Annotated in this window: 45 protein-coding genes and 4 pseudogenes (2 of these 49 running past the window's edge); 20 read left to right on the top strand and 29 right to left on the bottom strand. The window is 64.1% G+C overall.

Annotated elements, in window-relative coordinates; all coding sequences use genetic code 11:
• The 6 genes from ccoP to AYJ54_RS32940 form a co-directional block, all read right to left on the bottom strand.
• Positions 1-442: the 5' portion of a cytochrome-c oxidase, cbb3-type subunit III gene (gene ccoP / locus AYJ54_RS32915; RefSeq protein ID WP_063705670.1), read on the bottom strand. 431 nt of this gene lie to the left of the window's left edge; 442 of the gene's 873 nt are visible here — the first part of the coding sequence; the start codon lies at positions 440-442; the stop codon falls past the left edge of the window.
• Between the two features lie 6 nt (positions 443-448).
• Complete coding sequence (locus AYJ54_RS32920) at positions 449-613, bottom strand: CcoQ/FixQ family Cbb3-type cytochrome c oxidase assembly chaperone (RefSeq protein WP_063705672.1); 165 nt, start codon at positions 611-613, stop codon at positions 449-451.
• A 13-nt stretch (positions 614-626) separates the two neighbouring features.
• Positions 627-1,361 (bottom strand): cytochrome-c oxidase, cbb3-type subunit II, encoded by a 735-nt coding sequence (ccoO, locus tag AYJ54_RS32925; RefSeq protein ID WP_063705674.1) that lies wholly within the window; start codon positions 1,359-1,361, stop codon positions 627-629.
• A gap of 11 nt (positions 1,362-1,372) precedes the next feature.
• Positions 1,373-3,022 carry a cytochrome-c oxidase, cbb3-type subunit I gene (ccoN, locus tag AYJ54_RS32930; protein WP_063705676.1) on the bottom strand — a complete coding sequence of 550 codons (1,650 nt, stop codon included), beginning with the start codon at positions 3,020-3,022 and terminating at the stop codon, positions 1,373-1,375.
• Between the two features lie 189 nt (positions 3,023-3,211).
• Positions 3,212-3,637 (bottom strand): CBS domain-containing protein, encoded by a 426-nt coding sequence (locus tag AYJ54_RS32935; RefSeq protein WP_063705678.1) that lies wholly within the window; start codon positions 3,635-3,637, stop codon positions 3,212-3,214.
• 28 nt (positions 3,638-3,665) lie between these two features.
• Positions 3,666-4,496: a universal stress protein gene (locus AYJ54_RS32940; protein WP_063705680.1), complete on the bottom strand. Its 831-nt coding sequence runs from the start codon at positions 4,494-4,496 to the stop codon at positions 3,666-3,668.
• A 203-nt stretch (positions 4,497-4,699) separates the two neighbouring features.
• Here AYJ54_RS32940 and fixL point away from each other — a divergent pair, with 203 nt between their 5' ends.
• The 4 genes from fixL (at position 4,700) to AYJ54_RS32960 (ending at position 8,105) form a co-directional block, all read left to right on the top strand.
• On the top strand, positions 4,700-6,217 hold the full coding sequence (gene fixL / locus AYJ54_RS32945) for a sensor protein FixL (RefSeq protein WP_063705681.1): 1,518 nt from the start codon (positions 4,700-4,702) through the stop codon (positions 6,215-6,217).
• Between the two features lie 3 nt (positions 6,218-6,220).
• On the top strand, positions 6,221-6,838 hold the full coding sequence (gene fixJ, locus AYJ54_RS32950) for a response regulator FixJ (RefSeq protein WP_063705683.1): 618 nt from the start codon (positions 6,221-6,223) through the stop codon (positions 6,836-6,838).
• Between the two features lie 43 nt (positions 6,839-6,881).
• Entirely contained in the window at positions 6,882-7,298 is a 417-nt protein-coding gene (locus AYJ54_RS32955; RefSeq protein ID WP_063705689.1) for a response regulator transcription factor, read from the top strand.
• 102 nt (positions 7,299-7,400) lie between these two features.
• A complete protein-coding gene (locus AYJ54_RS32960; RefSeq protein ID WP_063705822.1) occupies positions 7,401-8,105 on the top strand; it encodes a helix-turn-helix domain-containing protein in 705 nt (234 codons plus the stop codon).
• A gap of 63 nt (positions 8,106-8,168) precedes the next feature.
• On the opposite strand, the gene AYJ54_RS32965 is transcribed toward AYJ54_RS32960, so the two are convergent.
• Genes AYJ54_RS32965 through AYJ54_RS32980 form a run of 4 tightly spaced genes read right to left on the bottom strand, consistent with a single transcriptional unit; the run spans position 8,169 to position 14,063 of the window.
• On the bottom strand, positions 8,169-9,461 hold the full coding sequence (locus AYJ54_RS32965; RefSeq protein ID WP_063705691.1) for an MFS transporter: 1,293 nt from the start codon (positions 9,459-9,461) through the stop codon (positions 8,169-8,171).
• A gap of 23 nt (positions 9,462-9,484) precedes the next feature.
• Positions 9,485-10,009, bottom strand: a complete 525-nt coding sequence (locus AYJ54_RS32970; protein WP_063705693.1) for a PRC-barrel domain-containing protein — start codon at positions 10,007-10,009, stop codon at positions 9,485-9,487.
• 27 nt (positions 10,010-10,036) lie between these two features.
• A complete protein-coding gene (locus AYJ54_RS32975) occupies positions 10,037-12,241 on the bottom strand; it encodes an amylo-alpha-1,6-glucosidase (RefSeq protein ID WP_063705695.1) in 2,205 nt (734 codons plus the stop codon).
• Between the two features lie 58 nt (positions 12,242-12,299).
• Positions 12,300-14,063, bottom strand: coding sequence for an ABC transporter ATP-binding protein (locus AYJ54_RS32980; protein WP_063705698.1), 1,764 nt, complete (start codon positions 14,061-14,063; stop codon positions 12,300-12,302).
• 279 nt (positions 14,064-14,342) lie between these two features.
• Between AYJ54_RS32980 and AYJ54_RS32985 the strand changes: the two genes are divergently transcribed.
• Entirely contained in the window at positions 14,343-15,413 is a 1,071-nt protein-coding gene (locus AYJ54_RS32985; protein WP_063705699.1) for a glycosyltransferase family 4 protein, read from the top strand.
• A gap of 227 nt (positions 15,414-15,640) precedes the next feature.
• Here the strand turns inward: AYJ54_RS32985 and AYJ54_RS32990 are convergent, their stop codons facing one another.
• From AYJ54_RS32990 to AYJ54_RS33005, 5 genes and pseudogenes are all read right to left on the bottom strand, one after another.
• On the bottom strand, positions 15,641-17,563 hold the full coding sequence (locus AYJ54_RS32990) for an alkyl/aryl-sulfatase (protein WP_063705824.1): 1,923 nt from the start codon (positions 17,561-17,563) through the stop codon (positions 15,641-15,643).
• 276 nt (positions 17,564-17,839) lie between these two features.
• Entirely contained in the window at positions 17,840-19,123 is a 1,284-nt protein-coding gene (locus tag AYJ54_RS54140) for a TRAP transporter large permease (protein ID WP_063705826.1), read from the bottom strand.
• 225 nt (positions 19,124-19,348) lie between these two features.
• Positions 19,349-19,879, bottom strand: a pseudogene (locus tag AYJ54_RS54145) (TRAP transporter small permease); the annotation flags it as partial.
• 92 nt (positions 19,880-19,971) lie between these two features.
• A complete protein-coding gene (locus AYJ54_RS33000; protein WP_063705701.1) occupies positions 19,972-20,973 on the bottom strand; it encodes a DctP family TRAP transporter solute-binding subunit in 1,002 nt (333 codons plus the stop codon).
• Positions 20,974-21,169: 196 nt separating this feature from the next.
• Positions 21,170-21,940 (bottom strand): methyltransferase domain-containing protein, encoded by a 771-nt coding sequence (locus AYJ54_RS33005; RefSeq protein ID WP_063705703.1) that lies wholly within the window; start codon positions 21,938-21,940, stop codon positions 21,170-21,172.
• A 142-nt stretch (positions 21,941-22,082) separates the two neighbouring features.
• On the opposite strand from AYJ54_RS33005, the gene AYJ54_RS33010 reads away from it, so the two are divergent.
• Together AYJ54_RS33010 and AYJ54_RS33015 are read left to right on the top strand one after the other, a co-directional pair.
• Positions 22,083-22,826: an SDR family NAD(P)-dependent oxidoreductase gene (locus AYJ54_RS33010; protein ID WP_063705704.1), complete on the top strand. Its 744-nt coding sequence runs from the start codon at positions 22,083-22,085 to the stop codon at positions 22,824-22,826.
• 627 nt (positions 22,827-23,453) lie between these two features.
• On the top strand, positions 23,454-23,966 hold the full coding sequence (locus AYJ54_RS33015) for a hypothetical protein (protein ID WP_063705706.1): 513 nt from the start codon (positions 23,454-23,456) through the stop codon (positions 23,964-23,966).
• A gap of 212 nt (positions 23,967-24,178) precedes the next feature.
• Here AYJ54_RS33015 and AYJ54_RS33020 read toward each other — a convergent pair whose 3' ends face one another.
• Positions 24,179-26,956 (bottom strand): UPF0182 family membrane protein, encoded by a 2,778-nt coding sequence (locus AYJ54_RS33020; RefSeq protein WP_063705828.1) that lies wholly within the window; start codon positions 26,954-26,956, stop codon positions 24,179-24,181.
• 510 nt (positions 26,957-27,466) lie between these two features.
• Positions 27,467-28,528 carry an isocitrate/isopropylmalate dehydrogenase family protein gene (locus AYJ54_RS33025; protein ID WP_063705708.1) on the bottom strand — a complete coding sequence of 354 codons (1,062 nt, stop codon included), beginning with the start codon at positions 28,526-28,528 and terminating at the stop codon, positions 27,467-27,469.
• A 167-nt stretch (positions 28,529-28,695) separates the two neighbouring features.
• On the opposite strand from AYJ54_RS33025, the gene AYJ54_RS33030 reads away from it, so the two are divergent.
• The gene (locus AYJ54_RS33030) at positions 28,696-30,084 is read left to right on the top strand and encodes an MFS transporter (protein ID WP_063705709.1); all 1,389 of its coding nucleotides are present in this window, start codon (positions 28,696-28,698) and stop codon (positions 30,082-30,084) included.
• A gap of 52 nt (positions 30,085-30,136) precedes the next feature.
• Here AYJ54_RS33030 and AYJ54_RS33035 read toward each other — a convergent pair whose 3' ends face one another.
• Positions 30,137-31,741: a B12-binding domain-containing radical SAM protein gene (locus AYJ54_RS33035; RefSeq protein ID WP_063705830.1), complete on the bottom strand. Its 1,605-nt coding sequence runs from the start codon at positions 31,739-31,741 to the stop codon at positions 30,137-30,139.
• 323 nt (positions 31,742-32,064) lie between these two features.
• On the opposite strand from AYJ54_RS33035, the gene AYJ54_RS33040 reads away from it, so the two are divergent.
• From AYJ54_RS33040 to AYJ54_RS33085, 10 genes are all read left to right on the top strand, one after another.
• The gene (locus AYJ54_RS33040; RefSeq protein ID WP_063705711.1) at positions 32,065-32,514 is read left to right on the top strand and encodes a (2Fe-2S)-binding protein; all 450 of its coding nucleotides are present in this window, start codon (positions 32,065-32,067) and stop codon (positions 32,512-32,514) included.
• Positions 32,515-32,525: 11 nt separating this feature from the next.
• Positions 32,526-34,709, top strand: a complete 2,184-nt coding sequence (locus AYJ54_RS33045; protein WP_063705712.1) for a xanthine dehydrogenase family protein molybdopterin-binding subunit — start codon at positions 32,526-32,528, stop codon at positions 34,707-34,709.
• Positions 34,710-34,765: 56 nt separating this feature from the next.
• Positions 34,766-36,037 carry an NAD(P)/FAD-dependent oxidoreductase gene (locus tag AYJ54_RS33050; RefSeq protein WP_063705832.1) on the top strand — a complete coding sequence of 424 codons (1,272 nt, stop codon included), beginning with the start codon at positions 34,766-34,768 and terminating at the stop codon, positions 36,035-36,037.
• Positions 36,030-36,485 carry a sulfur oxidation c-type cytochrome SoxX gene (gene soxX, locus AYJ54_RS33055; RefSeq protein ID WP_063705714.1) on the top strand — a complete coding sequence of 152 codons (456 nt, stop codon included), beginning with the start codon at positions 36,030-36,032 and terminating at the stop codon, positions 36,483-36,485. The genes AYJ54_RS33050 and soxX overlap by 8 nt, the downstream gene beginning before the upstream one ends.
• A gap of 8 nt (positions 36,486-36,493) precedes the next feature.
• Positions 36,494-36,961 (top strand): SoxY-related AACIE arm protein, encoded by a 468-nt coding sequence (locus AYJ54_RS33060; protein WP_063705716.1) that lies wholly within the window; start codon positions 36,494-36,496, stop codon positions 36,959-36,961.
• Positions 36,961-37,281: a thiosulfate oxidation carrier complex protein SoxZ gene (gene soxZ / locus AYJ54_RS33065; protein WP_063705718.1), complete on the top strand. Its 321-nt coding sequence runs from the start codon at positions 36,961-36,963 to the stop codon at positions 37,279-37,281. The genes AYJ54_RS33060 and soxZ overlap by 1 nt, the downstream gene beginning before the upstream one ends.
• Positions 37,278-38,057, top strand: coding sequence for a sulfur oxidation c-type cytochrome SoxA (gene soxA / locus AYJ54_RS33070; protein WP_063705720.1), 780 nt, complete (start codon positions 37,278-37,280; stop codon positions 38,055-38,057). Before soxZ ends, soxA begins: the two co-directional genes overlap by 4 nt.
• A gap of 80 nt (positions 38,058-38,137) precedes the next feature.
• Positions 38,138-39,463 (top strand): ABC transporter substrate-binding protein, encoded by a 1,326-nt coding sequence (locus tag AYJ54_RS33075; protein WP_063705722.1) that lies wholly within the window; start codon positions 38,138-38,140, stop codon positions 39,461-39,463.
• Positions 39,460-40,398 carry a carbohydrate ABC transporter permease gene (locus tag AYJ54_RS33080; RefSeq protein WP_063705724.1) on the top strand — a complete coding sequence of 313 codons (939 nt, stop codon included), beginning with the start codon at positions 39,460-39,462 and terminating at the stop codon, positions 40,396-40,398. The genes AYJ54_RS33075 and AYJ54_RS33080 overlap by 4 nt, the downstream gene beginning before the upstream one ends.
• Positions 40,395-41,219 (top strand): carbohydrate ABC transporter permease, encoded by an 825-nt coding sequence (locus tag AYJ54_RS33085; protein ID WP_063705725.1) that lies wholly within the window; start codon positions 40,395-40,397, stop codon positions 41,217-41,219. The genes AYJ54_RS33080 and AYJ54_RS33085 overlap by 4 nt, the downstream gene beginning before the upstream one ends.
• An 81-nt stretch (positions 41,220-41,300) precedes the next feature.
• Here AYJ54_RS33085 and AYJ54_RS33090 read toward each other — a convergent pair whose 3' ends face one another.
• From AYJ54_RS33090 to AYJ54_RS33100, 3 genes and pseudogenes are all read right to left on the bottom strand, one after another.
• On the bottom strand, positions 41,301-42,968 hold the full coding sequence (locus tag AYJ54_RS33090) for a hypothetical protein (protein ID WP_063705727.1): 1,668 nt from the start codon (positions 42,966-42,968) through the stop codon (positions 41,301-41,303).
• A 9-nt stretch (positions 42,969-42,977) separates the two neighbouring features.
• Entirely contained in the window at positions 42,978-43,676 is a 699-nt protein-coding gene (locus AYJ54_RS33095; RefSeq protein WP_063705729.1) for a cysteine hydrolase family protein, read from the bottom strand.
• Between the two features lie 324 nt (positions 43,677-44,000).
• A pseudogene (locus tag AYJ54_RS33100) lies at positions 44,001-44,954 on the bottom strand (hypothetical protein).
• Positions 44,955-45,118: 164 nt separating this feature from the next.
• Here AYJ54_RS33100 and AYJ54_RS33105 point away from each other — a divergent pair.
• A complete protein-coding gene (locus tag AYJ54_RS33105) occupies positions 45,119-48,595 on the top strand; it encodes an indolepyruvate ferredoxin oxidoreductase family protein (protein ID WP_063705730.1) in 3,477 nt (1,158 codons plus the stop codon).
• Positions 48,596-48,852: 257 nt separating this feature from the next.
• Here AYJ54_RS33105 and AYJ54_RS33110 read toward each other — a convergent pair whose 3' ends face one another.
• From AYJ54_RS33110 to AYJ54_RS33125, 5 genes and pseudogenes are all read right to left on the bottom strand, one after another.
• Positions 48,853-50,580, bottom strand: coding sequence for an FAD-dependent oxidoreductase (locus AYJ54_RS33110; protein WP_063705732.1), 1,728 nt, complete (start codon positions 50,578-50,580; stop codon positions 48,853-48,855).
• Positions 50,581-50,719: 139 nt separating this feature from the next.
• Positions 50,720-51,739: a S1C family serine protease gene (locus tag AYJ54_RS33115; RefSeq protein WP_063705733.1), complete on the bottom strand. Its 1,020-nt coding sequence runs from the start codon at positions 51,737-51,739 to the stop codon at positions 50,720-50,722.
• Positions 51,740-51,820: 81 nt separating this feature from the next.
• Positions 51,821-52,065: pseudogene (locus AYJ54_RS52960) on the bottom strand (hypothetical protein); the annotation flags it as partial.
• Between the two features lie 2 nt (positions 52,066-52,067).
• Positions 52,068-52,267, bottom strand: a pseudogene (locus tag AYJ54_RS52965) (hypothetical protein); the annotation flags it as partial.
• 7 nt (positions 52,268-52,274) lie between these two features.
• Positions 52,275-53,873, bottom strand: a complete 1,599-nt coding sequence (locus tag AYJ54_RS33125; protein WP_063705736.1) for a GMC family oxidoreductase — start codon at positions 53,871-53,873, stop codon at positions 52,275-52,277.
• A gap of 203 nt (positions 53,874-54,076) precedes the next feature.
• Here AYJ54_RS33125 and AYJ54_RS33130 point away from each other — a divergent pair, with 203 nt between their 5' ends.
• On the top strand, positions 54,077-54,865 hold the full coding sequence (locus tag AYJ54_RS33130) for a thermonuclease family protein (protein WP_063705737.1): 789 nt from the start codon (positions 54,077-54,079) through the stop codon (positions 54,863-54,865).
• A gap of 219 nt (positions 54,866-55,084) precedes the next feature.
• Here AYJ54_RS33130 and cyoD read toward each other — a convergent pair whose 3' ends face one another.
• The 3 genes in view from cyoD to cyoB are tightly spaced (each overlapping or abutting the next) and all read right to left on the bottom strand, a layout consistent with a single transcriptional unit that may run on beyond the window.
• Positions 55,085-55,474 carry a cytochrome o ubiquinol oxidase subunit IV gene (gene cyoD, locus AYJ54_RS33135; protein ID WP_063705739.1) on the bottom strand — a complete coding sequence of 130 codons (390 nt, stop codon included), beginning with the start codon at positions 55,472-55,474 and terminating at the stop codon, positions 55,085-55,087.
• Positions 55,471-56,112 carry a cytochrome (ubi)quinol oxidase subunit III gene (locus AYJ54_RS33140; protein ID WP_063705740.1) on the bottom strand — a complete coding sequence of 214 codons (642 nt, stop codon included), beginning with the start codon at positions 56,110-56,112 and terminating at the stop codon, positions 55,471-55,473. The genes cyoD and AYJ54_RS33140 overlap by 4 nt, the downstream gene beginning before the upstream one ends.
• Positions 56,112-57,671: the 3' portion of a cytochrome o ubiquinol oxidase subunit I gene (gene cyoB / locus AYJ54_RS33145; protein WP_063705742.1), read on the bottom strand. Its footprint extends 444 nt past the window's final position; 1,560 of the gene's 2,004 nt are visible here — the last part of the coding sequence; its start codon lies off the right edge, out of view — the gene reads right to left on this strand; its stop codon occupies positions 56,112-56,114. Before cyoB ends, AYJ54_RS33140 begins: the two co-directional genes overlap by 1 nt.

Below are 57,671 nucleotides of genomic sequence, written 5' to 3' on the forward strand. Positions count from 1 at the left end.
CGCCCCACAGCCAGTCGTCGTCGTTCAGGTTCGGGAAGCCCTTCGCGCCGGCGGCGCCGCTGCCGTGACACGGCGCGCAGTTGTCGCCGAACACGGTCTTGCCCTTGGCGCGGGCGAGCGCAAGCAGCGCCGGATCCTTCTCGATGTCGGCGAGCGAGGCCGCGCCGAGCGCCGCCATCTTGTCACCCCTGATCTTCTCGAGATTGGCGAGCTCGACCGCGACGTCGGCACGCGACGAGTAGCCGAACAGCCCGGTGGTATTGCCTTGGATCAGCGGCCAGGCCGGATAGACGATCCAGTAGCCGATCGCCCAGACGATGGTGAGATAGAAAGAGATCACCCACCAGCGCGGCAGCGGCGTGTTGAGCTCCTTGATGCCGTCCCACTCGTGTCCGGTGGTGGACTTGCCGGAGACGGAATCGATGTCGCTGTGATCGGTCATGGTCTCTTACTCCTCGCGCAACGGCAGCCGCGCCGCTTCGTCGAAAGCGGTCTTGTTGCGAGGCCAGAATGCGTAGACGATGATCGCGAGGAAGATCGCGACGAAGACCGGCGTCCAGATCGTCGTCACGAGCTCGGACGCAAGGTTATGGACTGTCAGAATCGCTTTCATCGGTGATGCCTTCTCAGCGAAGATTGGCTTTCTCGTTGTAGAGCTTGAAGTCGACCAGCGTACCGAGCATCTGGAGGTAGGCGATCAGCGCGTCCATCTCGGTCGGCGTGCCGGCCTTGCCGTCGAAGTTGCGCACCGCCGCCTTGGCGTAGCGCTTGCCGAAGGCGTCGGTGCCGGCATTGTCCGGATCGGCCTGGGCCTTGAGGTCGGACGCGGCGTTTGCGATCTGATCGTCCGTGTAGGGGACGCCGACGGCCCTCAGCGTACGCATGTGATCGGCGATCGAAGCCGGATCGACCTCGGTTTGGCCAAGGAACGGATAGCCCGGCATCACCGACTGCGGCACGATCGCGCGCGGATTGGTCAGATGGGTGACGTGCCAGTCGTCGGAATATTTGGCGCCGACGCGGGCGAGGTCCGGACCGGTGCGCTTCGAGCCCCACTGGAACGGGTGGTCGAACATGCTCTCGGCGGCGAGCGAGAAGTGTCCGTAGCGCTCGACCTCGTCACGCAAGGGCCGGATCATTTGCGAATGGCAGAGATAGCAGCCCTCGCGGACGTAGATGTTGCGGCCGGCGAGCTCGAGCGGCGTGTAGGGCCTGACGCCGTCCACCACCTCGATCGTGCTCTTGAGGTAGAACAGCGGGGTGATCTCGACGAGACCGCCGATCGCTATCACCAGCAGAATGCCGACGACCAGGATGATCGAGTTCTTTTCGAAGACTTGGTGGCGTGTCCAGAACGACATGGTCGAGCTCCTCATTCCGCCGGCTGAAGAGCGACGGGCATCTGGACTTCGGCCTCGCCGACGCGAACGGTCATCCAGAGATTGTAGGCCATGATCAGCGAGCCGATCAGGAACAGCGCGCCGCCGGCTGCGCGGATGATGTAGAAGGGATGCATCGCCTCGACGGTCTCGATGAAGGAGTATTCGAGGAAGCCGAGCGAGGTGTAGGCACGCCACATCAGGCCCTGGAGGATGCCGGACACCCACATCGCCGAGATATAGAGGACGATGCCGAGCGTCGCGATCCAGAAGTGCCAGTTGACGAGCTTCAGGCTGTAGAGTCCCTTGCGATTCCAGGCCCACGGCACCATGCAGTAGAGCGCGCCGAAGGAGACGAAGCCGACCCAGCCGAGCGCACCGGAATGCACGTGGCCGATGGTCCAGTCGGTGTAGTGGCTGAGCGAGTTGACGACCTTGATCGACATCATCGGGCCCTCGAAGGTCGACATGCCGTAGAAGGCGACAGAGACGACGAGCATGCGCAGCACAGGGTCGGTGCGCAGCTTGTCCCACGCGCCCGACAGCGTCATCAGGCCGTTGATCATGCCGCCCCAGGAGGGCATCCACAGCATGATCGAGAAGGTCATGCCCAGCGTCTGCGTCCAGTCCGGCAACGCCGTGTAGTGCAGATGGTGGGGACCGGCCCAGATATAGAGGAAGATCAGCGCCCAGAAGTGGATGATCGACAGCCGGTAGGAATAGATCGGCCGTTCGGCGCGCTTCGGGATGAAGTAGTACATGATGGCGAGGAAGCCCGCGGTCAGGAAGAAGCCGACCGCGTTGTGGCCGTACCACCACTGGAACATGGCGTCCTGGATGCCGCCCCAGGCGACATAGGACTTCGAGCCGAACACGGAGACAGGAAGCGCCGGATTGTTGCCGAGATGCAGCACCGCGATCGTCACGATGAAGGCGAGATAGAACCAGTTCGCGACGAAGATGTGCGGCTCCTTGCGCTTGATGATCGTCGCGAGGAAGACGAGCAGGTAGACCACCCAGACGATGGTCAGCCAGAGATCCGCATACCATTCCGGCTCGGCATATTCCTTGGACTGGGTGACGCCGAGCAGATAGCCGGTGCCGGCGACCAGGATGAAGAAGTTGTAGCCGAGCACGACGAACCAGGGCGCGAGGTCGCCGGCAAGGCGCACGCGGCACGACTTCTGCACCACATAGAAGGACGAGGCGATCAGCACGTTGCCGCCGAAGGCGAAGATCACCGCGGAGGTGTGCAGCGGACGCAGCCGACCGAAGCTGGTCCACGGCAGATCGAAGTTCAGCCAGGGCCAGGCCAGTTGCGAGGCGATGATGAGGCCGACCAGGAAGCCGGCGATGCCCCAAAACATCGCCATGAAGGAAGAGAACTTGATCGGGCCCATATTGTAGTTGGGACGGCCATTGATCTCCGCCGGCGGCAACGCCGCCGGACGCTCGAAGTAGCGGTTGATGATGAAGAAGACCGCAGCCAGGCTCGCGACCGCGCTGAGCGCGGCATGGAAGGCGAACGGCGCATCGAGCGCCTTGGCTGAGGCGATCACGCAGAGAAAGGCGGTGACCGCGAACAACGCCGCCAGGCCGCTTTCACCGATGGTCATGGATTTCAACGTGGAGGGCTGGCTCATGCGGATTCTCTCTGAAAGAACACGCAGCCACAAACCACATTCATCCTCGCGGCGAATTGATTGAAATCAAGCCGGCGGATTTCTGCTCGGCGCTTGCTCATCAGACGGCGATACGCTGGCACCGGGCTTCACGCGCAAAAATGCTCCGTGAAACTACGGAGCGCAGAATCGGGGAATTTGAGCGCGCCTTCAGTCGCGCGCGGTCGCCTTGAGCGCCGCGATGACGTCCTCGCGGGCGATGATGCCCACCAGCTTCTGGGCGCTGTCGAGAACTATAATGCTCCTGATCCGGTGCTCGACCATGATCTGGAGGACACGGGTCAAGCGGGTGTCGGGGCTCACATAGATGAATTCCGGCGTCATGACGTCGCCGACCTTGCGGTTCATCAGGTCGTGATAGCGCGGCACCATCTGGCTCGGCGTGAAGGCAAAGCACTTCAGGATGTCGAACTTGGTGACGATACCGACAACCTGCCCGTCGTCCTCGACCGGATAGCTGTTGAAATCGTCGCGTTCGAACATCTCGCTGAGCTCGAGCATGTCGAGATCGCGTTTAACCGTCGTGACCTTGCGCGTCATGTACCCGTCGACAGTCTGTTCAAGGAATTTGTACATGGCGCGTCCTCATCGATTCGACGTCTGCTCAGTGCGACAGCAGTACGCAGCGGGCGGATTGCGTGACCAGGTATTCGGTGACGCCGCCGAGGACCAGCTCACTGAACCGCGAGTGACCGTAGGCACCCGCGACGATCAGGCCGGCTCCGACATCGCCAGCAACATTCCCCAATTGCTCGGCTGCGCTTTGGTTCCGGGCCAATTCGGAGACGCGCGCGGTCGCGGTGATACCGTGCCGGGCGAGCCAGGCGGTCACGTCAGTGACCCGCGTCATCGCGGCCGAGCGGCCGTCGCGCTCGGGAATTTCGACGACCACGACATCCCTGGCCTTGCGCAGCATCGGCAGCGCGTCGGCGAGCGCCCGCCGCGCCTCCGGCGCATCCTTCCACGCCACGAGCACGCTGCGCAGATCGAGCCAGTTGTCCTTGTCGGGCACGACCAGGACGGGCCGGCCGGCCTGCATCACCAGATCCTTGGGGCTTGCGAGCGCGAAGGCGTCGGAGAAGGCAGGGCTCTGCCCGCCGCTGACGATGATGTCGGCGCAACGCGCCTGCGCCACGACAAACCGCGCCGGAAAATCCATGGTGCTGCGCCACTCCACGTGTCCGCCGCGATTTCTGGTTGCGGTACGAAATTTCGCCTCGAGTTCGGCAAGGCGCCGCTTGATCGACGCACCGCCCTGATCGATCAGGCGCTGCGCCTCGGCGCCATCTGTGAAGTAGAGCGGCGGAGGGAACTGCGCGGCTGCGACCCCGACGACCGCCGCCTCGAAACGTTCGGCGAGTTCGCCCGCAACCTGAAGACGCGCGTCGTTGGGCTGATCGAGCGCCAGGCTGACCATCACGGTCGCGTATGTCATCGAAACTCTCCGGGCAATGACCTGCCGCGAAATCTAGCCCCGCCGACGCGAGGCAGGATGAGATAGATCAAACTGCGCCGCCAAGCCGCGGGAAATCCGCCAATGGAATCAGACATCCGAACTTGCCTCCGGCCCGGCCTTGGGCGAAATTGCCCCCTCGTTCGCGGCACCGGAACCGGCCGCAGGAGAATGGGAGCAACAGATTGTCGCCGACCCGCGTAGCGCATCCGCCAGACGACGGTCGGGGCGAGCATTTCCGGGTTCGGATCGAAGGGTTCGGCGTAGGCACCTGGGATCTCGACCTCACGACGCGGGAATTGGACTGGTCGGATGCCGCCAGGACGCTGCTCGGCATCGCGCGGGACCAGCCGGCGAGCTACGAGCTCTTCCTGTCACGCCTGGAGCCCAAGGACCGCGAGCGGGTGGAGAGCGCGATCAAGCGCGTCTCCGAGCGTGGTGGCGGCCTCGATGTGTCCTTCAGGGTCGGGGGCGCATCCGGCAGCGGGCAATGGATCCGGGCGCGGGCGGGACTGATCCGCGACGAGGCCGGCGTCGCCCGTCATCTCAGCGGCATCTTCCTCGATGTCGACCAGGAGAAGCAGGTCGAGGAGGCGCTCCGCACCCGCGAGACCCATCTCCGCTCGATCCTCCATACCATTCCCGATGCCATGATCGTGATCGACGGCCATGGCATGATCCAGCTTTTCAGCACCGCCGCCGAGCGCCTGTTCGGTTGGCCCGAACATGAAGCGATCGGCCAGAACGTCAGCATCCTGATGCCGGAGCCGGACCGCTCGCGTCACGACAGCTATATCGAGCGCTACCGCAACACCGGCGATCCGCACATCATCGGCATCGGCCGCATCGTGACCGGCAGGCGCCGCGACGGGACCACCTTTCCGATCCACCTGTCGATCGGCGAGATGCAATCCGGCGGCGAGCCCTATTTCACCGGCTTCGTCCGTGACCTCACCGAGCATCAGCAGACCCAGGCACGGCTCCAGGAATTGCAATCCGAGCTCGTTCACGTCTCGCGGCTGAGCGCCATGGGCGAGATGGCGTCCGCGCTCGCGCACGAGCTCAACCAGCCGCTGGCCGCGATCAGCAATTACATGAAGGGCTCCCGACGCCTGTTGGCCGGCAGCAGCGATCCGAACGCGCCGAAGGTCGAGAGCGCGCTGGACCGCGCTGCCGAACAGGCGCTGCGCGCCGGCCAGATCATTCGTCGGCTGCGCGACTTCGTCTCCCGCGGCGAATCCGAGAAGCGGGTCGAGAGCCTTTCCAAGCTGATCGAGGAAGCCGGCGCCCTCGGGCTTGCAGGCGCGCGCGAGCAGAACGTGCAGCTCCGCTTCACCCTCGATCCGAACGCCGATCTCGTGCTCGCCGACCGGGTGCAGATCCAGCAGGTCCTGGTCAATCTGTTCCGCAACGCGCTGGAAGCGATGGCGCAGTCGCCGCGGCGCGAGCTGGTCGTGACCAACGCCCGCATCACCGACGACATGATCGAGGTGGACGTGTCCGACACCGGCTCCGGCTTCCAGGACGACATCATTCCCAATCTGTTCCAGACGTTCTTCACGACCAAAGAAACCGGCATGGGCGTGGGACTGTCGATCAGCCGCTCGATCATCGAGGCTCACGGCGGCCGCATGTGGGCCGAGAGCAATGCATCGGGCGGCGCGACATTCCGCTTCACCCTGCCGGCAGCCGACGAGAATTGATCCATGACGACCAAGGGAACTGTCTACGTCATCGACGACGACGAAGCGGTGCGGGACTCGCTGAACTTCCTTCTGGACTCCTCGGGCTTCAGCGTCACGCTGTTCGACAGCGCGCAGGATTTTCTTGACGCCCTGCCCGGCCTTGCCTTCGGCTGCGTCGTATCCGACGTGCGCATGCCAGGCCTTGACGGGATCGAGCTCCTGAAACGGATGAAGGCGCAGAACAGCCCGTTTCCGATCCTGATCATGACCGGCCATGGCGACGTGACGCTCGCGGTCGAGGCGATGAAGCTCGGTGCGGTCGACTTCATCGAGAAGCCGTTCGAGGACGACCGCCTCACCACCATGATCGAATCGGCGATCCGCCAGGCCGAGCCTGCGGCCAAGAACGAGGCCATCGCGCAGGACATCGCCGCCCGCGTCGCTGCCTTGAGCCCGCGCGAGCGCCAGGTCATGGACGGGCTGATCGCGGGCCTCTCCAACAAGCTGATCGCGCGCGAATACGACATCAGCCCGCGCACCATCGAAGTGTACCGAGCCAATGTGATGACCAAGATGCAGGCCAACAGCCTCTCGGAGCTGGTGCGGCTGGCGATGCGCGCGGGCCTGATCAAGGATTGAGGCAGGTCAAAATCCTCCCGTCAGGCTGTGGTAGCCAAGCGGCATGATTGAGATCGGCCCGCACCAAGAGCGGCTCTCCTCCGCCGCAAAGCCGATGGTCTTTGTAGTCGATGACGATGCCGCCGTCCTCGGATCCCTGCGGTTCCTGCTGGAAACCGACGGCTTTGCCGTGCGGACCTTCCGGAGCGGCACGGCGCTGCTCAATGCCGCTGGCGCGTCGGGAGCGGACTGCTACGTGATCGACTACAAGATGCCGGACATCAACGGCATCGAGCTCGCCGGCCGCTTGCACAAATCGGATGACGCCCCGCCGGTGATCCTGATCACGGGCTATCCGGACGAGAACATCTCGGCGCGGGCTGCCGCGGTCGGGGTGAAGGACGTGCTGTTGAAGCCCCTTCTCGACGAGAGCCTGATCAAACGGATCCGCCGGGCCATCCAGGACAAACACAGAAGTTGACCTACGGGATTCTACCTAGGTAGACCTCCCTAAGATATCGCTCGAATTTTCCTGACGCTCAATCCAGCGTAGCAATGAGCCATCACAACGGAGATGGCACAGATGCTTACCCAGTCGCTCAACGCAAAGGCGATCAACACCCAGATCAGCGGCGGCAAGGTTGGCCCTGCCGTTCATCCCGTTTCCGACCAGTTTGGCGCGATCACCGGCCATGTCGGCCTCGTCGCCACCGAATTCTCCTACCACAAGGACGAGGAGATCTATGGCGAGGACGAGCCGGCCGAATATGTCTACCAGGTCGTTTCCGGCGCCGTGCGCAGCTACAAGCTGCTCTCCGACGGCCGCCGCCAGATCGGCGCCTTCCATCTTCCCGGCGACGTGTTCGGCCTCGAATCCGGCGCCACCCACCGACTCGCGGCCGAGGCCATCATCGACACCACCGTGCGCCTGGTGAAGCGCGCAAGCCTCGAAAAGGCAGCCGGCACCGACGTCCAGGTCGCCCGCAAGCTCTGGACCATGACTGCGTCCGAACTGCGTCACGCCGAGGACCACATGCTGCTGCTCGGCCGCAAGACCGCCATGGAGCGCGTCGCCACCTTCCTGCTGGAAATGGACCGGCGCCTCGCCGTCGCCGGCATGATGGCGCTACCGATGTGCCGCCGCGACATCGGCGACTATCTCGGCCTCACGCTCGAGACAGTGTCGCGCGCGCTGTCCCAGCTTCATGCGCAGGGCATTCTCGGTTTCTCCGGTGCGCGCCAGATCGTGCTGCGCAACCGCCAGCGCCTGCACAATCTCGACGCCTGATCCGTTTCTCCCTGCTGACTTGGCCGGCCGAATGCGTTCGGCCGGCCCTTTCTTTTCCGGCGATCATATCGCTCTGCGCCTTGTTTCCGGCATCACCAACAAGATCAGCAGGAAGCCTGTCGCGGCAACGCTGGAAAGCCCAATGAAGGCGGTGGCGTTACCGAACTTGTCGCTGATGAAGCCGCCGAGCACCGTGCTCAGGGATGCACCGATGCCGGTCGCGGTGCCGACGATGCCTTGAGCTAGGTTGAAATGGCCACTGCCGAAGGCAACGTCAGCAACGATCAGCGGAATCATCACCGCGAACACCGCGGCGGTGATGCCGTCGAACACCTGCACCAGCACGACCAGATAGGGATCGCGCACGGTCGCGAACAACAGGCCGCGGATCGTCAGCGCGCCGAAGCCGATCAGGAGCAGTGGCCGCCGGCCCCAGCCCTGCGCCTTGCGCCCGACGGTGGGTGACAGCAGCGCCACGATCGCTTGCGGCACGATGATGCAGGCGGCGACGAGGATCGTCGCCCACTGGCTCGACCGCGCCGTCACTGCGCTTGCCATCAACGGCAGCATCGCAGCATTCGCAAGCTGCAACAGCATCACGCTCAGCGCGAACACCAGGAGCGGCCGCTGCCGCACCAGATGCCACACATTGGTGTCGCCGCGATCGGCTGCCTCGCGCGGCATCTCGCCGTGACAGCGTGCAATGTCGACCTCTTCCTCGCGGATGCGCGACAACGCGATCAGGGTCGGGATTGCGAGCAGGAACGTGACCAGGAACACCGAGCGGCTCGACAGGAGATAGCCGGCCGTGCCCATCACCGCGGCGGCGACGCCGTTGCCGAGGGATGCAAAGCGGGCGTTGCGGCCGAGCCGCTCGCCGATGGCGAGCGGGCCGACCAGGCCGAGGCTGATCGCCGCGATCGCGGGCCCCAGCACGCAGCTCGCGGCCGCGTGCAGCGTCGCAGCCGTCACCACCACCGGAAAGATCGGCATCGCCGCATAGGCCAGCGCGCAGAAGCCGATCGTCACGATCGCGAGTGCTGCGACCAGCCGCTCGGACTTCGCGGCGTCGATGATCGCCCCACCCGGCATCTGCCCGATCAGCCCGACGATCCCGCCGATTGACAGCACGAGGCCGATCTCGACCTGGGTCCATTTCTGCGTCGTCAGATAGACCGCGATGAAGGGACCGAACCCGGTCTGCACGTCGGCAAGGAAGAAGATGAACCAGTCGAGTCCGCGCAGGCTCTGACGCGACGGCGCCGGAAGACCGACCGGTGCCGGCGCGGTGCCGACTTGTCCGGCGCGGCCACCACGATCGTCAACGACATCCTTCGGCTTCTTCGACAAGAGCACAGGCGATCGGCCCTCCCCGCACCTCACGGAATTGCTTGCAGCGGCTGCAGGCTGCCGGACGCGCCGAGCACGACCATCGGCGTGTCCTCCTTGAACTCCGGCGCGGCCGCAACCTGCGCCTTGGTCAGTTCCAGCGTAATGCTGCCCTTCTTGGTGGCGATCTTGCCGAAACGCAGCGCATTCCAGTCCACCACGATCTTGCGGCTGCCGACGCCGAGGAAGCCACCGAAATCGATCACGGCGGCGCGGACGTGGCCGTCGCGATCGACGATGACGTCGACGATACGACCCATGTCCTCGTCCGCCGCGCTGCGCACGTCACGGCCGAGCACGCCATGGGCGTCGCTCGCTCCGATAATGGTCACCGACGGTGGCGGCGCGGCGTCCTTCGGCGTGACCGTTACCGTTGATGCCGGCGGCTGTACCACCGGCGACGGCGCATTCGGTTCACTCTGGGCCGCGGGTTGCTCCTCCGCGGCTCGCGAGGCTGCGACCGCCAAACCCGCAACGATCGCCATGCTCAGGATCACTCGCCCGACGGTACGCATACATACACCCTCCTTGCGGCGCGCCTGCTAGCGCGCCAGCACGATCGATACCTGGATCTGGCCGCGCGTGCGCAGCACCTCCAGCGCGACGTCGTCGCCGTGGCGGCTGACGCGCAGATCGACGCTCGAATCGCCCAACCGCAGTTCGCGCAGGATCACCTCGTTCAGGAACGCCGGCAGGTGCGGATTGCGCAGCCGGATCTCGCCGCGCGCGACATCGAACTCGATGCCAAGCGCCGCTTCCAGCAGCGTGAACGGGGTGGCGCTCGCCCAGGCCTGCGGCGCGCAGGCAACCGGATAGAGTGTCGGGCCGCGCCGCTTCTCGCGCCGAAAGCCGCAGAACAATTCCGGCAGCCGGCGCAGGTCCATATAGGTCGCGGCGTCGAACAGCCCCTTGAAGACATGCGCCACCGAATGCTTGAGCCCGTACCGCGCGAGCCCGAGCGCGATCAGCGCGTTGTCATGCGGCCAGACCGAGCCGTCGTGATAGGACATCGGGTTGTAGCGCACCTCGCCTCGCGCGACCGTGCGGATGCCCCAGCCGGAGAAGAAATGCGGCTGCATCAAGTCGGCCGCGACCCGCTTGGCGCGATCCTCGCGGATCATGCTGCTGAACAGGAGCTGCCCGGCATTGGAGGTCCGCACCTTGCACGGACGCTTCTTGCCGTCGAGTGCGAGCGCATAGGTGCCGAGTTCCTCGCACCAGAACGCGTTCTCGAAACGCTCGGCCAGTGCCTTGGCTTCCGCCTCGAGCTGCCTCACGCGTTCCGGCTTGCCGAGCCGCAGCGCGCAGCGCGCGGCGAGCTGCTTGGCGGCAAAGACGTAGCCCTGCACCTCGGCCAGCGCAATATATCCTTCCGCGAGCTGGCCGTCGGCATGGAAGATCGCGTCGTATGAGTCCTTCCAGCCCTGGTTGGCAAGCCCCTGCTCGGAGGCGCGCTGATATTCGACGAAACCGTCCTGATCGGGATCGCCGGGGCCATCAATCCAGGCCAGCCCCGCCTCGATCGCAGGCCACAGCTCGATCAGCGTCTCCTCATCGCCGGTGCGCTCGAAATAACGCCCGGCAAGCAGGACGAACAATGCGGTCGAATCCACGCTGCCGTAATATTGCGCGAACGGCACCTCGCGCAGCGCAGCCATCTCGCCGCCCCGCATCTCATGCAGGATCTTTCCGGGCGCCGCGTCGGCCAGCGGATCGACCAACTTCGCCTGGAAATGCGCAAGCCGTCGCAAGACGCCTTTCGCGACCCGCGGATCGACCCACAGCATCTGAAGCGCCGTGATCAAGCCGTCGCGGCCGAAGGTCGTCGAATACCAGGGAATGCCGGCATAGGGATAGCGGCCCTGCGGCGTCTCCGTCATCAGCATGTTGAGGTCGGCCATCGCCTGGCACAGCACCTCGTTGAAGATGTTGTTGGAGGTTTCGATGCTGGCCGCGCCGATCGTCGAATGGCGCATCTCGCGGCGGTGGGCAAGCAGACCCTTGAAGAAGCGCGCCGGCTTCTGCGTTATCGGCCGGTTGCAGGACACGGCCACGAACAGCGATTTTGCCTCATGTGGATCCAGCTCGAGCTGCCAGGTGGCGGCATTCACCGAGAGCCGGGTCGGGCGCGGATCGAAATGCAGGCCGGTGGTGCGCTCGGTCTCATCGAGGCCGCGATATTCGAACAGGACGTCGGTGGGCCCGAGCAGCCGGCTCGAGCCGATCCCACGGCGTGGACGCCGCTCACCTCGGACCTCGAACAGATCGGCGAAATCATTGTCGAACAGCAGCGTCAGCTGGAAGCTGGCGCGCTGCTCGCCATGGTTTTGTACGCCGATGCGCTGGTACGCCGTACCGCGCCACAGAAAGATCGTGCGCACGATGTGCAGCAGATCCTTTTGCAGCACGATGCGGCCCTGGCGATAGATGTCGGGATTGGTGAGGTCGACCGTCAGCCCCGAATTATCGTCGCGCAAATTCGAGCCGAGCAGCAGCGGTTGCAGATCGTCGAGCACGAGCTCGAGGCGCGCCAGATAGCGGGTGTCGCAATGAAACAGCCCGTCGGGGCCGCCGGCGGAAGCCCCGATGTCACCATGGCTGTCGAGCACGATGAAGGTGTCGTCATGCTTGAGCGAGCGCCGCGGCCGCGCCGCGGGTCCCGTCATCGGAATGTAAAATGCCTGCTCCGCGACGGCTTCCACGGTCCGCGACACGGAGACGATCTGGGTTACGGCTTCGGCCGACATGAACTGCTCCCCTGCGCCTTACTTCGAAACGCAACCGACGCGAACACGACTCTTGGATCTACGCGGCGAATTTCGCGAGCCGGCTCATCTCCTGCGTCACCAGCTCACGATACGGCCCGTGGCTCTGCATCAGGCGATCCGGCGCTCCGTCCTCGATGATCTTGCCGGCCTTCAGCACGACAACGCGATCGAAGTTGCGCAGCGTCGCGAGGCGATGCGCGATCGCGACGACGGTGCGTCCGCGCATCAGCCGTGTCAATGCCTCGCGGATCGCCTCCTCGGACTCGCTGTCGAGCGCCGCGGTCGCCTCGTCCAGCAGCAGGATCGGCGCATCCTTCAGGAAGGCGCGGGCAATCGCGATGCGCTGCCGCTGGCCGCCGGACATCTTGACCCCGCGGTCGCCAACCATGGTGTCGAGACCTTCCGGCAGGCTCTCGACGAAATCGCAGCGCGCCGCGATCGCCGCGCGCAGCACCTCGTCGTCCGTCGCGTTCGGCCGACCGTAGCGGATGTTCTCTCGGATCGAGCGGTGGAACAGCGAGATGTCCTGGGGCACGACCGAGATGGACTCGCGTAGGCTCTGTTGCGTCACCATGGAAATGTCCTGGCCATCGACGGTCACGCTGCCTTCGTCGACATCGTAGAATCGCTGAAGCAGCGTGAACAGGGTCGACTTGCCGCCACCGGACTGGCCGACGAGACCGACACGCTGACCGGGCTGCAGACGCAGGCTGAAACGCTCGAAGATCTTCTCCCCGCCGGGGTAGCCGAAGGTGACATTATTAAATGCGATCGCGGCACCGTTCTTGACCAGCGGCTCGGCCTCGGGGTGATCACGCAATTCATGCGGTACCAAAAGCGTCGCGATCGCCTCGGTCAACCGCGCCACGTGCTGGGTGACGTCGACCAATGCCACGGCGAGATCGCGCGTCGCATTCAGGATGGACAGACCCAGCGTGCAGACCAGCACGACGTCGCCGGTGGTCGCCTCGCCCTTCTGCCAGAGCGTGATCGCCCAGGCCATGAGCGCGACAGTCAAGACGACGGTCACGCCGGCGTGAGTGAGCCGAAGCTTCTCGAGATAGCGCAGGCTGCGACCCCGCGCGGTGAGTTCCCGGTTCACGGTGGCATCGAAGCGCTCGTGCTCGTGACCGATGCCACAGAAGGCCCGCACAAGCGGCATGTTGCTGATGACATCGATCATCTCGCCGTCCACGACCGCAGCCTTGTCGGCGAAGTCATCATGCAGGGGCTTGCCGGCCGCCGCGAGATGGAACATCGCGATCACCATGCCACCGGCAATCGCGATCAGTCCTGCTGCCATATAAGGGCTCACGGTTCCGATCAGCAGGATTGCCGCAATTGTGGCGATGCAAGGCGGCAACACATTCCAGACGAACATGTTCTCCACTGTGAACACGGCGTTCGATGTTGCGGTGATGCGGCTCGTCAGCATACCCGGCATGCGATCCGAGAAATAGGCGGGCGCGTGGCCAGTCAGATGCCGGAAAATGTCACGTCGCAAGTCGCCGGTGACGCGGACGAAGGTAAAGCTCGCTGTCCAGCTCGCGATCCGCCACAGGAAGTTGTCTGCGGCAATCAGCGACATGAGTAAAATGAATGCCAGCCATACGCTACCGCCATGTGACGGCCCCGCGGAGAGGCTGTCGACCAACGACTTGACGCCATATTGGGTGCCCACCGAGCACGCAACGGCTGCAACGACGGCGGTGAGGATCACCAGATGCGACGCGAGCCGGCGGCGAAGATAGCGTAAGACAAAGGAAAACGGCCTGCGCGCATATGCAGAAAGGTGATCCATGTGATTGCAACCCCGTCGTGATGATTTCGATTTTTGTTACTGGTCGACTGAACTTCGGCCGGCTGGCCTCGGTTCCGTCCCAATGCCATCACGACATGCGGATAAGGACGATCTGAGAAGAGGAGATGGCAGTATCGAGACGAGCACCGATGTGTCGAATAAGTAACGTTTGCCGTAAGGAACTTCGCAACTGCGGGAACGTTCCCTTCGCTGGCATTGCCGGTGCCGAAAATGCTGGGGGCTTTTCAACGTCCATGATCGCATAGAGGAGATGGTGAGATGCGCATCGCGCAGGTAGCTCCGTTGACGGAGGCTGTTCCACCCAAGCTGTATGGCGGCACCGAGCGGGTGGTGCACTGGTTGACGGAAGAGTTGGTGGCCCTTGGACACGACGTGACGCTGTTCGCCAGCGGCGACTCGCGGACGTCGGGCAAGCTGGATGCGCTCTGGCCGAGGGCGCTCCGCCTCGACGGCTCCGTGCGCGATCCCAATGCGCTGCATATGGTGATGCTGGAGCGCGTGCGGCAGAAATGTGACGACGAGGAGTTCGACTTTCTCCACTTCCATCTCGACTATTATCCATGGTCGTTGTTCTACCGCCAGCCGACGCCTTTCGTGACCACGCTGCACGGCCGGCTCGACCTCCCCGAGCATCAGCCGGTCTTCAACACCTTCTCCAAGATCCCGGTGATCTCGATCTCCAACGCGCAGCGCCGCCCGGTGCCACAGGCGAACTGGGTGACGACGATTCACCACGGCCTGCCGGAGAATCTGCTGACACCGAAGCCGGCGAAGCAGGAATATCTCGCCGTGCTCGGCCGCATCGCGCCGGAGAAAGGCGTCGATCGCGCCATCAAGATCGCGACCCATTGCGGTATCCCGCTGAAGATCGCGGCCAAGGTCGATCGTGCCGATCAGGACTATTATGACGAGCTGATCCGCCCCATGATCGAGAACAATCCGCTGGTGGAGTTCATCGGCGAGATCAGCGATCACGAGAAGTCGGAATTTTTGAGCGGCGCACTCGGGCTGCTGCTGCCGATCGACTGGCCGGAGCCGTTCGGGCTCGTGATGGTCGAAGCAATGGCCTGCGGAACGCCGGTCGTCGCCTTCAACCGCGGCTCGGTGCCGGAGATCATCGACGAGGGCCTGACCGGCTTCGTCGTCGAAGACGTCCTCAGCGCGGCCGGCGTCGTCAATCGCCTTCCGCAGTTGAACCGCGCAGCGATCCGCAAGCGGTTCGAAACACGCTTCACGGCGCGGCGGATGGCATTGGACTATCTCGCGTCGTATCGCAGCCTGACCGAGACACAAGCGCCGCGGATCAAGCTGGTGAGCAGCGCGGAGTAGCCGCCGAAATCTCAGGTGTCGTCCCGGACAAGCGAAGCGCAGATCCGGGACCCATAGCCAGGATGATGTTTGGCGAAGACCGACAACCCCGATCTCACGCCACAACATCTCCATGGGGTTATCGGTCCCGGCCTTCGCCGGGACGACACTCGAGTGCGTTGCTGCTTCAACGCGTCATTGCCTGGATCTGGTTCGCTCGCGATGACAGCGAGAACGTGGTGGCGACCCTACGTCACCACTGCCCGCTTCGGCTCGACGATCTCGAACATGCGCGGGAATTCGTCCATCAGGCCCATCAGCTCGGCGAGCCGCATCGGGTTGCCGGCGAGCTTGACCTTGCCGGCGGCCACCGCTTCCGGGAAGCTCGTCTGCTTGGCGATGACCTCGTCGAGAGTCGAGCGCGCCAGCGTGAAGCTGGCGTCCGCTCCTTCCATCTGCACGCCTTCGGTATAGGTGAGCGCGGAGTTCTCCAGGTTGAGCACGAACGTCTCGCCGGTGTCAGAAAAGCTCCAGTTCAAGACGATGCGCTTGCCCTCGGCCTTGGGACCGTTGAGGCGGATGCCGAGCACGTCCCAGAGCTGCTCGGTGCGGAGCGCCGCGAGCGTCTCGCGCGGCATCGGCGGGCGCGGCGGCGTCTTCGGCATGCCCTGACGCAATTCCTGGGCGCCGAACAGATAGGCGTTGCGCCAGGTCGAGCTCTCCGCGGCGTAACCGAGCTGCTCGAGCGTATCAGCCAGCAGCGCACGGGCCGCCTGGTTGTTCGGCTCGGCGAAGACGAGATGGCCGAGCGCCTGCGCCACGAAGCGGAATTCGCCCTTGTCAAAATCCTTGCGCGCCCGCGCGAGCATGGCGTCGGCGCCGCCCATATACTCGACATATTTCCTGCCCGGCGGCAGCGGATCGAGATTGACCGGGTTGGCGTCGTACCAGCCGAGATATTTCTGATAGATCGCCTTCACATTGTGCCGGATGTGGCCGTAATAGCCGCGCCCGTGCCAGGCGCCTTCCAGGCTCTTCGGGAGCTGAATGGTTTCGGCGATCTCGGCCGCGGTCAGGCCGTGATTCATCAGGCGGATGGTCTGGTCGTGCGCGAATTTGTAAAGATCGCGCTGCTGCCGGATCATGGTGTCGATGCGCTCACGCCCCCACACCGGCCAGTGATGCTGGCCGCACATCGCCTCCGCCTTGCCGCCCCACAGCCGCTGCGCTTCGTTGAGGTATTTCGACCAGGCCAGCGCATCGCGCACATCGGCGCCGCGGAACGGCAAGAGATTGTGGAAATTGTGCGTGCAGTTCTCGGCGAGGTTCAAAAGCTTGTAGCGCGGGATGAAGAAATGCATCTCCGCCGGCGCTTCGCTGTTGGGCGCCATCTGGAATTCGAACTCGACGCCGTCGATGACGCGCTTGTCGCCGGTCGCCATGATCAGGTCTGTGGGGCGCAACAGCGCGACCGAGCCCGCCGCCATCGACTTGCCAAGCCCGCAGTCGACCTGCCCGCGCGGACCCTTGGCGAGGAAGGGGCCGAACTGGTACTGCGCACGGCGCAGCATCGCGGGACCCGCGATGATGTTCTCGGAGACGGCATGCTCCATGAACAGGTTCGGCGCGATGATCGGGACGCGGCCCGTGGCGAGCGCGTCCTCCTCCAATACGCCGCGCGCACCGCCCCAGTGGTCGGTGTGGGTATGGGTGAAGATGACGGCCGCGACCGGTCGCATGCCGCGGTGCCTGAAGTAGAGCTCCAGCGCGGCGCGCGCGCCTTCGATCGAGGTCAGGGTGTCGACCACGATGACGCCGCTGTCGCCCTCGATCAGCGTCATGTTGGCGATGTCGAGCCCGCGCACCTGGTAGACTCCGGGCACCACCTCGAACAGCCCATGATGCATGTTGAGGCGCGACTGCCGCCACAGGCTCGGATTGACCGTCGGCGGCGCCTGTTCGGCGGACAGGAAGCCGTAGGGCTCGAGGCTCCAGACCGTCCGCCCTTGCGGGTTTGTGATCTTCGCGTTCTCGGTCGTGCCGAGGAAGCCGCGCGCGGCATCGTCGAAATCCCGCGTGTCGGAAAACGGCAGCGCGTTCAGCATCGCCTCTTGCTGCGCGATGACGGACGGCGTTGCGTCTTTCGGCTCGCTGCTGGAGATCTCTGTCATCGGGCTGGCTCCCTCTGTGATCTGGTTGGGAGCCATCTAAACGCATCTCGCAGCCGATTGCCATTGGGGCGCCGCGGCGGGGGACCGAACTATGGAGACGCTCTCTTCCTTCTCCCCTTGTGGGACAAGGTGGCGCGAAGCGCCGGATGAGGGGTCTCTCTCGCCAATCCAACTGCGCGACGGTCACTCGCGGAGAGAGACCCCTCACCCGGCTTCGCTTTCGCGAAGCCACCCTCTCCCACAAGTGGAGAGGGTGAATGGCCGCGCGGCTCGCGCTTAGAGCATGCCGAGCACCCGCGGCAGCCAGAGCGTCAGTTCGGGCCAGTAGGTCACGACGACGAGGAAGCCGAGCATGGTGACGAGCCATGGCATCACCGCAACCGCGAGATCGGTGATGCGCATTCGCGCGATCATCGATGCGACGTAAAGGTTCAACCCGACAGGGGGGTGGCAGAGGCCGACCTCCATGTTGACGTCGATGACGATGCCGAAATGCACGAGGTCGATGCCGAGCTTCTTGGCCGCTGGAGCCAGAATCGGCGCCATGATCAGGATGATCGAGTTCGGCTCCATGAAGTTGCCGGCGAGCAGCAACAGCACGTTGACCACCAGCAGGAAGCCGACCCAGCCGAGGTTCTGCGCCGCGATCCAGTCCGCCAGCGTCGCCGGCAGGTTCTCGTTGGAGAGCACGAAGGAGAACAGCACCGCGTTGGTGACGATGTAGAGCAGCATCGCGCTGGTGTTGGCGGCACGAAGCAGTACGCGCGGCACGTCCTTCATGCCGATCGCCTTGTAGACGAACACCGAGATGAAGAAGGAGTAGACCGCGGCCATCGCGGCCGCCTCGGTCGCGGTGAACAGGCCGCTATAGATGCCGCCGATGATGATGACGACCAGCATCAATCCCCAGATGCTCTCGCGGAAGGTGCGCACCGTCTCACCCCAGCTCGCCTTGGGCAGGCGCGGATAGTCACGCTGGCGCGCGAGCCACCAGGTCACGATGCACAGCATCGTGGTCAGCAGCATGCCGGGCAGAAGGCCCGCGACGAACAGCGCGCCGATCGAGGTGTTGGTGGAGACCGCGTACACGATCTTCGGGATCGAGGGCAGCATCAGGATGCCAAGCGAGCCGGCCACCGTGATGATGCCGGCGCCGAAACGCATGGGGTATCCATGTCGGACCATTTCCGGCAGCACGATCGCGCCGATCGCGGCAACGGTCGCGACACTCGAGCCGCATACCAGCGCGAACATCGCGCAGGCAACGATGCCGGCGAGGCCCAGGCCGCCATGCCAGTGACCGATCAGCGAGGTCGCGAAATTGATCATGCGCCGGGCGACGCCGCCATGGGTCAGGAAATTGCCCGCCAGGATGAAGAACGGGATCGCCATGATCTCGAAGCTCTCGATGCCCGTGAAGAGCTTCATCGAGACCGCCTCGATCGGCACCGTCGTCAGCGTGAACAGGAACGTCATCACGGTCAGACCGAGCGCGATCGAGACCGGGATGCCCGTCAGCATCAGGGCGATCAGCAGCGCGAAGACGGTGGCGGCGCGCATCCAGTGCGGCAGCACGATCACGCCGGACTTTTCGGCAAGACAAAGCGCGAAGATCAGGATCGGCGCGAGAATCAGGATCACGCCGAGCGGCGAGATTTTTCGCGCAGCTGCCTTCGTCGCGGCGCCGGCGGGCTGCGGATGCAGCGCGGGCGAAGCATCGGCCTCCACGCCCTCGACATGGGTCTCGTCATGATGCGGCAGCTCGCCGGTCCGGAAGTAGGCCCAGGCGACCTGGAGGAAGCGGAAGCACATCAACCCGGAGCCGAGCGGGATCGCCAGATAGACGAGCCACATCGGCGCTTCGAGGTCGTTCGACTGCTGTCCGGTGTGGAACATCTCGCCGACGAAGGAGGCACCGAAGGCCGCGATCATGCCGGTGAAGATCGCGCCGCAGAGCAGCGCGAACAGGATCACCTGCTTGCGGGAATATTCGGGGAGACGGTTGACGAGGAGATCGACGCCGACATGGATGCCGGTGCGCACGCCATAGGCCGCGCCGAACTTCGCCATCCAGATGAACATGTAGATGCAGAGTTCCTGCGCCCAGGACAGGTCGAGCTCGGACAGGAAGGTGAATACGGCTTTCGACAGCGCCGCGAGCCAGGTCAGCCCGTGCGCAGTGGCCCATCTCGAGAGCGCGATCGACTCGCCGGCGCCGTAGCGGTGCACCACGGCAATGAAGATCAGGCCGGTTGCAGCCGCAATGAGCGTCGCGATCAGCCATTCCTCGAGGTGATCGAGCGCACGATTTAGCACGCGAAGCAAATCAAGTCCCCCCTATCAGAGCGAAACGGCCGGGAGTGCGTTCACTCCCGACCGTTCTTGTTGTTGTTCTACGCCAGGCCGCGTCAGTTCATCTTGACGTCGAGTTCCTTGGCAACGAGATCGAGCACCTCCTGCCCGACCCGACCCTTGGCCCATTTATAGGTCGGCTGCATCGCTTCCTGCCACGCCTTGCGGTCGGCGTCAGTCAAATAATGCAGCGTTGTCTTGCCCGACTTCTTGATCTCGGCCAGCGCGTCCTCGTTCTCCTTGCGCGCGATCGAGTTGGTGTAGTCGGTCGCATCCGCCATCGCCTTTTCGAGCTGGGTGCGGATGTCCGGCGGCAGGCCGGACCAGAATTTCGAATTGACGATCACGGCGTATTGCAGGTGCGCGTGATAGGATACGGTGATGTCCTTCTGCACCTCGAAGAATTTCTGCGTCAGGTAGTTCGACGGCGTGTTCTCGCAGCCGTCGACGACGCCGGTCTGCAAGGCCTGATAGACTTCGGAGAAGGCCATGATCTGCGGGATCGAACCCATCAGACGGAAATACTGGTCAGCGATCTTCGAGCCGGAGATGCGGAACTTCAGTCCCTGGAAATCGGACGGCTTCGTCAGCGGACGATTGGAGGAGACCATGTGGAAGCCGTTGTCCCAATAGGCCAGCCCCGTGATGCCCTTGGCTTCGAGCTTCTGGAACAGCCACTTGCCAACCGTGCCCTTCATCGCACTGGCATAGGTCTCGTCGTCCTTGAACAGCCAGGGCAGGTCGAGCGCCTCGAACTCCTTGACGCCGAGCGGCGCAAATTTCGCGGTCGAAGGTGCGAGCATCTGGACGGAGCCGAGTTGAAGCGCCTCGATCTCCTCCTTGTCCTTGTAGAGCGAGGAGTTCGGATAGACCTCGATCCTGACCTTGCCGTCGGTGTACTTCTCGGCGAGTTCCTTGAACTTCAGCGCCCCCTTCCCCTTCGGGGTATCGTTGGCGACGACGTGGCTGAACTTGATGACGATAGGACTCTGGGCCAGGACGGCGGCAGGGGCCAAGACCAGCGCGGCCGCTGCGACCGCGAGAAGCAGTTTGCGCATAGTTCCTCCCAACAACCTCAAAACCGGTTCTTTTTTTGTTTTCCGGTTTCAGTAGTGGCAGCAATCCGCCACCCGAACAACTAGACCTAAGCCCAATTTGCCGCAGCCAAGCCGTATCGGCGGACGTTGTATATGCAACTCAGCGCCCGCTCTAGCCCCGAGGGGCGAGCGCTTATGTCGCATCGCGGCAGTGCAATTAGCTCTTGCGCTGGGCCACCATGAAGAGACGCCGGAACGGAAACAGCGTCTGTCCCGCCCCATTCTTCGGGTAGGCCTTGGCCACCCGCTCGCCATAGGCCGCCTCGAAAGCGGCCTTCTCTTCGCCCTGCAACACGTCGAGATAACGCGTCAGCCAGGTCCCCTTGGTCCATTCCTTTACGGGATTGTCACCTTCGAGCACCTGGAGATGTTCGGTCTCCCAGATGTCGATATTGGCCGACATCGGAGCAAGAAGATTGTGATAGAAGCCCGGCCCCTCGACCGGCGGCGGGGTCACGAGATGCTCGACCTTGGCCCGCCAGGGGCCATTCAGGGCGGTCTCGCCGATCAGGACATGCGAGGGCGCGGTAAAGTTGCGAGGCATCTGCACAGCAAGCATGCCGCCCGGCGCGACCCTGTCCATCACCGATGGGAAGAGTGCCGCATGATTGGGCAGCCAGTGCAGTGCGGCATTGGAATAGATCAGATCATACTGCTTCGCCGGGCGCCATTGGCCGAGATCCTCATGTGACCAGACCACGTCCGGCGCCGCTTGGCGGCCGGCCGCGACCATCTCGGCCGAACCTTCGACGCCGGTGACCGTCGCATTCGGCCAGCGCTCCTTGATCAGCTTGGTGACATTGCCCGCACCGGCCCCGAGGTCGGCAATCTCGCGCACGGCAAAATCCGGAATCCGCATCAACAGGTCGACCGCGGGCCGGAGCCTGTGACCGGAGAACTTCAGATATTGCTGCGGATCCCAGACCATCGCTTAGAGCCTTTTCTTTTTCGTGTTTCCTTCGCCGTGGCTCTTCGTTACCACTGCTCGTCCCGATCGGGCAAATGCCCCCGTCAGGACAGGGCAGGAAACGAACAGCAACAAGCAAGAAGCAACCAAGAGAGCGTTGACCATGGATCTCGGGCTCAAGTCGAAAACCGCCGTCGTGACCGGCGCAAGCATCGGCATCGGACGCGCCATCGCCAAGGGATTGGCTGCGGAAGGCGTGCGCATCGTCGCGGTGGCGCGGCGGACGGACCTGCTCGCCCAGCTGGTGCAGGAGGTCGGCGGCGGGCTCATCACTCCGTTCGAGCAGGACGTGATGGCGAACGACGCCGCGGAGAAGATTGCAGCCTTTGCGGTGAAGGAGCTCGGCCATGTCGACATCCTCGTCAACAATGCTGGTGGCAGCCGCCCGTTGCCGGTCGACGCGCCCGACAGCAAATGGGACGAGGCGATCGCGCTGAACTTCACCAGCTATCGCCGCATCGCGCATGCGCTCCTGCCGCAGATGGTGGAGCGCAAATGGGGCCGCATCATCAACATCACCGGCAAGTCCGAGCCCGAAGGGCTGAACGCCGCGTTCGCGGCCAAGGCTGCCGTGCACGCCTGGGCCAAGGGCCTGTCGCGCGAGATCGGCGAACACGGCATCACCATCAACTGCATACCGCCCGGCCGCATCATGAGCGAGCAGATCCGCCGCAACTATCCGCCGGACTATCGCGAGCGCTTCGCGGAGGAGGAAATCCCGGTCGGCTATTGGGGCGAGCCGGAAGATCTCGCGGCGCTCGCGGTATTCCTGGCCTCGCCGGTGGCGCGGTACATCACGGGCACGGTGATCCCGGTGGATGGGGGCTTGCGGCGGTATCAGTTCTAGGGCGTGGCCTGTTAAATCCGATCAGCCCGCGAAAGCATGCCATGTCCGCTCCGCCCCCGCGAGCGGACAGCGTCAGCTCGGCCTAACGAGTCGGCGGAGGGCCGATAGGCAACGTTCGCGAGATGAAAGAAGCCGCCAACCGAGCCGACCTCAATCGCCCCAGACAATTTGTCCGCACAGGCATCGAAACAGGCGAAGCGTCCTACCGTCGCGGGAATCGAGTATCTCGATGAAGAGGTGAAGCTTGGCAGCACATCTCGCACAAAATACCTGCTTGCTCTCTGGGGCCTCGTTGCCTACGCGCTCATCTGAATCCGCGCGATCCATGGTTTGTCCCCCGGCTGTGTGCGCCCCCGGCCGCCAAGGTGCATCGCGTTTGTGACCTGCCACCTGATTCGGCGCATTACACTTTGTTACTTTTGCGAATTACGACAAACGTCGACGGACCAAGTCTGAATGCAGTCGGGACGAATTCATGGCCGCACGATGGAGAGTGTGGGGCGCCACGGAACATTGGAACTCGGGCGCTGAGTCAACACCAGTGACACCTCGCGGCTGCGTTCGGCGCGCGCAAGGGATACAGTGCTGTGATTGGGTTTCTGCCTTGCCCCGTATCAGGAGGAAAAGATGCGGTTGCCAGTTGCACTCTCTATCGCGCTGATTCCGGTCACATCGGTCATTGCGCGTGAGCAGGATCAGACCGTGTCCGTTGGACCATGGACGATTGCAACTTCTTTCAAAGCGGGGAAGTTTGACAGGTGCACGATGAGCCGGTCCGCTAATGATCTCGATATAGCGTTTGCAAGATCTAATGACGGCTTGCTCCTGCTTCTCGATTCATCGAAATGGAAGCTCGAGAGAGGCAAGACGTACGATGTGACGCTCGTTGCGGGTCCGCAATTGGTCCAGGCAAAAGCGTTAGCGGAAGCCAAGAGCGTAACGATCGCTCTTTCGGACCGCCCGCTCGGCGAGAGAGTGCGCACGGCCAATATTCTCGAAGTGAGAGGAGAAGGAGCGACTTTGAAGGTACCGCTCGACGGAAGCACGGCGGCCCTTGAACGCCTGGAATCATGTTTTGCGAAAAACAGCCGCGCCGGAGTTGAGAGCAACCCGTTCGTCGCCCCCAGTCGAAAGCCTTAGCACTTGACCCGGAGCTAACCGGCAGCCGCATCGGCCGAGCGGTGAGCTCCATCGATTCTTGCGCAAACGCTTAGGTCACCTTTGGATCAGGAGCGCCGGTAAAAGCGACCGCGGACTCATGTCCGTTGGATCGGCACTTCGCGGCAAATGATCGTCAATCCCGATGCAGCTGTGCGCGCTTTCTCAAACCAGACGACTTAGTGTGCACCCGGTTATCGGCTGACATCTTCCAAGAGACCGCGCACCGCATCCATCTCCCTGCCGAAGCCTGTCCAATCCCCAGACCTCAACCGCTCCATGGCCCGGTTGTAATGATCCAGCGCCTCCTGGGCACGCCTTTGCGAGCCTTCGCTTGGCGTTTCCGCTGCAGCGCCGCGCTTTGCCGGCGCGGCCCCGTTTTCCACGAAGAGCGCCGACAGCGTCTCTGCAAGCGTTTCCTTCATGACGACATGCTCACCATAGGCGGCGATGACTCGCTTAAGCTCCGGCAGATGTCCTTGCTCAGCCCGCAAATACAGCGGCGACACATAGAGGATCGAATTCTCGATCGGGATCACGAGCAGGTTTCCCCGAACCACCCGCGAACCCATCTGGTTCCAAAGCGATATCTGCTGGGAGATCTCCGTGTTCTGATGGATTCGTGCCTCGATCTGGAACGGCCCGTAAACCAGCTTCTCCTTAGGAAATTCGTAGACGATCAGCTTACCGTAATCGGGCTCATCACAGCGCGCGGCGAGCCATGCGATCATATTGTCACGGCGGCTCGGCACCATGGGAATCATGATGAAGAACTCGGCTTGCGTTTCCCCGGGCAGCCGCATGATGATGTAGTAAGGGGCCATCGGAGCAACGCCGTCCAGTGAAGAGACGCCGTCTCCGGCCGGCTGGCGCGGAAATTGCCAAAGATCCTCGCGGTTATAGAAAACGTCGGCAGCTTCCATGTGGTAGGCTTGGTACAGCTTCGCCTGAATCAGGAAGAGATCTTCGGGATAGCGAATGTGCTTTTGCAGATCGGGCGGCATGACCGCGAACGCCTTGAATAATCCCGGAAAGATGCGCTGATACGTGGCTGCAATCGCGTCCCCCGGATCCACCAGGTAAAAATCGACGGTGCCGTTGTAGGCGTCGATTACGACTTTCACCGAATTGCGGATGTAGTTGAGGTCGAGGCCGGGCGCAGGCTGCGCGTAGGGGAAGTAGTCGCTCGTCGTATAGGCGTCCTGTATCCAGAACATCCGGCCCTCGCTGATGACCAGATATGGGTCGCGATCGAGGGTAAGAAACGGGGCAATGGTACGGACCCGATCCCGGATATTGCGCCGAATCAATATTCGGCTTCCGTCGGCGATGTAGTCTGTAAGCAGTAGGTTCACGTCGTTGAAATAGTCGGTGAAGATCAGCCTCCGGACCATCCCGGACAGCGGGATGCCGCCGGAACCGTCATAGGATGCGTAGACGTTGTCCCTTCCTTTCGGATGGTCGAATTCCGGCACGGTTCCGTTGACGATGACGTAGTCACTACTCTCTGCCCCATAATAGATACGCGGCTCGCGCACTTCGGGGCCCCCGTGCGCAACCGGAGGAATATCGCGCAAATAGAAAAGCGGAAGCCCTTCTCCGCTCTTCTGCGTTACCGGACTCATCACCGCGCCATTGCCATGGGTGAACAATACGTGACGATTGACCCATGTCTGTGCGTTGGGTGGCAGCAGCGAGGAATTGAGCTCGCGCGCCGAGATCATCACGCTCTGGTAGGTGCCGCCAAGCCAGTAGCGGTCGACGTCGAGGTCGCGCAATTTGTAATAGGTGCGAATCTCCTGCAGCTGGGCGTAGGTATCGGCTAGTGGTTGCCAGTCCCACAACCTTATATTGTCAATTGTCGCCTTGTTGGTCTCGAGTGTCTTGAAGGTCAGGTTCTGTTCGGCAGGAAATGGCTTCGGCGTAATCCTATTGAGATTGTAGGCCTCGCGGGTCAGCGCGATGTTGCGCTGGATGTAGGGCCGCTCCCACTCCAGCTCGTTCGGTCTGACGTAGAATCGCTGGAACAATCCGGGGATCACGCCCGAGAGCAGGAAGGCGCCACCGAACAGCAGCACAATCGCGGCAGCGGGGAGCCGATAGGTGCGCACCCAAATGTTCGCCCACGCGGCGAGGGCTGCGATGGTAGAAATCGCGATCAGCAACCAAAGGACCGGCAGCTCCACGTGGATGTCGGTGTAGCTCGCGCCGACCACGACGCCATTGTCCCCGAACAGCAGAAGGTAGCGATCGAGACCGTAGGACCATGCCTTCACGGCAAAGAATAACCCGAGAAGCGCTGAGCCGTGTGCGATCGCTATCGGGGATATCGACCGTCGCTGGGCCTGGTACTCGATATCACCATGCACCCAGTAGATAAGTCCGGCGAGCAATGCGCTCATGAAAAGTGTGAGCAACGCCCAATTCTTGATTGCGATCCAGGCAGGCAGAGAAAAGAGATAGAACCCAATATCCTTCTCGTACAACGGATCGTTGGCGCCGTAGGGCACCTGATAAAGGAACTGCAGGATGGTGCTCCAGTTGCCGGCCTCCGCCCATGCGATAGGCAGAGCGACGAGCCCGGCAGTGGCGGCGATGATCCTGGGCCACGGTAGCCGATCGCGCATGAATTCGAACGGATCGGGCTGCGTTGCAGTCGCCGCAAGCTTCCAGGCGAAGCCGGCAGGAAGCCGGCTCCGCCGGGCCTGCTTGAGTGCAAGCCGCGCGGTCGCCCACAACACGACAGCGGTCGTAAAGAAAACGACGAAGAAGACTCCGGCTTTCGCGCCGATCGTCGTCCAAAACACCTGGGGGTAGCCGATCGACGAGAACCACATCCAGTCGACCAGAAAATCGGCCACGAGCCCGAGCAGGATGAGGCTGATAGCGGCGACGATGGCAATGATGATCAGCCCCACCACGGCGCTTCGCCCTGGTGCTTTCCGTTCGGGGCCGGTAATCCCGATCGTCATCCGCATACTATAGCAGAACCACAAACGTGGTGGCGCCTGTCAGGGAGCGCGCGCTTCCTTTTTTACCCCGGCCTTCCTACGTTAGAGGCGATGCGCGCAGCAGGCTGCGCGCCGAGAGCGGCCGTGTCGCGGCGAGCCGAGTTTCATGACGGTCGAAGCGACATGTGAGGCAGGCGCCGTAGGCGACCGCGGCGTCGGCGTTGATGGCTGGAGAAGTCTCCCACGGGTCAAAAGGCGAGATGCCCAGGTCGCCTGCGCGAGCCTCCTCCCCCCCCGGAAGGGGACATCGCGCATTTATGACTAACGCCCAGTCTTCTCCCGGATCGCCGCCACGATAGTATCGTGCTGGTGTTTTGCCCGACGTGTCAACGTCGTCGCGGTGCAAAATGTCACCGCGACGCAACTCGAAAGCCCCCCGGCTGGCAAGGCCATTTCTACTTTGCATGGGGTTGTTTTCGAGTTTTTTTATTCTGAGCTCCCATGGGCAGGCGGAAGCAGGCGAGAAGCGGCTCACTTCGCCTGCAATATCTCCGCGATCGCGGCGCCCGCCGCGATCGTGCCGAGCCTGCCGCCCACATCTCGCGTCGCCCTGCCCTCCGCGATCGCCTTGGCCACGGCCCCCTCGATCGCGCTTGCCGCCTCCTCGTAACGCACAGCACCACTCTTCTCGCCGTGCCAGGCCAGCAGCAGCGCGGTCGACTGGATCAGCGAGACCGGGTTGGCGACGTCCTGCCCAGCGATGTCAGGCGCCGAGCCGTGCGCGGCCTGCGCCATGGCATGGCGGTCGCCGACATTGAGCGAGCCGCCGAGGCCGAGGCTGCCGGACAGCTCCGCAGTGAGGTCCGAGAGGATGTCGCCGAACATGTTGGTGGCAACGACGACATCGAATCTGTCAGGGTTGCGCACGACATGCGCCATCATCGCGTCGACCAAAACGTCGTCGACTTCGAGGCCTGGATACGCCCTCGCCGCCTCCCGGCAGATCGCCAAGAACATCCCGTCGCCGATCTTGAGCACATTGGCCTTGTGCACGATGGTCAGATGCTTCCGCCGCTTCATCGCCAGCCGGCAGGCGGCGTGCGCGATGCGCTCGCAGCACGATCGCGTGATCCGGCGCAGCGAGATCACGACATCGGGCGTGACCAGCATCTCGCCATTGCCCTGCTCCATGTTGCGGTCGGCATAGAAGCCCTCGGTGTTCTCGCGCACCACGACGAGATCGAAATCTCCGAGCCGGCCAGGCCTGCCGGCATAAGTGCGCGCAGGCCTGACATTGGCGAAGAGGTCGAGGCTCTTGCGGAAGTAGCGCGACGGATTGATCTCGCCGCGCGCCTCGTCCTTGAAGTCGAAGGTCGCGGTGGGCCCGAGGATCAACCCGTCGGCGGCGCGCACCACATCGAGAAGTCCGGGCTGCACGGTCGCGCCGAACTGCTTGAGGCTGGCGTGGCCAATGGGATGCTCCTCCAGCCTCAGATTGAGCTGGAAGCGTTCGGACGCCACGCGCAGCACCCCCGTGGTCGCGGCCGTGATCTCGGGTCCAATGCCGTCACCCGGCAGCACGACAATATGCATCTATCATCCCCTCAAGTCCGACGTCCGATCATACGCCATGGCGCGCGGCGATCGCCCGATCTGCGTGCATACACCGCATGCACGCATATGCCTGTGGCAAGCCGCCGGGCCGTAGTACATGCGGCAAGCACCATTGACGCCATGCCGCCGGAGAAAAGCGCGAGGCAATGACAATCACGTTACCTGCGGCTGCGCGCGAGCCCGATCACCCCATCGCCGACGGCCTGCCGGCCGAGCGCCGGCGCTGGGCGATTGCCGCGATCTTCACCGCGCTGGCAATGGCCTCGCTCGACACAGCGATCGCCAACGTCGCCCTGCCCGCCATCGCCGCCGACCTGCATGTCAGCCCGGAGCAGTCGGTCTGGGTGGTCAATGTCTACCAGATCGCGCTGGTGGCGACGCTTCTGCCGCTCGGCGCGCTCGGCGAGATCGTCGGGCACCAGCGCATCTATCTCGGCGGCCTCGTGCTGTTCACCATCGCTTCGCTGCTCTGCGCGGTGGCGTGGTCGCTGCCGAGCCTCCTGGTGGCGCGGACGCTGCAAGGGCTGGGCGCGAGCGGGATCATGAGCGTCAACACGGCGCTGGTGCGCTACGTCTATCCCGGCCGGATGCAGGGTCGCGGCTTCGGCCATAACGCCCTCGTGGTCGCGACCGCCTTCACCTTCGGGCCGTCGATCGCCTCCGCGATCCTGGCGATCGGCCCGTGGCCGTGGCTGTTCGCCGTCAACATCCCGTTCGGCCTCGTCGCGATCGGCATCGGCTTTACGATGCTGCCGAAGACGCCGCGGGCGGATCACGGTTTTGACTTTCTCGGCGCGATCCTCGCCGCGATCTGCCTCGGCCTGTTCATCACGGGTATCGGCAGTGCGGCGCATAATCTGTCGCCTGCCCTCGTCGCGGTCGAGCTGGTCACTGCCCTCGTGCTCGGCTTCGTCCTGACGCGCCGTCATGCCGACCATCCTGCGCCGATGCTGCCGATCGACCTGTTCAGCCGGCCGATGTTCGCGCTGTCGGCTGCAACGGCGGTCTGCTCTTTCGCCGTGCAGGGCCTCGCCTTCGTATCCCTGCCCTTCTATTTCGAGGATGTGCTCGGCCGCTCGCAGGTCGAGACCGGCTTCTTCATGACGCCATGGCCGCTGGTGGTCGGCATCATGGCGCCGATCGCAGGCCGCCTGTCCGATCGCCATGCGGTCGGACTGCTCGGCGGCATCGGCCTCGTGCTGCTCGGCATCGGCATGGCGCTGCTCGCCCTGCTGCCGGCCAATCCAAGCATTCTCAACATCATCTGGCGGATGGTGATCTGCGGCATGGGCTTTGGCTTCTTCCAGGCGCCCAACATGAAGGCCGTGATGGGTAGCGCACCGCCGCACCGGAGCGGCAGCGCCTCGGGTATCGTCGCGACCGCACGCCTGACCGGCCAGACCACGGGTGCGGCGCTCGCCGCGCTCTGCTTCGCGCTCGCCGGCCACAACGGCGCAACGGTGGCGCTGGCGCTCGGCGCGGGCTTTGCCGGGCTCGGCAGCGTCATGAGCTTCCTGCGGCTGGCGGTGAAATAGCGCGCCGGCAGCACGCCAAACACCGCCGGTTGTTTGGAGATCAGGCCAGGTTTCAGGCCGTTCTCGCGTCGGCGGTCGCCGCATTCGCCATTGGCCCATCCAGCGCGGCCAAGCGAGCATCGATGGCATCGATGACCTTGCGCGAGAACGGCCCAAGATGCGCATAGGCTGCGATCATCTGCACGGCGATTCGTGCCGACGACGTGTCGCGTTTGGCGCAACTGAGAAAGGTTTGCCAAAGCGGTCCACGTGCCTCGGGGATTGCGGTGACCACACGGTGGACGGTCTCCATCGCCCCGATGTTCGCGCGGATGTCGCCCTCGGCCAGTTCCGGGCGCTGCCTCGAACGGTCGAGCAGCGTCATCAGGCGGTCGACGCGACTCGCATAGGCCGCCGGGCTGTAGACGTGTTCCAGCACCTGCTTGTAATCCATCAGGATGTCGCGCAACGGGCGTACCGGATCGAAGTTGATCCCGCTCGTGCACTGATCGCCGAGGATGGTCGGCGCCCGATCGTGTCCCGGATGCAGCCGGCCTTCGCGTTCCAGGCGGCGCGTGAGCTGCGTGTTCGGCAAGGCATAGAGCAGGCCGACCATGCAGACGGGAATGGCGGCCTCCTCGATGAAGTCGATCATCGCCTCCGCCATCGAAACCTTCTCGCTGTCGAAGCCCACGATGAAGCCCGCAGTGACAAGCATGCCGGCGCTGTAGATCTTGTGGATGCTCTCGGCGATGTTGCGCCTCGTGTTCTGCTTCTTCCGCATCGCGACCAGGGTCGCCGGATCCGGGCTTTCGATGCCGACGAAGATGCCGAAGAAATTGGCAGCGGCCATCATCTCCAGCAGTTCCGGATCGTCAGCCAGATTGACCGAAGCCTCGGTCGAAAATTCGAAGGGATAGCCGTGGGCGCGCTGCCATTCGGCGAGCTGGGGAAGGAACTGGCGGAGCGACTTCTTGTTGCCGATAAAATTGTCGTCGACGAAGTCGAGATGGCCGCGGTAGCCCATTCGGTAGAGCGTATCGAGCTCGACAAACATCTGCGCGCTCGTCTTGGTCCGAGGGACGCGTCCGTAGAGCTCGATGATGTCGCAGAACTCGCAGGTAAACGGACAGCCGCGGGAATACTGCACACCGAGATAGAGATAGTCCTCGAATTTGAGCAGGTCAAAGCGCGGCACCGGCGTTTTGGTGACGTCGGCCTGGAATTTCGGCGCGGTGAAAACGCCTGACCGCGCACCGCTGTCCCAGGCCTCGATGAACGCGTCGATGACGCCCTCGGCCTCGCCGAGCACCCGGAAGTCGGCCCGTTCGTAAATATGGGGACTTGACGTGGGATCAGGACCGCCGACCACCACCGGCTTACCCGCGGCACGGCACAGCTCGATCAGGCGCAGCGTGTCGGCCTGTTGCGGCATCATTCCGCCGGTGAAGACGACGTCCGCCCAGGCGAGATCGTCGTCGCCGAAATCCGCCGTGTTGCAGTCGATGAGACGGACGGTCCAGCTCTCCGGCAGCATCGCCGCGACGGTGATGAGGCCCAGGGGAGCCGCGGGGCGTCGGACCCCCATCAGCTTGCAGGACTCGCCAAAACTCCAGAAGGACTCCGCAGTGAAGAGCGGATAGAGCATCAGCACGTTGCAAGAGCGCGACACGTTTATGGAACTCCTTGTTGCTTCGTCCCAGTGTATCAGAGCGGTTCCGTCTTGCACCCCGGCAAAAAGGACAAACTGTCGCCCGTCCCCACGCCGGAGTCCGCCGGACGTCGTCCCAAGCCAAGCCCTGGGGTCCCAACCACTCAGAACTGACACGTCAGGCGAAATTTGGACAGTCCGTCGCAACACCGCCCGATCCGTAATCTTCCCGGCGACCGCGAGAATCTTCGGTAGCCTGCCCTCAGACTGTTGATTTGAACCGTTCCAATTTGCCGGACAGATTGTTCCCCTGAGTCCAATCGGTGGATTGGGCCAATCAGGGGACTGCGATGGCAAACCTTACAATCAACGGAAAAACCTTCACTCTCGACGTCGAGCCGGATACCCCGCTACTCTGGGCGATCCGCGAGAATGCCGGCCTGACCGGCACAAAATATGGTTGCGGCATCGCACAATGCGGCGCCTGCACCGTTCACATCGACGGCGTCGCCACCCGCTCCTGCGGCGTCTCCGTCAGCGAGGCCGAGGGCAAGCGCATCACCACCATCGAGGGGCTGGCGGCCGGCGGCACGCTGCACAAGGTGCAGGAAGCCTGGATCGCCCAGGACGTTCCGCAATGCGGCTATTGCCAGAGCGGCATGATCATGGCGGTGGCGGCGCTTCTGAACGAGAAGCCGAAGCCGACCGATGCCGACATCGACGAGGCCATCACCAATATCTGCCGCTGCGGCACCTTCCAGCAGGTGCGCGAGGCGATCCACACGATCGCAAGCGCATAAGGAGCCGCCCCATGAACAAGCACGTCTTGCCCCAAATGAATCGCCGCGCCTTCGTGATCGGCACTGCGGCTGCGGGCGCCGGCCTCGCGCTCGGCCTCGATATTCCGTTCGGCGGCCCCGCCGTGGTCCGCGCGGCCGACGGCTCGCCCGAGATCAATGCCTGGGTCGTGGTCAGGCCCGACGACACCGTCGTAATCCGCGTCGCCCGCTCCGAGATGGGCCAGGGCTCGCTGACCGGCCTCGCGCAGCTCGTCGCCGAGGAGCTGGAATGCGACTGGACCAAGGTCACGACCGAATTCCCCTCGCCCGGACAGAACGTCGCCCGCAAGCGCGTCTGGGGCGACTACTCGACCGGCGGCAGCCGCGGCATCCGCACCTCGCAGGACTATGTGCGCAAGGGCGGCGCCACCGCCCGCATGATGCTGATCCAGGCCGCGGCCAATGATTGGAAGGTGCCGGCCTCCGAATGCACGGCGGCCAACAGTGTCATCACCCATACGCCGTCGGGCCGGACCACGACCTACGGCAAGGTCGCCGAGGCTGCGGCAAAGCTGACGCCGCCGGCCGACGTCAAGCTGAAGGACCCGAAGGACTGGCGCCTCGTCGGCAAAGGCGTGAAGCGGCTCGACACGCCGGACAAGGTCACCGGCACGACCGTCTATGGCATCGACGTCAAGCTGCCCGGCATGCTGAATGCCGCGATCAAGGACTGCCCGGTCACCGGTGGCAAGCTGAAGAGCTATGACGAAGCCAAGATCGCCGGCATGAAGGGCGTGAAGAAGATCGTGAAGGTCGGCGACAGCGCGGTCGCGGTCGTGGCCGACACCTTCTGGCACGCCAAGAGCGCTCTCGATGCGCTGCCGATCGTCTGGGACGAAGGCGAGAACGCAAAGGTCTCCAGCGCCACGATCGCGAAATGGCTGGCGGAAGGCCTCGACAGCGGCCCGGCCTATGTCGGCAATTCGAATGGCGACGCCAAGGCCGCGCTCGCGGGCGCGGCCAAGACGATCGAAGCCGTCTACAACTATCCCTACCAGAACCACGCCACGATGGAGCCGATGAACGCGACTGCGCTCTACACGGCCGACAAGTGCGAGGTCTGGTGCGGAACGCAGAATGGCGAAGCGGCCCTCGCCGCCGTGCTGGAAGCCTCCGAGCTTCCGGCCGACAAGTGCGACGTCCACAAGCTGATGCTTGGCGGCGGCTTCGGCCGGCGCGGCCAGACCGACTATGTCCGGCAGGCCGTGCTGATCGCCAAGCAAATGCCGGGCACGCCGATCAAGCTGTTGTGGACGCGCGAAGAGGACATGACGCACGGCCGCTACCATCCGATCACGCAATGCAAGCTGACCGCCGGCTTCGATGCCAGCAACAACCTGACGTCGCTGCACATGCGGATCTCCGGCCAGTCGATCCTTGCGAGCCTTCGGCCGGAAGCGCTGGTCAACGGCATGGACACGGCGACTTTTGCCGGCCTCAATGCCAAGGGCGATGCACCGTTCGGATACTCGGTGCCCAACCTGCTGATCGAGCACTCGATGCGCAACCCGCACATCATTCCGGGGTTCTGGCGCGGCGTGAACGTCAACCAGAATGCGATCTATATCGAATGCTTCATGGATGAGCTGGCGCACGCCGCGAACGAGGATCCCCTGGAGTTCCGGCGCAGGCTGATGAAGGACCACCCCAAGCATCTGGCGGTGCTGGAGGCCGTGGCCGAGAAGATCGGCTGGGACAAACCGGCGCCGCAAGGCGTCTTCCGCGGGCTCGCTCACTTCGCGTCCTACGGCAGCTATGTCGCGGCGGCCGCGGAAATCTCGGTGACCGACGGCACCAAGATCAAGGTGCATCGCATCGTCGCGGCGACCGATCCCGGCTATGCCGTCAATCCGGCGCAGATCGAGCGCCAGATCGCGGGCTCCTTCGTGTACGGCCTGAGCGGGCTGTTCTACGGGGGCTGCACCGTGAAGGACGGCGCGATCGTCGAGACCAACTTCGACACCTACGACTCCATGCGCATCGCCGCGATGCCGAAGGTCGAATCGATCGTGATGCCGAGTGGCGGATTCTGGGGCGGCGTCGGCGAGCCGACGATCGGCGTTGCGGGACCTGCGGTGCTCAACGCCTATTTCGCGGCGACGGGCAAGCGTATCCGCTCGGTGCCGCTGCGCGACCAGAACATCACTTTCGCCTGAGAGACCGGCTGCGGCGGCACAAGAGAGCCGCCGCAGCCTTTATCTGGATCATGCTCATGACGACGCGCCCGGTGACACGGCGGAACGCCGCGTTCGGCATCGCTGCGGCGGCCGCAGCACTGGCGCGGCCGTCGATTTCGCGCGCGCAGTCCGCGGGCCGCGTGGTCGTGGTTGGCGGCGGTTTTGGTGGCGCAGCCTGCTCCCGGGCGCTGAAGCGGGCCAATGCGGCGCTCCAGGTCACGCTGATCGAACCGAACGAGGTGTTCACCGCATGCCCGTTCAGCAACGAGGTGCTCGCAGGACTGCGCGGGATTGAGCTGCAGCAATTCGGCTATGACAGGCTCGCCTCCGAGGGCGTCACCGTCATCAATCAGGCCGCAACGAAGATCGACCCGCAGCAACGAAGCGTCGTGGTGGCCGACGGCACCTCGTTTCCCTACGATCACCTCGTGCTCTCGCCCGGCATCGACTTCCACTTCGAGGCCCTGCCTGGCTACGACGACGCGTCGGAAAAGATGCCGCACGCCTGGAAAGCCGGCGCGCAGACGCTGCTGCTGCGCAGGCAGTTGGAGGCGATGGAGGATGGCGGCGTGGTGGCCATAGCAATCCCGGCCAATCCGTCCCGCTGCCCGCCCGCTCCTTACGAGCGCGCCAGCCTGATCGCGCATTTTCTGAAGACGAAGAAGCCGCGCTCGAAAGTCCTGATCCTCGATGCCAAGGACAATTTCTCCCAGCAGCGGCTGTTCGAGAAGGCATGGAAGGAGCTTTATGGCGACATGATCGAGCGCGTGGCGCTGTCGCAAGGCGGCCGCGTGACATCAGTCGATCCCTCCACCAGGACCATCGTCACCGAATTCGGCAACTACACCCCTGACGTCGCCAACGTCATTCCGCCGCAGCGTGCCGGGCACATTGCCGAGATTGCGGGCGCAGCGGATGCGACCGGCTGGTGCCCGATCGATCCCGTGACCTTCGAATCGAAACTCGCGCCCGCCATTCACGTCGTCGGCGATGCCTGCCTTGGCGGCGGCATTCCGAAATCGGCATCCGCCGCGAGCGCGCAAGGCAAGGCTTGCGCAGCCGTAATCGTCAACCTGCTTGCAGGCCGCACGCCGGAGACGCCACGGCTCACCGGCGTCTGCTACAACACCGTCGCACCCGGCTATGGCTTCTCACTCGCCGGCAACTACCAACCGAAGGGCGACATCTTTGCCGAGGTCGAGGGCGGTGCCACGAGCCCGGTCGATGCGCCGCGCGAACTGCGCGCCCGCGAGGCGGCCGAGGCCGAGCGCTGGTTTCAAACCATCACGGCGGATACTTTTGGCTAGATCGCTGATCCATATCGCCGCACTGGTCGTCGTCGCGGGTCTTACGTTCGCCGCCGGCGCGACCGCGGAAGAGCCCGCGCCCTACAAGATCGTCGGCGACGGCATTCCGGAATCGCTCACCGGTGCGCCGGGCGACGCGGCGCGCGGGCGCGCGCTGGTGCTCGCGCGCGGCACGACCTGCATCCTCTGCCATTCCGGGCCCTTCCCGGAGACGCGGTTCCAGGGCGATCTCGCACCTGACCTCACGGGCGCCGGGAACCGTTGGTCGGTGAGCCAGTTGCGGCTTCGTCTGGTCGATGCGTCGCACTTCAACCCGCAGACCATCATGCCGTCCTATTATCGCACTGACGGGCTCGTTCGCGTCGGACGCAATTTCACCGGCAGGCCGATCCTGTCAGCCACGGAGATCGAGGATATCGTGGCCTTTCTTGCAACGCTTCGGGACTAGGGCAATCCATGCGAACCACGCGACGACAATTCCTCAGTCTTGCCGGAAGTGTCACGGCCGCCGGGACGATCCCGATCGTCACGCTGCGGCCGATCGACGCGACGCCCGCGATGCTCAACACCGCGATCCGCAACGTCGTCGGCGAAGCGCCGATCCGCACCGGCAAGGTGAAGCTCGACATTCCGCCGCTGGTCGAGAACGGCAACACCGTGCCGATGACGGTCAGCGTCGCAAGCCCGTTGACGGCGGCCGACTACGTCAAGAGCATCCATGTCTTCAACGAGAAGAACCCGCAGCCGAACATCGGCAATTTCCATCTCGGCCCCTGGTCCGGCCGTGCTCAGGTCTCGACCCGGATCCGGCTCGCCGACAGCCAGAAGGTGGTCGCAATCGCCCGCCTCTCCGACGATTCCTTCTGGCAGGTAGCCGCCGACGTGGTCGTGACGCTCGCCGCCTGCACCGAGGAGGTGAACTGATGGCCGCAGCCCTCATCAACGTTCCGGCACGAGCGAAGCGCGGCGACGTCATCGAGATCCGCACGCTGACCTCGCACATCATGGAGACCGGCTTTCGCCACACCGCGGCCGGTGATCTCGTCCCCCGTGACATCATCACCAGCTTCACCTGCCGCTACAACGGCATCGAGATCTTCCACGCCGATCTCTATCCGGCGATCGCGGCCAATCCTTACCTGTCGTTCTTCACGGTCGCAAAGGAGAGCGGCAAGTTCGAGTTCGAGTGGATCGGCGACAACGGCTATTCGTCCACCGCGTCGGCATCGATCACGGTCGAATGAGCCATTGGCGTGCGATAGTTGTGGCGGCGCTGCTCGCCACGGCCCCTGCCCTGCGCGCCGGCGAAGTTCCGCTGGAGGCGCGCCGCTCCGGCTATTCCTTCATGGGGCCCGAGACGCGCGCTATGCAGGATGACGACACCGCGAATCCCGGCATGCTGTTCGTGCTCGACGGCGAGTCGCTGTGGACGAAGAAGGTGGGCGTCGCCGACAAGGCTTGCGCGGACTGCCATGGCGATGCACGGAGCAGCATGAAGGGTGTCGCGGCGCGCTATCCCGCTTTCGACAAAACACAGGGGCGTCCCGTCACGCTCGACCAGCGCATCAATCTCTGCCGCGCCGATCACCAGCAGGCAACGCCACTGCCCTACGAGAGCCGCGACCTGCTGGCGCTATCGGCCTTCGTCGCCCACCAGTCGCGCGGCTTGGCGATCACGGCCGGCGACGATCCTCAGCTAAAACCCTTCGTTGCGCAGGGCCGCGACCTGTTCAGGCAGCGCGAGGGCCAGCTCAACCTCGCCTGCACCAACTGCCACGACGACAACTTCGACAAGCGCCTCGCGGGCGCGCCGATCACGCAAGCGCAGCCGACCGGCTATCCGCTCTATCGCCTGGAGTGGCAGACGTTGGGATCGCTCGAGCGCCGGCTGCGCAGCTGCATGACCGGCGTCCGCGCCCAGGCCTATGATTACGGCTCGCCCGAGCTGGTCGCGCTCGAGCTCTATCTGATGTCACGGGCACGCGGCCTGCCCATGGAAACGCCGGCCGTGCGTCCCTGATCCGTAGATTAGGACTAGGCAGCCGTGGCACGGTCGCTAGTATCCCTCCCAAAGATAATGAATCAGAGGGAGGGACTAAGGTGGCCAACCACAAAATCTCGCGCCGTACGCTTTTTACAGGCACCGCCGCGGCTGGCGCGCTCAGCCTGACCGGACTGCCAGCGCGCGCCGAGGTCAACTGGAAGAAATACGCCGGGACCAAGCTGGAGGTGATCCTCGCCAAGGGTCCCCGCGGCGACAACCTGCAAAAATACATCAAGGAGTTCACCGACCTCACCGGCATCCAGGTCGAATCCGAGCAGATCCCGGAGCAGCAGCAGCGGCAGAAGGTCGTGATCGAGCTCACCTCGGGACGACCGAGCTTCGACGTCGTGCATCTCAGCTACCACGTGCAGAAGCGGCAGTTCGAAAAAGCCGGCTGGCTCTCCGACATGACGTCCTACATGAAGGATCCGACGCTGACCGCGCCCGATCTCGTCGAGAGTGACTTCTCGGCCGCCGGCCTGCAATACGCCAAGAACGACAAGGGCCAGATGCTGTCGCTGCCGTGGTCGGTCGACTATTTCATTCTCTATTACAACAAGGAGCTCTTCCAGAAGAAGGGCGTCGCGGTGCCCAAGACCCTCGACGAGATGGTCGCGGCCGCCGAGAAGCTCACCGATACCAAGGAAGGTATCTACGGCTTCGTCGGACGCGGCTTGCGCAATGCCAACATGACGTTGTGGACCAACTTCTTCCTCAACTATGGCGGCGAATTCCTCGACGCCAAGGGCAATATCCTGACCGATGGTCCGGAGGCGATCGAGGCAACAAAACTCTACCAGACGCTGCTGACGAAAGTCGCTCCGCCCGGAGTCGCCGGCTTCAACTGGATGGAGTCGATGGCCTCGTTCACGCAAGGACGCTCGGCGATGTGGATCGACGGCGTCGGCTGGGCGCCGCCGCTGGAGGATCCGGCCGCTTCGCGCGTGGTCGGCAAGGTCGGCTACACCGTCGTCCCCGCTGGACCGAAGGGGCAGTATTCGGCCACCTATGGCGACGGCATCGGCATTGCAGCCGCGAGCAAGAACAAGGAAGCCGCCTATCTGCTCTGCCAGTGGGTGGTCTCGAAGCAGCAGGGTGCACGGCTGTTGCAGGCCGGCGGCGGCGTGCCGTTCCGCAATTCGATCCTGAACGATCCCGAGATCCAGAAGGGCGTGAAGATGCCCAAGGAGTGGCTGCAATCGGTGATCGATTCCGCCAAGATCAGCAAGCTGGGCCTGCCCGTGGTCATCCCGGTCGCCGAATTCCGCGATATCGTCGGCGCAGCGCTCACCTCGACCCTGTCCGGCGCCGATCCTGCGACTGAGCTGAAGAAGGCAAACGATCAGTACCGGCCGATCCTGGAGCGCAGCGAAAAAGCGTGAGTGCGTTGACACAATCGACTCCGGCCGCGGCTCACACCAAGACCGCGCCGGAGAAACAATGGCGACCGCCGTCCTACTGGCCGTTCGTGGTGCCGGCGCTGGTCGTTGTGCTCGCCATCATCATCTTCCCGTGGGTCTTCACCATCTGGATGAGCCTGAACGAGTGGAAGGTCGGCTCGCCGACCATTTTCGTCGGGCCCTCAAACTATCTGCGCCTGACGACCGATCCCCGTTTCATCGAGGCCGTCGGACATACACTGGTCTACACCGTGCTCTCGGTGGTGCTGCCACTGCTGCTCGGTACGCTCGCGGCCGTGGTCTTTCACCAGAAATTCGCCGGGCGCGGTTTCCTGCGCGGCGTGTTCATCATGCCCATGATGGCGACGCCGGTGGCGATCGCGCTGGTCTGGACCATGATGTTCCATCCGCAGCTTGGCGTGCTCAACTACCTCTTGTCACTGGTCGGCATTCCACCGCAGCTCTGGGTGTTTCACCCCGCGACCGTGATCCCCTCGCTGGTGCTGGTCGAGACCTGGCAATGGACGCCGCTCGTGATGCTGATTGTGCTGGGCGGCCTCGCCGCGATCCCGACCGAGCCCTACGAGAGCGCACAGATCGACGGCGCCAGTTTCTGGCAGGTGTTCCGCTTCATCACGCTGCCGCTGATCATGCCGTTTCTGTTCATCGCGGGCATGATCCGCATGATCGACGCGGTGAAGAGCTTCGATATCATCTTCGCGATCACGCAAGGCGGGCCAGGCTCCGCGTCGGAGACGATCAATATCTACCTCTACAGCGTCGCCTTCACCTATTACGACCTCGGCTATGGCTCGGCGATCGCGGTGGTGTTCTTCCTGCTGATCGTATTGCTCGCGGCCGTCATGCTGTATTTCCGCCAGCGCATGCTGTGGACCGAAATCGGGAGCGGCGCATGAACCTGCGCAGCATCCTCGGCAGGATCGGGCTGTGGTTCGCGGTGCTCGTCATCGTCTCGCCGGCGATCCTGTTCTTCCTCTGGATGGTTTCGCTCTCGCTCAAATTCGAAGTCGATAACGCCGCCTATCCGCCGGTGTTCATCCCCGAGCATTTCGCCTGGAAGAACTATGCCGACGTGCTCGCCTCCAACCGCTTCCTGACCTATTTCGTCAACAGCCTGATCGTGACCGGCAGCGCGACCGCGCTAGCACTGCTCGTCGGCGTCCCCGCCGGCTACGGCATCGCGCGGATGGCCGCGCACAAATCCGCGATCGTGATCCTGATCGCTCGCATCACTCCGGGCTTATCCTATCTCATCCCGCTGTTCCTCCTGTTTCAGTGGCTGGGATTACTCGGCACGCTGGTGCCGCAGATCATCATCCACCTGGTGGTGACGGTGCCGATCGTGATCTGGATCATGATCGGCTATTTCGAGACCACGCCGCTGGAGCTGGAAGAAGCAGCACTCATCGACGGCGCCACGCGCTGGCAGGTCTTTCGCCACGTCGCCTTGCCGATCGCCCGTCCGGGAATCGCGGTCGCCTTCATCCTGGCCGTGATCTTCTCCTGGAACAATTTCGTCTTCGGCATCGTGCTGGCGGGACGCGAGACGCGCACCCTGCCCGTTGCCGTCTACAACATGATCTCGTTCGACCAGCTGAGCTGGGGTCCGCTCGCCGCCGCCGCGCTGATCGTCACCTTCCCGGTGCTGCTGCTCACGGTGCTCGCCCAGCGGCAGATCGTCGCCGGGCTGACGGCGGGGGCTGTGAAAGGCGGGTGAACTCGAGACCCTCATCCTGAGGAGCGCGCTTGCGCGCGTCTCAAGATGGCGCTCGCGCGCCTCCTCACCATGAGGGTCAGGTTATTCCGCCGGTGCTGGCGACATCTCCGGATGCGAAGCATAGTGCTCGCTGGTGCCGAGACGGCCGAGCGCGAACAGGCCGGCCGCCATCACCGCGTAGGACAGCGCCACCGCGGGCGTGACCCCGAAGCCGCCGCCGATGCCGACGGCCTCGCCATGCATGAAGCCGAAATAAGTGAGGACCGCACCGACCAGCGCGAAGCTCGATGCCTTCTCGAAGTCGCGCTCGATAATGAAGACGCCGATCGCACCGAGAATGAGACCGGCGAGGATGGAGCCGCCGCCCATCACCTCGAGGCCGTGATAGAACACGCCCTGCTGCGGCAGCGCGGCGACCGCGGCGGTCTTGACCGCGTCGGCCTTGTCGGCAGCCATTCCGCCGACCGTCGCCGCCGCCGTCATGGTCGAGGTCAGCATCGTGTCGATCTGCAGCTTGGCCCAGGCCGCCAAATGCGGCGTCAACGCCAGCACGATCGCGGGCGCGTGCTTGACCGGCGTGGTCTGGAACGCCTGCGCGCCGATCAGCATGCCGATGTACAGCAGAATCGGCGAGATCGCGACGACCGGCACGAGCGCCAGCAGCACCGAGATGATGCCGAACCACGCCAGCACGACCACCATGATGCCGGTTGCGGCGGAGTAGCCGATGCGGCCGCCCATCGCCTTCCAGCCGGGATGGCCGATATAGACGGCGTTGATGAAGGGATTGCCCATCAGGCAGCCGATCAGGCTGACGACGCCGTCGGCGGTCAGCACCCGCGTGGTCGGATATTCGTCGCCGGCGGCTTCCGCGCTCTCGACATTGTCCATGGCCTCGACGAGATCATAGATGCCGAAGGGAATGGCGGTGACGAGGATGACGCCGAGGAACTCGAAACCGGAGAAGACGTAGCCCACGGCGGGAAGCGGCACCGAGAAGCCGAAATTGGCGAAGGCATCGCCGACGCCCTTCAGGCTCAGCCCGCCAAGGCCGAGGCCAAACAGGTTCGAGCCCCAGGCGATGATCATGCCGACTGCGATGGCGACAAGGCCTGCGGGAATGCCGCGCGGATATTTTACGCCACCGAACCAGCTCACCAAAATGATGGCGAAGCAGACGAGGCCGATCTGCGGCGTCATGTACATTTCCAGTGCCGGCCGCATCGAGATGAAGGTGACGGAGACGCCGGCAAGCGTGCCGAGCAGCGCGGCGCGCGGCGTGATCCTGCGAATGAATGGCGCGATGAAGCCGCCGATCATCAAAATAAAGCTCTGGAAGAACACCCAGACCAGGCCCGCCGACCAACCCTTCAAGGGATCGCCGGTCTTGAGCGTGATCGGCAGCATGATCACGAAGGTGACGATGAACATGTGCGGCACGCTGACGCCCGATGGCAGCGCGCAGACGTCGCTGCGGCCGGTTTTGTGCGCCAAGCGGTAGGCGAGAAACGCGTAATAGAAGGTCGACAGGCACATCATCAGCCCGAGCGCGGGCAGGATGCGGCCGAACACGAGGCTGTCAGGCATCTTCAGCACGAAGCGCAAGAGGCCCGTGAGCACCAGCATGTTGACGAGGATGTTGGTGCCGAAGCCGAAAAACGCGTTCCAGTCGCCCGATGTCCATAGCGCCGGCTTGAACTCGGACTTATCGATCTCAGATTTGCCGGCCGTCCCCGTCAATGTGCTCATGGTGATCCCCTAAATGCTCGAAGTCTTCAACGCCTCCAGTACTGCGGCCGAGTCCGCGACCCAGCCGAAGATGCCGCCCTGGGCCTTGATCATCTTCAGGCCCATCTCGTGAAATTCTGGGAAGTAGGATGCGCAGCCATCCGAGATGACGACGCAGCGATAGCCGCGGTCATTGGCTTCGCGCACGGTGGTGTTGACGCACACTTCGGTGGTGACGCCGCACACCAGGAGATTCTCGATGCCGTATTTCTCCAGGACATCACTGAGCTCTGTGGCGTAGAACGCGCCCTTGCCGGGCTTGTCGATCACGACCTCGCTGTCGAGTGGATAGAGCTCGGGGATGATGTCGTGGCCGGCCTCGCCGCGGATCAGGATGCGGCCCATCGGGCCGGGATCGCCGATGCGCAAGGACGGCGCGCCGCGCTCGACCTTCGCAGGCGGCGCGTCGGAGAGATCGGGCAAGTGCCCCTCGCGGGTGTGGATGACGAGCATGCCCGTGTCGCGCGCAGCGGCAAGGACCGCGCCGATCGGCTTCACCGCGCGCGCGAGCTGACTGACGTCGTTGCCAAGCGTTTCGCCGAAGCCTCCGGGCTCCATGAAGTCGCGCTGCATGTCGATGATGAGAAGCGCGGTGCTGGCCCAGTCGAGCTTGATCGCCTCGGGCTCGGCGCTGATGACGCCCAGTGTTGGCTTGGTTGAGTTCAACATGACGCAGGCCCCGCGAGAACTCTCTTTGCCAGGAGTTCTGCAAGCGCCGTGCCATTGTGTACAATTGCGGTTACGCGCGGACTTCGACGGAATTCGCTGCACGCTCAGAAGGTTACGCCGAGAATGGACGGCTGCTTATTCCCTGTGCGACGGCTTTGCGACGGGCATTTGCTTAAAGGATGAGCGGGGAGCGATGCTCGCTCCGCCTGTCATTCCGGGGCGCGACGAAGTCGAGAGCCCGGAATCCATCAGGCCGCAACACCAGAGGTGAAATGGATTCCGGGCTCGACGCTTCGCGTCGCCCCGGAATGACGGCGGTGGCGCCTACCGCCCAGCTCCATACAGCTTCCGATGCTCCTCCTCATACGGCGCGTAGGAATCCTTGATCGTCGCCATGTTGAGCAGCATGGTCGCCAACATCGTGTTCGCCTTGTCGAACACGCGCGTCTTGATCCAGGCGCTTTCGGTGCGGCGGCTGCCGGAGAGCGCGACTACCTCGCGCTCGACCTCGTACTCCTGATCGACGAAGAGCGGGCCCTTCAACAGCCTGATCTCCTGGTCGGCGAACAGGCCGACGGCCGGTCCCTTGGCCGGCAGCGGATCGTCCTTGGAGCGGTACTGGAACATCACGCTCAGCATCTCCATCGGGATGATGGCCTTGCGCCACGGATTGTCCACGCCCGAATAATACGGCGAGTTCTCGGTGATGACAGCGAGCTTCTGCCGCAGCGAGAACGGATAGAGGTCGCCCATGTTCTGGTCGAACGCCATGCGCACCGTCTGCCGCTTGCTCGTCTGCGCCACCTTTACGTCGCGCAGGAGCACGGGATCGGCGAGCGGCTTGAGCTCGCTGAGGCGCGTCTCCAGCGCAGTCGGAACCGGCGGATCGCCGACGGAGGCTGAGCCGCACAGCACTTCCGTGCCGTCGCGCTTGATCATCTGGACCTGGCACTGGCTCGTGCCGGGCAGCGGCTTCGACAGGATCGCCTGCACCTCCTCGCCCTCGAAGCAGGCGTTGCGGTAATGCGCGGAGAGGCAGCCGGTCTCGAACCAGGCGTGTCCCTACAGCTGCGCGCCGAGGGGGGCGAACTGGCTGAAATGCGTCGGGCCTTCGATGGTGCCGCCCTTGAAGCCGAGCTTCTGCGCGGTGGCATCGTCATGGATCGAAGCATGCGCATCGTAGACCTGCGCCTGGAGCATCTGGCGCGGCTGGCGCCACGGCCCGGTCAGGGCGTCGGATGTCTCGGTGATTTCGGTGTCGAACGCGTTTGCATCCATGGTGTCCTCCACAGGAAGCCATGACTAGCAGGAGCGCCACGGATGCGGCCAGCGATATTGACTTCGCTGATGCATGCTTTTGACTGTCACAATTCGCTTCGCGCAGCCGCTATCCCCTCCCGCAGCGCAAACCCCACGCCGAACAAGAGATGAGGACTTCCGAAATGACGCTGTTGCAGGTCGAGCTGGAGGATAAATACCGGCTCGAATCGAAGCGGATCTACCTGTCCGGCACGCAGGCCCTGGTTCGATTGCCTATGTTGCAGCGCGAACGCGACCGGCTTCAGGGCCTCAACACCGGCGGGTTCATCTCGGGTTATCGCGGTTCCCCGCTCGGCATGTACGACCATGCGCTGTGGCGCGCAAAATCCTTTCTTCAGCAGCATGACATCGCCTTCGTGCCCGGCCTGAACGAGGACCTCGCTGCGACCGCCGTGTGGGGCAGCCAGCAGGTCGGCCTGTTCCCCGGCGCCAAGGTCGATGGCGTGTTCGGCATGTGGTACGGCAAAGGCCCCGGCGTCGACCGCTCGGTTGATGCGCTGAAGCATGCGAATTCGGCCGGCACTTCGCGGCATGGCGGCGTGCTGGCGCTCGCCGGCGACGATCACGGCTGCCAGTCCTCGACGCTCGCCCATCAGAGCGAGCAGGTGTTCGCGGCAGCGCTGATCCCCGTGATCAACCCGTCGACACTCCAGGACTATCTCGACCTCGGCCTCTACGGCTTCGCGCTGTCGCGCTTCTCCGGCTGCTGGGTCGGCTTCAAGGCGATCGGCGAGACCGTGGAGAGCTCGGCCTCGATCTACAGCGATCCCGCCCGTATCCAGATCAAGCTGCCCGACGATTTCGAGATGCCGCCCGGCGGGCTCAACATCCGCTGGCCCGACCCGCCGCTGGAAGCGGAGAAGCGCCTGTTCGGCCCGAAGATGGCGGCGGTGCAGGCCTTTGCCCGCGCCAACCAGCTCGACCGCATCGTGCTGGATTCAAAACCCGCGCGGCTCGGCATCCTCGCCACCGGCAAGGCCTATCTCGATCTGCGCCAGGCCCTCGCCGATCTCGGCATCAGCGACAAGGACGCGCAGGATCTCGGTCTTCGCATCTACAAGGTCGCGATGACCTGGCCGCTGGAAGAGAGCGGCGCGCGGCGCTTTGCCGAAGGTCTTCAGGACGTGCTGGTGGTCGAGGAGAAGCGCGGCTTCATCGAAGACCAGCTCATGCGCATCCTCTACAATGTGGATGCCGCAAGGCGCCCGACCGTCACCGGAAAGCGCGACGAACGCGGCGCGCCGCTATTACCTAGCGAGGGCGAGCTGACGCCGACCATCGTCGCGTCCGCGCTGGTGGCGCGGCTGCGCCGGCTCGGTCATCAGAGCCCGATGCTGGAGCAACGGCTGGCGCGGCTCGAAGCGTTCGAGAATCCCGTCACCACCAGCACCCCGATCAAGCTGGCGCGCACGCCGTTCTTCTGCTCGGGCTGCCCGCATAACTCTTCAACTAAGGTGCCCGAGGGCAGCCGTGCCATGGCCGGCATCGGCTGCCACGGCATGGCCCTGAGCATGCCGAGCCGCCGCACCGACCTGATCTCGCATATGGGCGCCGAAGGCGTGAACTGGATCGGACAGTCGCCCTTCACCAGCGAGCAGCACATCTTCCAGAACCTCGGCGACGGCACCTATACGCATTCGGGTCTGCTGGCGCTTCGCGCGGCCTCGGCCGCGGGCATCAACATCACCTACAAGCTCCTCTACAACGACGCCGTCGCGATGACCGGCGGCCAGCCGGCCGAGGGCAGCTTCAACGTCGCCCAGATCGCGCACCAGGTGTGGGCCGAGGGCGTCAAGCGGCTTGCGATCGTCTCGGACGATCCGAGCAAGTACCCGCAAGGCAACTACTTCCCGCAGGGCGCGACCATCCATCACCGCCGCGAGCTCGACCAGGTGCAGCGCGAATTGCGCGACATCAAGGGCCTCACGGTCATCATCTACGACCAGACCTGTGCGGCGGAGAAGCGCCGCCGCCGCAAGCGCGGGACCTATCCCGATCCGCAAAAGCGCGCCTTCATCAATGAGCTCGTCTGCGAAGGCTGCGGCGATTGCTCGCAAGCCTCCAATTGCGTCTCGGTGCAGCCGCTGGAGACCGAGTTCGGCCGCAAGCGCCAGATCGACCAGTCGAACTGCAACAAGGACTTTTCCTGCGTCGAAGGTTTTTGCCCGAGTTTTGTGACTGTGCATGGTGGCACGCTGAAGCGCATCAAGACGTCGGCGGTCGATTCCGGACAATTATTCGCCGACCTGCCGCTGCCGCCCGCGCGTGAACTCGATGGGCCCTACAACATCCTCGTCACCGGCATCGGCGGCACCGGCGTCATCACCATCGGCGCGCTGCTCGGCATGGCCGCGCATGTCGACGGCAAAGGTTGCTCGGCGCTGGATTTCACCGGCCTGTCGCAGAAGAACGGCGCCGTGATGAGTCACGTGCGCATCGCGCCGAAGCCGGAGGACATCTCCGCGGTCCGCATCACCACCGGCGGCGCCGACGTCATCCTCGGCTGTGACATGATCGTCTCGGCTGGCCCCACCGCCCTCAGCCGCGCCGAGCGCGGGGTGACGAAGGCCTATATCAACGCCGACCTGCAGCCGACCGCGAGCTTCGTGCAAAACCCCGACCTCGATTTCGAGATGGGCGCGATGCAGACCGTGTTGCGCGACGCGATCGGCGACAAGAACCTCGACATCGTCGACGCCACCGGCATTGCCGCGGCGCTGATGGGCGACTCGATCGCGACCAATCCGTTCATGCTCGGCTTTGCCTTCCAGAAGGGCGCGATCCCGCTGTCGCTGGAGGCGCTTCTGCGGGCTATCGAGATCAACGGCGCCGCGGTCGAGATGAACAAGCTCGCCTTCACCTGGGGCCGCCTCGCCGCGCACGACATGTCGCGGGTGCGCAGCGTGCTCCAGTTCAAGAGCCGGGCGCCGGCACCGACGAAGTCGCTCGACGAGGTCATCGCGACACGCGCGGAGTTCTTGACCAACTATCAGGACAAGGCCTACGCCGCCCGCTATCTCGCAGCCGTTGCCAGGGTGCGCAAGGCGGAAACGGCCGCATCGCCCGCATCCACCGAACTCACCGAAGCGGTGGCAAAGAACCTCTTCAAGCTGATGGCCTACAAGGATGAATACGAAGTCGCGCGGCTCTATACCGACGGCGGCTTCGCCAAGAAGCTGTCGGAGAAGTTCGACGGCGATTTCACGCTGAAGTTCTACCTCGCCCCGCCGATCTTCGCGAAGCGCGACAAGGCGACCGGCCGCCTTCAGAAGCAGGAGTTCGGTGGCTGGATGATCCACGCCTTCCGCATGCTTTCGAAGTTGAAGTTCCTGCGCGGCACCGCGCTCGATCCGTTCGGCCGCACCGAGGAGCGCAAGACCGAACGGAAGCTGATCGAGGATTATCTTGCGATGATCGATCATCGCTTCGCGGGGTTGAAGGCCGAGCAGATCCCGCTGCTGGCGAGGCTCGCGCGCATGCCCGAGACCATCCGCGGTTTCGGACATGTGAAGGAGGCCAACGTCAAGCAGGCAGAGGCCGAGAAGGTGCGGCTGGAAGCTGAACTCGAAAATAGCCGCTTTGCGGCGGCTGCGGAGTAGCGGTTAGGCGCAAGCCCCTCCGCGCGTCATTGCGAGGAGCGAAGCGACGAAGCAATCAAGACTGTCTCCGCGGAAACATTTCTGGATTGCTTCGCTGCGCTCGCAATGACGAGATTGTGGGATGAGCGCGCCGCACTCTCAGTCGTCATCGCCCGGCTTGACCGGGCGATCCAGTATTCCAGAGGCAGCGTCGAATACGAGAAGCTGCGGCGTACTGGATGCCCCGCCTGCGCGGGGCATGACAGCGAAGAGGATGGCTAGACCGGCGCCGTTGCGGCGCTTGCCGTCGTCATCACACCGCTCTCCGCCAGATGCCGCCCCGCGATGTACCCGAACGTCAGCGCCGGCCCGAGCGTGATTCCCGGGCCCGGATAGTTGCCGTTCATGATCGAGCCCATGTCGTTACCGCAGGCGTAGAGGCCCGCGATCGGCGTGCCGTCCTCGCGCAGCACGCGCGCCTGCGCATCGACCTTCATGCCGATGGCCGTGCCGAGATCGGCCGGATAGATGCGCATTGCAAAGAACGGCGCACGGACCATCGGCGCCACGCAGGGATTGGGCTTGTGGCCGATATCGCCGAGGTGGCGCTGATAGATGGTGCTGCCGCGGCCGAATTCAGGATCGCGGCCGTCCTTCGCATCGGCGTTGTAGTTCGCGAGCGTCGCAGCGAGTGCAGACGGCTTGATGCCGATCTTCGCCGCGAACTGCTCGATGTGCGCGGCCTCGATCAATTCGCCGCTCGTCACATAGCGCCGATAATTGCGCGTGAACGGCTTGATGCGGCCGAGGCCGTAGCTCCACAAAAATTGGCGGTCGCAGATCAGGTAGAAGGGTCGATCCGGCTCGCCATTGCCATCGCGCAGCATGGCGAGCACAAACTCGTGGTAGGACAGCGCTTCATTGACGAAACGCCGGCCGGCCGCGTTCACGGCAATCACGCCGGGCTTGGCGCGGTCGGTCACCGTGTGCGGGAACACGCCGCGGCTGCCGTCGGCGCGCCGGAACAGCGAGGCCGGCACCCAATAGGCCGGGCTCGTCGCCTCCGCATTCAGCGCGGCGCCGGTTGCGGTCGCGAGGCGAAGCCCGTCGCCCGTGGCGGAGGTATTTGTCGCCGAGACAAAGCCCGCTGCTGCCGGGAAGAAGTGCTTGCGCAAGGTGGCATCGTGCGAGAAGCCCCCGGTCGCGAGCACAACGCCACGGCGCGTCGCGATCAGGCGGTCGCGGGAGCCGTGGCGGACGACCACGCCGGCGACGCGCTCGCCCTGCATCGACAAATCCTCGACGTCAGCGCTGAAGAGGATTTCAACCTGCCGCGCCAGCAGCGAAGCGTACAGTCGCCCGGCGAGCGCGTTGCCGAGATGCAGCGTCGTGCCGCGCGGCGAGCGCAGCCGCTGCAAGGCGTATTCCGAAACGAGCCGCGCCGCGCGCAAGGTCGAATGCAGCGATTTTCCGACCCGGCGCAGATGCGGGATGTCGAGCCGATTGACCATCATCCCGCCGAACAGTGTGAACTCCGGCAGCGGTGGCCGTAGTCGGGCGAAGCTTGCACCCAGCCGCGTCCCATCGAAGGCGACCGGCTCGAGCACGCGCCCGCCGGGCGTGGCGCCCAGCCGCTCCGGATAATAGTCGGGATAGGCCTTCACCGGCTGGAGCCGCACCTCGGTGTTCGCCTCGAGATAGGCGACGGCCTCCGGCCCCCGCGCGAGGAAAGCGGCACGCAAGCCGGCATTGGCGGGTTCAGGCACCGTGCTCGACAGATACTGGACGGCGTCCGTGATGCTGTCGGACAGCCCCGCCCCTTTCATCTTGGGATTGGCAGGGATCCAGACCATGCCGCCCGACCAGGCGGTGGTGCCACCGACGAAGGCGGTCTTCTCGATCACCAGCACGCGCAGGCCTTCGGCGGCGGCAACGGCCGCTGCGGTCATGCCGCCGGCGCCGGCGCCGATGACAATGACGTCGTAGGTCTCATGCGCCGGCATCATGCGGCAGAGTTCCGGGAGCGAGGCATGTCCCTGTCATACCTTGTCCAGGTGGAGACAGGCTATAGCGCGATGCCGCTTCACCTCTCCCCAGCGGGGAGAGGTGAAGTGCGTCGTAAGCGCGCACAAAGCCAACCAAAGTTCAGCGCGCCGGCTTGCGCTCGACCGGATCGATGTCGATCGCCCGTAGGCGGCCGAGCCGCAGCACGTCCATGGCAAGCCGCCGGCCGATCCGGTCGCGGTCGAGCACCCGGATCAGATCGTCGACGCCGTTGATCTCGACGCCGTCGAGCCTGATCACGACGTCGCCGGGCAGCAGGCCCGCCTTCGCCGCCGGGCCGTCCGGCTCGATCTGCATCAGCAGCGCGCCCATCTTGTTCTCGACGCTGGCCAGCACCGCGTGCCGCCGCGGGATCGGCGCAGTCTGTCCGGCGACGCCGATATAGGCACGGCGGACATAGCCGTGGCGGATGATCTCCGACAGCACGAACTTCGCGGTGTTGCTGGCGACCGCGAAGCAGATGCCCTGCGCGCCGCTGATGATGGCGGTGTTGATGCCGATCACCTCGGAATTCGACGACACCAGCGGCCCGCCGGAATTGCCGGGGTTGAGCGCAGCATCGGTCTGGATCACGTCCTCGATCGTGCGTCCGCTGACCGAGCGGATCGAGCGCCCGAGTGCCGAGACCACGCCGGCCGTCACGGTCGATTCGAAGCCGAGCGGATTGCCGATCGCAATCACGAGCTGGCCGCGCCGCAAAGTCTTGGAATTGCCGAGCGCGGCATAGGGCAAATCGCGGACGCCGTTGGCCCGCAGCAGCGCAAGGTCGGTGTCGGGGTCGACGCCGAGCACCCGGGCGTCGCCAACATGGCCCTCGACGTCCCGCAGCCGGATCTCCTTGGAGGCTCCGACCACGTGGCTGTTGGTGAGGACGAGGCCGTCCGGCGAGATCACGATGCCCGAGCCGAGCCCGCCGCGCTCGCGGCCGTTCGGCACCTTTGGCCCGGTCTCGACCCGCACGACGGCAGGGCCGACGCGGTCGGTCACGTCGATCACGGCATTGGAGTAGGCGTCCAGCAGGACCCGGTCATTGTCCGGGGCAGCCGCTGTGGTTCGCGATGACAGGCCGTCATCGGCGATATCTGAGGTAAAATCCAACATGGCGAGAATCCTTGAGGCTCACACAGATGGTGGCCTGTTCCCTCTCGCGCAAGTGGTCCGCTTGGGTCGCAGGCTGGGCTGCTAGGGCGCCCGCCTGAGGCTTGTAGGCCTTGCCCTGACCGGATTGAGCAGCGACCAATCGCCGTCCTCCAGCACATGGCCCTTGGGGAACGGCGCGCGCAGTTCGAGCCCGAGCGAGCGCAGCACGCGGTCGTCGCGGTAGTAGCATTGCAGCACCACGCGGACGAGGGTCGCGGCGGCGGCTCCGCCCGAGCTGCGAAACTCCTGCGCGACCGCATCGCGCCTCGCCGCATCAAGCTCGGCGANNTGGCCGGCCAGCCGCGCCAGATGGTCCAGCGCCTGACACACCAGCGCCGTGTCGCGGCCAAGCGTCGCCAACATGTCGGCCTGGATTGCAGGATCGTCGGCGCCGGGCACCTTGTACTCGTCGCTGGCCGGAATGATCATCGCCGCGACGGTGCGGAGATCGTCGCGTTGGGCGCGCGTGAGTTGATTGTCTGCGGACATAACGGCCTCAGTCGAACAAATTGGCGAGGCGCTGCTTCATCTGGTCGGCGACGTAGAGCGCGATGGCCTGGATGGTCGAGGTCGGGTTGACCCCGCCCGAGGTGACGAAGACGCTGCCGTCGACGATGAAGAGGTTCTTCACGTCGTGCGAGCGGCCCCATTCGTTGACCACGGAGCGCTCGGGGTTGGTGCCCATCCGCGCGGTACCGAGCAGGTGCCAGCCGCCCCACGGGATCGGCGAATTGATGCAGATATCGGTCGCACCGGCGGTTTCGAGAACCTCGCGGCCGCGGGCGAGCGCATGCTCCATCATCTTCCGGCTGTTCTCGCTGATCGTGTAGTCGATCCGCGGCGCGGGAATGCCGTGGCTGTCCTTCAGCACCGGATCGAGCGTGACGCAATTGTGCTCCTCCGGCAGGTCCTCGCAGATCGCGGAGACGCCGAGCCGGTGGCCGTTGAGCTTGCGGAAGACGCGGTGGTGATCGGCGCCCCACGGCAGAATGCCCTTCTGCTCGCTCACGACGGCCTCGAACACCGGCCCTGCGCCGCGCACGAATTGGATGCCGTAGCCGCGCACGAAGCCGCGCGACAAATCTGTGTCGTAGAATTCCTTGCTCCACAGGCAGGTCGGCGGCGCGCGATTGGAATCGGTCGGCTCGTTCACGTAGCCGTAGATCTGCGCGTAAGGGTGGAACATCAGGTTCTTGCCGACCAGGCCCGACGAATTGGCGAGACCGTTCGGGAAGCGCCCCGACGCGGAGTTCAGCAAGAGCCGCGGCGTGCCAACGCCATTGCAGGCGATGACGACGACATGCGCGGGCTGAAACTGCTCGACGCCATCCTTGTCGTAATAGACCACGCCCGAGGCCATGCCGTTCTCGTCGGTCGTGATCTCGCGCACCCGGCAATGGATGCGCAGCTCGACGCCGGCGCGGATTGCGTGCGGCCAGTAGGTGATGTCGGTCGAGGATTTGGCGCCTTGCGCGCAGGCCGGCGTGCAATGGCCGAGATTGATGCAGCGCGCCCGGCCCTCATAGTCCATCGTCGCGACCGTGGTGTCCGACGGCCACCAGTGCCAGCCGAGCTTGTTCATGGCCTTGCCGATGAGCGGGCCGGACAGCCCGAGCGGCTGCGGCGGCATCGGCGGATGCGTCAGCGGCGACAGCGGATCGCCTGACAGGCCGGACGTGCCCATGATCCGGTCGTTCTCCTCAAAGAACGGCTCCAGCATGTCGTAGTCGATCGGCCAGTCGTCGGCGACGCCGTCGAGCGTCTTCACCCTGAAATCGGACGGATGCAGTCGCGGCCAGTGCGCGGTGTACATCACCGTCGAGCCGCCGACCGCGTTGTAGTTGACGACCTTGATCGGCGAATTGTCGTCGTTGATGGGATAGTCCTCGGGCCGGCCGCGGACGTTCGGACTGCTCGACCACTCGCCGTAGAATTTTGCCTCCCAGTCCCTGCCCGTGCTCGGATATTCCGCGGGGTTCATCCAGCCGCCCTGCTCCAGGCAGAGAATGTGCATCTTGGTCTCGGCCAGCGACCAGGCGACGGCGGCGCCCGAAGCGCCCGCGCCGATGATCAGGACGTCCACGGGGTCTTTCATCGAAACATTGTCCTCCCGCCCTCGCCGCTTCCCGGGCGATTCGGCCTTTCGCAGCTTGTTTGCAGCCGCAAACGATAGGGGCAGAGTAGCCGGCGAGTAAAGGTGTGGCGCGCGAATGTCCCACTTCGCACAGCGCAGACCATTGGTGTTGCCATGTCTGGATGCTAGGAACGAGGAGCAAGAGCAATCGATAGCGAGACCGCATGTCCTTCCAAAATTCCTTTGCCGCCGCCCGCGCTTTCGCGTTTGTTTTATTTTTCGCTCTGTCGGGATTTCTGGCCACCTCCGGACCAGGCCTCGCGCTGACCGCCACGGCGACCGTGCGGGATGCCAACTCCATCCAGCTTGGCGACGTGACCTACCGGCTCGATGGCGTCGACGCGCCGGAACTGGACCAGGTCTGCATCGACGATCACGCCGATCCCTGGACCTGCGGGCTGGAGGCCCGCGACCAGCTGACGAAGCTGATCGGCGGCCGGACCGTTCGCTGCGACGACGTCGGGCCGGAGAAACATTTTGGCAAACGGCACCGCGCGATCTGCACGGCCGAGGGCGACAAGGTCACGTTGAACGAGCAACTGGTCCGGCTCGGCTTTGCCATCGCGCGCGAGCCCATCAAGGCCAACGTCAAGCCGGCGGCGGCCGACGCCAAGACGGCCTCGGCCGGCATCTGGAAGGGCTGCTTTGTTGCACCGCAAGAATTCCGCGCCGGCAAGAAGGACGGCCAGCTTCTGGGGGCCGCCTGCCGCCCCGATCGCGACAAGGAGATTCGTGCGGTGCTGTTTCCGGAGGAGCTGACGATGCCGCCGAGTTGCAGCATCAAGGGCAAGCTCGCGGTGCGCGCCCGCGTCACCGGCAATATCGGCATCTATCATTTGCGGGGCTGCCCGAGCTATCCGGCGACGACGAAACCGGACCGCTGGTTCTGCTCGGAGGACGACGCGCAGGCAGCCGGCTTCCGCAAGGCGTATAATTGCCGCCGGCCGAACTGAGAGGGTCGCCTCACGCAGGTGTGAGCGGTAGCCGAAGACAGTATTGATCCGGAATTGAACCCTATTGGCAGTTTCTGCATCTCATAAGAGTGCGGTAGCACTTGGTGCTAGCGCTTCCTTGGCAGCAATCCGGCTCCGGCCCGATTGTTTTTGCTTGGGCGTTTCCTCCCTAGACTTGGGCCGCTTGTTCATCACAAGCGGCTCTTTTTCTTCCCTGCGCTAGCTGCGCATCTGCATGATCTGGTCCATCGGCGGCATGTTCTGATTCAGATGCGCCATGATCCAGACCGTTCCGCCAACGACCAGGAAGACGATCAGGAGGCCGAAGGCGAGGGCCAGCACGTTGTTGGTGTTGTCCGGGCCCGTCGTGATGTGCAGGAAGAACACGAGATGAACGCCCATCTGCGCGATCGCGAGCACGATCAGCGCGACGGGAATGGAAGGCTGCCAGACCAGGTCTGTACCGGCGATGAAGAACGACATCGCCGTCAGAAGCAGCGCCAGGACGAGGCCGACGACATAGCCGATGATCCGCTCGCCGACACTGTGTTGTTCTTCCTCGCCCGGTGCGAGGTCGTGTTGGACCGGCATGTGCGTCTGATCGCTCATACGCTACTCCCAAGCAGGTAGACGACGGAGAAGACCGCGACCCAGATGATGTCGAGCGCGTGCCAGAACAGCGCAAAGCACATCATCCGGCGCAGGATGTCGGCGCGAAAGCCCTTGGCGAAGACCTGCGCCATCATGGTGAGCAGCCACAGCACGCCGGCAGAGACGTGCAGGCCGTGGCATCCGACGAGCGAGAAGAACGCGGTCAGGAATGCGCTGCGCGACGGCCCGTAACCACGGGACACGAGATTGGCGAATTCACGGAACTCAATGGTCAGGAACACGAGCCCCAGCAAGCAGGTCACGGCCATGCCTAGGTAGAACCAGAACCGGTTGCGCACATCGGCCGCAATGCTCGCCATGCCGCAGGTGAAGCTCGACAGCAGCAGGCAGACCGTCTCGATCGCTACGTTCCTATGCTCGAAAATCTCTGAGCCTTTCGGGCCATCGGCGGTCTGGCCCACCAGCACCGCATAGGCCGCGAAGAAGCAGGAGAACATCACGATATCGGAGAGCAGGAAGACCCAGAAGCCGTACGCCGTCACGATGCGTTTTGATGCCGGCCCGGGATGCTCGATGGCACGGCCGATATGGTGAGGATCGGCGCGCCCTCGGCCGACAGTTGCGGTCATCGACATCAGATCGACCCCGCCATGCTGACGAGACTGCGCCGTTCCTCCAGATTGACGCCGTCGATGCGAGCGACCTCTGCGGCAGGAATGACGTATTCGTCATGGTCGCGCCAGGCGAACACGACGAAGGTCGCGAACGCGCCGAGGCCGCCCAAAATCACCATCCACCAGATGTGCCAGATCAGCGCGAAGCCCATGATGGTGGCGAAGAACGCGCAGACGAATCCGGTCGGCGAGTTCTTCGGCATCTCGATGTCCTGATATTCCGGCTCGGGATGATGCCCGAGCAATTGCTGCTTGGCGTGGGTCTTCAGGTCCCAATAAGCGTCCTCGCCGCGCACGTCGGGATGGAAGGCGAAATTGAAAACGGGCGGCGGCGACGATGTTGCCCATTCCAGTGAGCGGCCGTCCCAGGGATCGCCGGTACGGTCGCGCAAGGCTTCGCGGTTGCGAATGCTGACCACGAGCTGCATGACCTGGCAGATGACGCCGATCGACAGCACCGCCATGCCGATCGCCGCCACGAACATCCATGGCCGCCAGGCCGCGACGTCGTAATGCTGCAAGCGCCGCGTCATGCCCAGCATGCCCGCGATATAGAGCGGCATGAAAGTGATGTAGAAGCCGGTGAAGGTGAACCAGAAAGCCAGCTTGCCCCAGCGTTCATCGAGGCGGAAGCCGAAGGCCTTCGGAAACCAGTATTCGAAGCCAGCAAAGGCACCGAACAGTACGCCGCCGATGATGACGTTGTGGAAGTGCGCCACCAGGAACATGCTGTTGTGGAGGAGGAAGTCGGCAGGCGGCACCGCAACGAGCACGCCCGTCAACCCACCGATGATGAAGGTGACCATGAAGCCGACGGCCCACAGCATCGGCGTCGCGAAGCGGATGCGGCCGCCATACATCGTGAACAGCCAGTTGTAGATCTTCACTCCAGTCGGCACCGCGATGATCATGCTGGCGATGCCGAAGATGGCGTTGACGTCGGGACCCGCGCCCATCGTGAAGAAGTGATGCAGCCAGACCATGAAGGAGATGACGCAGATCGCCATGGTGGCGAGCACCATCGAGCGATAGCCGAACAGCGCCTTGCCAGAGAAGGTCGACACCACCTCGGAAAAGATGCCAAAGGCCGGCAGCACGAGGATGTAGACCTCCGGATGTCCCCAGGCCCAGATCAGGTTCATGAACATCATGACGTTGCCGCCGGCCTCGTTGGTGAAGAAGTGGAAGCCGAGATAGCGGTCGAGCAGCAGCATCGCGAGCGTGGCCGTGAGGATCGGGAAGGCTGCGACGATCAGCAGGTTCGAGGCCAGCGTCGTCCAGCAGAACATCGGCATGCGCAGATAGTTCATGCCTCTGGTGCGCAGCTTCAGCACGGTGGTCACGAGGTTGATGCCGGCCACCAGCGTGCCGATGCCGGATATCTGGAGCGACCAGGCATAGTAGTCGACGCCGACGCCCGGCGAATAGGTCAGCCCCGACAGCGGCGGAAAGGCGAGCCAGCCGGTACGCGAGAATTCGCCGACCACAAGCGAGACATTGACCAGCAGCGCCCCTGTCGC

Origin of the sequence: Bradyrhizobium centrolobii (genome assembly GCF_001641635.1) — a bacterium.
Taxonomy (GTDB): domain Bacteria; phylum Pseudomonadota; class Alphaproteobacteria; order Rhizobiales; family Xanthobacteraceae; genus Bradyrhizobium; species Bradyrhizobium centrolobii.

Excerpts from the sequence above, each read along its gene's own strand:
- AYJ54_RS32920 (WP_063705672.1), bottom strand. The coding sequence starts at position 613 with ATGAAAGCGATTCTGACAGTCCATAACCTTGCGTCCGAGCTCGTGACG.
- ccoO (WP_063705674.1), bottom strand. The coding sequence starts at position 1,361 with ATGTCGTTCTGGACACGCCACCAAGTCTTCGAAAAGAACTCGATCATC.
- ccoN (WP_063705676.1), bottom strand. The coding sequence starts at position 3,022 with ATGAGCCAGCCCTCCACGTTGAAATCCATGACCATCGGTGAAAGCGGC.
- AYJ54_RS32935 (WP_063705678.1), bottom strand. The coding sequence starts at position 3,637 with ATGTACAAATTCCTTGAACAGACTGTCGACGGGTACATGACGCGCAAG.
- AYJ54_RS32940 (WP_063705680.1), bottom strand. The coding sequence starts at position 4,496 with ATGACATACGCGACCGTGATGGTCAGCCTGGCGCTCGATCAGCCCAAC.
- fixJ (WP_063705683.1), top strand. The coding sequence starts at position 6,221 with ATGACGACCAAGGGAACTGTCTACGTCATCGACGACGACGAAGCGGTG.
- AYJ54_RS32955 (WP_063705689.1), top strand. The coding sequence starts at position 6,882 with ATGATTGAGATCGGCCCGCACCAAGAGCGGCTCTCCTCCGCCGCAAAG.
- AYJ54_RS32960 (WP_063705822.1), top strand. The coding sequence starts at position 7,401 with ATGCTTACCCAGTCGCTCAACGCAAAGGCGATCAACACCCAGATCAGC.
- AYJ54_RS32970 (WP_063705693.1), bottom strand. The coding sequence starts at position 10,009 with ATGCGTACCGTCGGGCGAGTGATCCTGAGCATGGCGATCGTTGCGGGT.
- AYJ54_RS32975 (WP_063705695.1), bottom strand. The coding sequence starts at position 12,241 with ATGTCGGCCGAAGCCGTAACCCAGATCGTCTCCGTGTCGCGGACCGTG.
- AYJ54_RS32980 (WP_063705698.1), bottom strand. The coding sequence starts at position 14,063 with ATGGATCACCTTTCTGCATATGCGCGCAGGCCGTTTTCCTTTGTCTTA.
- AYJ54_RS32985 (WP_063705699.1), top strand. The coding sequence starts at position 14,343 with ATGCGCATCGCGCAGGTAGCTCCGTTGACGGAGGCTGTTCCACCCAAG.
- AYJ54_RS32990 (WP_063705824.1), bottom strand. The coding sequence starts at position 17,563 with ATGACAGAGATCTCCAGCAGCGAGCCGAAAGACGCAACGCCGTCCGTC.
- AYJ54_RS54140 (WP_063705826.1), bottom strand. The coding sequence starts at position 19,123 with ATGCGCGCCGCCACCGTCTTCGCGCTGCTGATCGCCCTGATGCTGACG.
- AYJ54_RS33000 (WP_063705701.1), bottom strand. The coding sequence starts at position 20,973 with ATGCGCAAACTGCTTCTCGCGGTCGCAGCGGCCGCGCTGGTCTTGGCC.
- AYJ54_RS33005 (WP_063705703.1), bottom strand. The coding sequence starts at position 21,940 with ATGGTCTGGGATCCGCAGCAATATCTGAAGTTCTCCGGTCACAGGCTC.
- AYJ54_RS33010 (WP_063705704.1), top strand. The coding sequence starts at position 22,083 with ATGGATCTCGGGCTCAAGTCGAAAACCGCCGTCGTGACCGGCGCAAGC.
- AYJ54_RS33015 (WP_063705706.1), top strand. The coding sequence starts at position 23,454 with ATGCGGTTGCCAGTTGCACTCTCTATCGCGCTGATTCCGGTCACATCG.
- AYJ54_RS33020 (WP_063705828.1), bottom strand. The coding sequence starts at position 26,956 with ATGACGATCGGGATTACCGGCCCCGAACGGAAAGCACCAGGGCGAAGC.
- AYJ54_RS33025 (WP_063705708.1), bottom strand. The coding sequence starts at position 28,528 with ATGCATATTGTCGTGCTGCCGGGTGACGGCATTGGACCCGAGATCACG.
- AYJ54_RS33030 (WP_063705709.1), top strand. The coding sequence starts at position 28,696 with ATGACAATCACGTTACCTGCGGCTGCGCGCGAGCCCGATCACCCCATC.
- AYJ54_RS33040 (WP_063705711.1), top strand. The coding sequence starts at position 32,065 with ATGGCAAACCTTACAATCAACGGAAAAACCTTCACTCTCGACGTCGAG.
- AYJ54_RS33045 (WP_063705712.1), top strand. The coding sequence starts at position 32,526 with ATGAACAAGCACGTCTTGCCCCAAATGAATCGCCGCGCCTTCGTGATC.
- AYJ54_RS33050 (WP_063705832.1), top strand. The coding sequence starts at position 34,766 with ATGACGACGCGCCCGGTGACACGGCGGAACGCCGCGTTCGGCATCGCT.
- AYJ54_RS33060 (WP_063705716.1), top strand. The coding sequence starts at position 36,494 with ATGCGAACCACGCGACGACAATTCCTCAGTCTTGCCGGAAGTGTCACG.
- soxZ (WP_063705718.1), top strand. The coding sequence starts at position 36,961 with ATGGCCGCAGCCCTCATCAACGTTCCGGCACGAGCGAAGCGCGGCGAC.
- soxA (WP_063705720.1), top strand. The coding sequence starts at position 37,278 with ATGAGCCATTGGCGTGCGATAGTTGTGGCGGCGCTGCTCGCCACGGCC.
- AYJ54_RS33085 (WP_063705725.1), top strand. The coding sequence starts at position 40,395 with ATGAACCTGCGCAGCATCCTCGGCAGGATCGGGCTGTGGTTCGCGGTG.
- AYJ54_RS33090 (WP_063705727.1), bottom strand. The coding sequence starts at position 42,968 with ATGAGCACATTGACGGGGACGGCCGGCAAATCTGAGATCGATAAGTCC.
- AYJ54_RS33095 (WP_063705729.1), bottom strand. The coding sequence starts at position 43,676 with ATGTTGAACTCAACCAAGCCAACACTGGGCGTCATCAGCGCCGAGCCC.
- AYJ54_RS33105 (WP_063705730.1), top strand. The coding sequence starts at position 45,119 with ATGACGCTGTTGCAGGTCGAGCTGGAGGATAAATACCGGCTCGAATCG.
- AYJ54_RS33110 (WP_063705732.1), bottom strand. The coding sequence starts at position 50,580 with ATGATGCCGGCGCATGAGACCTACGACGTCATTGTCATCGGCGCCGGC.
- AYJ54_RS33115 (WP_063705733.1), bottom strand. The coding sequence starts at position 51,739 with ATGTTGGATTTTACCTCAGATATCGCCGATGACGGCCTGTCATCGCGA.
- AYJ54_RS33125 (WP_063705736.1), bottom strand. The coding sequence starts at position 53,873 with ATGAAAGACCCCGTGGACGTCCTGATCATCGGCGCGGGCGCTTCGGGC.
- AYJ54_RS33130 (WP_063705737.1), top strand. The coding sequence starts at position 54,077 with ATGTCCTTCCAAAATTCCTTTGCCGCCGCCCGCGCTTTCGCGTTTGTT.
- cyoD (WP_063705739.1), bottom strand. The coding sequence starts at position 55,474 with ATGAGCGATCAGACGCACATGCCGGTCCAACACGACCTCGCACCGGGC.
- AYJ54_RS33140 (WP_063705740.1), bottom strand. The coding sequence starts at position 56,112 with ATGTCGATGACCGCAACTGTCGGCCGAGGGCGCGCCGATCCTCACCAT.